This window comes from Ruegeria sp. D3 (assembly GCF_056534465.1).
On record NZ_JBQFPK010000020.1, the window covers coordinates 1 to 54,417 of the forward strand.

Annotated in this window: 65 protein-coding genes (1 of these 65 only partly in view); 30 read left to right on the forward strand and 35 right to left on the reverse strand. The window is 57.0% G+C overall.

Features of this window, described 5'->3' with window-relative positions:
• The 3 genes from ACR0DX_RS20775 to parC all read right to left on the reverse strand — a co-directional run.
• On the reverse strand, positions 1-91 hold a 91-nt coding region (locus tag ACR0DX_RS20775), incomplete at its 3' end, for a GTP-binding protein (protein ID WP_215675807.1).
• A gap of 113 nt (positions 92-204) precedes the next feature.
• Positions 205-798, reverse strand: a complete 594-nt coding sequence (locus ACR0DX_RS20780) for a hypothetical protein (protein WP_170356706.1) — start codon at positions 796-798, stop codon at positions 205-207.
• A 97-nt stretch (positions 799-895) separates the two neighbouring features.
• Entirely contained in the window at positions 896-3,244 is a 2,349-nt protein-coding gene (parC, locus tag ACR0DX_RS20785) for a DNA topoisomerase IV subunit A (protein WP_170356707.1), read from the reverse strand.
• A 201-nt stretch (positions 3,245-3,445) separates the two neighbouring features.
• On the opposite strand from parC, the gene ACR0DX_RS20790 reads away from it, so the two are divergent.
• From ACR0DX_RS20790 to ACR0DX_RS20815, 6 genes are all read left to right on the forward strand, one after another.
• Positions 3,446-4,057, forward strand: a complete 612-nt coding sequence (locus ACR0DX_RS20790; protein WP_480847243.1) for an SH3 domain-containing protein — start codon at positions 3,446-3,448, stop codon at positions 4,055-4,057.
• Between the two features lie 69 nt (positions 4,058-4,126).
• Complete coding sequence (locus ACR0DX_RS20795) at positions 4,127-4,954, forward strand: SDR family oxidoreductase (RefSeq protein ID WP_170356708.1); 828 nt, start codon at positions 4,127-4,129, stop codon at positions 4,952-4,954.
• Positions 4,955-5,031: 77 nt separating this feature from the next.
• Positions 5,032-5,235 carry a twin transmembrane helix small protein gene (locus ACR0DX_RS20800; RefSeq protein ID WP_170356709.1) on the forward strand — a complete coding sequence of 68 codons (204 nt, stop codon included), beginning with the start codon at positions 5,032-5,034 and terminating at the stop codon, positions 5,233-5,235.
• On the forward strand, positions 5,236-5,808 hold the full coding sequence (locus ACR0DX_RS20805) for a cob(I)yrinic acid a,c-diamide adenosyltransferase (RefSeq protein ID WP_170356710.1): 573 nt from the start codon (positions 5,236-5,238) through the stop codon (positions 5,806-5,808).
• 172 nt (positions 5,809-5,980) lie between these two features.
• Positions 5,981-6,739, forward strand: coding sequence for an electron transfer flavoprotein subunit beta/FixA family protein (locus ACR0DX_RS20810; protein ID WP_170356711.1), 759 nt, complete (start codon positions 5,981-5,983; stop codon positions 6,737-6,739).
• Entirely contained in the window at positions 6,739-7,668 is a 930-nt protein-coding gene (locus ACR0DX_RS20815; RefSeq protein WP_170356712.1) for an electron transfer flavoprotein subunit alpha/FixB family protein, read from the forward strand. The genes ACR0DX_RS20810 and ACR0DX_RS20815 overlap by 1 nt, the downstream gene beginning before the upstream one ends.
• Before the next feature lie 62 nt (positions 7,669-7,730).
• Here ACR0DX_RS20815 and ACR0DX_RS20820 read toward each other — a convergent pair whose 3' ends face one another.
• Positions 7,731-8,552, reverse strand: coding sequence for a DUF6473 family protein (locus tag ACR0DX_RS20820; RefSeq protein WP_480847247.1), 822 nt, complete (start codon positions 8,550-8,552; stop codon positions 7,731-7,733).
• 162 nt (positions 8,553-8,714) lie between these two features.
• Between ACR0DX_RS20820 and ACR0DX_RS20825 the strand changes: the two genes are divergently transcribed.
• The gene (locus ACR0DX_RS20825) at positions 8,715-9,590 is read left to right on the forward strand and encodes a 3-hydroxybutyryl-CoA dehydrogenase (RefSeq protein ID WP_170356713.1); all 876 of its coding nucleotides are present in this window, start codon (positions 8,715-8,717) and stop codon (positions 9,588-9,590) included.
• Positions 9,591-9,641: 51 nt separating this feature from the next.
• Here the strand turns inward: ACR0DX_RS20825 and ACR0DX_RS20830 are convergent, their stop codons facing one another.
• The 7 genes from ACR0DX_RS20830 to ACR0DX_RS20860 are packed head-to-tail and all read right to left on the reverse strand — an operon-like array spanning position 9,642 to position 15,060.
• On the reverse strand, positions 9,642-10,541 hold the full coding sequence (locus tag ACR0DX_RS20830) for a lysophospholipid acyltransferase family protein (protein WP_170356714.1): 900 nt from the start codon (positions 10,539-10,541) through the stop codon (positions 9,642-9,644).
• 39 nt (positions 10,542-10,580) lie between these two features.
• Positions 10,581-10,850, reverse strand: coding sequence for an HPr family phosphocarrier protein (locus ACR0DX_RS20835; RefSeq protein WP_170356715.1), 270 nt, complete (start codon positions 10,848-10,850; stop codon positions 10,581-10,583).
• A 2-nt stretch (positions 10,851-10,852) separates the two neighbouring features.
• Positions 10,853-11,260, reverse strand: coding sequence for a PTS sugar transporter subunit IIA (locus tag ACR0DX_RS20840; protein WP_170356716.1), 408 nt, complete (start codon positions 11,258-11,260; stop codon positions 10,853-10,855).
• The gene (rapZ, locus tag ACR0DX_RS20845; protein ID WP_170356780.1) at positions 11,257-12,135 is read right to left on the reverse strand and encodes an RNase adapter RapZ; all 879 of its coding nucleotides are present in this window, start codon (positions 12,133-12,135) and stop codon (positions 11,257-11,259) included. Before rapZ ends, ACR0DX_RS20840 begins: the two co-directional genes overlap by 4 nt.
• Entirely contained in the window at positions 12,132-12,602 is a 471-nt protein-coding gene (locus tag ACR0DX_RS20850; RefSeq protein WP_170356717.1) for a phosphoenolpyruvate carboxykinase (ATP), read from the reverse strand. Before ACR0DX_RS20850 ends, rapZ begins: the two co-directional genes overlap by 4 nt.
• Positions 12,603-12,605: 3 nt before the next feature.
• The gene (locus ACR0DX_RS20855; RefSeq protein ID WP_170356718.1) at positions 12,606-14,324 is read right to left on the reverse strand and encodes an ATP-binding protein; all 1,719 of its coding nucleotides are present in this window, start codon (positions 14,322-14,324) and stop codon (positions 12,606-12,608) included.
• Between the two features lie 31 nt (positions 14,325-14,355).
• A complete protein-coding gene (locus tag ACR0DX_RS20860; RefSeq protein WP_170356719.1) occupies positions 14,356-15,060 on the reverse strand; it encodes a response regulator transcription factor in 705 nt (234 codons plus the stop codon).
• A 347-nt stretch (positions 15,061-15,407) separates the two neighbouring features.
• On the opposite strand from ACR0DX_RS20860, the gene ACR0DX_RS20865 reads away from it, so the two are divergent.
• The 3 genes from ACR0DX_RS20865 to ACR0DX_RS20875 all read left to right on the forward strand — a co-directional run bounded on the left by ACR0DX_RS20865 (position 15,408) and on the right by ACR0DX_RS20875 (position 18,236).
• Positions 15,408-17,006 (forward strand): phosphoenolpyruvate carboxykinase, encoded by a 1,599-nt coding sequence (locus tag ACR0DX_RS20865; RefSeq protein ID WP_170356720.1) that lies wholly within the window; start codon positions 15,408-15,410, stop codon positions 17,004-17,006.
• 363 nt (positions 17,007-17,369) lie between these two features.
• Positions 17,370-17,660, forward strand: a complete 291-nt coding sequence (locus ACR0DX_RS20870; RefSeq protein ID WP_170356721.1) for a hypothetical protein — start codon at positions 17,370-17,372, stop codon at positions 17,658-17,660.
• A gap of 81 nt (positions 17,661-17,741) precedes the next feature.
• Entirely contained in the window at positions 17,742-18,236 is a 495-nt protein-coding gene (locus ACR0DX_RS20875) for a hypothetical protein (RefSeq protein WP_480847253.1), read from the forward strand.
• Here the strand turns inward: ACR0DX_RS20875 and ACR0DX_RS20880 are convergent.
• Positions 18,233-18,997 carry a sulfite exporter TauE/SafE family protein gene (locus ACR0DX_RS20880; protein ID WP_170356723.1) on the reverse strand — a complete coding sequence of 255 codons (765 nt, stop codon included), beginning with the start codon at positions 18,995-18,997 and terminating at the stop codon, positions 18,233-18,235. The two genes, ACR0DX_RS20875 and ACR0DX_RS20880, sit on opposite strands and share 4 nt — an antisense overlap.
• 144 nt (positions 18,998-19,141) lie before the next feature.
• On the opposite strand from ACR0DX_RS20880, the gene ACR0DX_RS20885 reads away from it, so the two are divergent.
• The 3 genes from ACR0DX_RS20885 to ACR0DX_RS20895 all read left to right on the forward strand — a co-directional run bounded on the left by ACR0DX_RS20885 (position 19,142) and on the right by ACR0DX_RS20895 (position 21,984).
• The gene (locus ACR0DX_RS20885) at positions 19,142-20,833 is read left to right on the forward strand and encodes an acyl-CoA dehydrogenase family protein (protein ID WP_170356724.1); all 1,692 of its coding nucleotides are present in this window, start codon (positions 19,142-19,144) and stop codon (positions 20,831-20,833) included.
• A 163-nt stretch (positions 20,834-20,996) separates the two neighbouring features.
• Positions 20,997-21,551, forward strand: a complete 555-nt coding sequence (locus ACR0DX_RS20890) for a hypothetical protein (protein ID WP_480847255.1) — start codon at positions 20,997-20,999, stop codon at positions 21,549-21,551.
• 40 nt (positions 21,552-21,591) lie between these two features.
• Entirely contained in the window at positions 21,592-21,984 is a 393-nt protein-coding gene (locus ACR0DX_RS20895) for an META domain-containing protein (RefSeq protein WP_170356725.1), read from the forward strand.
• Here ACR0DX_RS20895 and recO read toward each other — a convergent pair.
• The 13 genes from recO to folK form a co-directional block, all read right to left on the reverse strand.
• The gene (recO, locus tag ACR0DX_RS20900; protein ID WP_170356782.1) at positions 21,968-22,693 is read right to left on the reverse strand and encodes a DNA repair protein RecO; all 726 of its coding nucleotides are present in this window, start codon (positions 22,691-22,693) and stop codon (positions 21,968-21,970) included. The two genes, ACR0DX_RS20895 and recO, sit on opposite strands and share 17 nt — an antisense overlap.
• Positions 22,694-22,874: 181 nt before the next feature.
• Positions 22,875-23,168 (reverse strand): hypothetical protein, encoded by a 294-nt coding sequence (locus ACR0DX_RS20905; RefSeq protein WP_480847258.1) that lies wholly within the window; start codon positions 23,166-23,168, stop codon positions 22,875-22,877.
• Between the two features lie 121 nt (positions 23,169-23,289).
• Positions 23,290-23,619, reverse strand: coding sequence for a DUF1491 family protein (locus ACR0DX_RS20910; RefSeq protein ID WP_170356727.1), 330 nt, complete (start codon positions 23,617-23,619; stop codon positions 23,290-23,292).
• Between the two features lie 55 nt (positions 23,620-23,674).
• A complete protein-coding gene (era, locus tag ACR0DX_RS20915; protein ID WP_170356728.1) occupies positions 23,675-24,583 on the reverse strand; it encodes a GTPase Era in 909 nt (302 codons plus the stop codon).
• A gap of 346 nt (positions 24,584-24,929) precedes the next feature.
• Complete coding sequence (gene rnc, locus ACR0DX_RS20920; protein ID WP_170356729.1) at positions 24,930-25,610, reverse strand: ribonuclease III; 681 nt, start codon at positions 25,608-25,610, stop codon at positions 24,930-24,932.
• The gene (gene lepB, locus ACR0DX_RS20925) at positions 25,607-26,446 is read right to left on the reverse strand and encodes a signal peptidase I (RefSeq protein WP_480847261.1); all 840 of its coding nucleotides are present in this window, start codon (positions 26,444-26,446) and stop codon (positions 25,607-25,609) included. Before lepB ends, rnc begins: the two co-directional genes overlap by 4 nt.
• A gap of 53 nt (positions 26,447-26,499) precedes the next feature.
• Positions 26,500-26,922, reverse strand: coding sequence for a holo-ACP synthase (gene acpS, locus ACR0DX_RS20930; protein ID WP_170356731.1), 423 nt, complete (start codon positions 26,920-26,922; stop codon positions 26,500-26,502).
• Positions 26,919-27,323, reverse strand: a complete 405-nt coding sequence (locus tag ACR0DX_RS20935; RefSeq protein ID WP_170356732.1) for a hypothetical protein — start codon at positions 27,321-27,323, stop codon at positions 26,919-26,921. The genes acpS and ACR0DX_RS20935 overlap by 4 nt, the downstream gene beginning before the upstream one ends.
• 73 nt (positions 27,324-27,396) lie before the next feature.
• Positions 27,397-28,149 (reverse strand): pyridoxine 5'-phosphate synthase, encoded by a 753-nt coding sequence (locus ACR0DX_RS20940; protein WP_170356733.1) that lies wholly within the window; start codon positions 28,147-28,149, stop codon positions 27,397-27,399.
• The gene (locus ACR0DX_RS20945) at positions 28,142-28,840 is read right to left on the reverse strand and encodes a DUF2062 domain-containing protein (RefSeq protein ID WP_170356734.1); all 699 of its coding nucleotides are present in this window, start codon (positions 28,838-28,840) and stop codon (positions 28,142-28,144) included. Before ACR0DX_RS20945 ends, ACR0DX_RS20940 begins: the two co-directional genes overlap by 8 nt.
• 16 nt (positions 28,841-28,856) lie before the next feature.
• On the reverse strand, positions 28,857-30,989 hold the full coding sequence (locus tag ACR0DX_RS20950; RefSeq protein ID WP_170356735.1) for a RelA/SpoT family protein: 2,133 nt from the start codon (positions 30,987-30,989) through the stop codon (positions 28,857-28,859).
• A 26-nt stretch (positions 30,990-31,015) separates the two neighbouring features.
• Positions 31,016-31,369, reverse strand: a complete 354-nt coding sequence (gene rpoZ, locus ACR0DX_RS20955; protein ID WP_170356736.1) for a DNA-directed RNA polymerase subunit omega — start codon at positions 31,367-31,369, stop codon at positions 31,016-31,018.
• Between the two features lie 94 nt (positions 31,370-31,463).
• Entirely contained in the window at positions 31,464-32,033 is a 570-nt protein-coding gene (gene folK, locus ACR0DX_RS20960; RefSeq protein WP_170356737.1) for a 2-amino-4-hydroxy-6-hydroxymethyldihydropteridine diphosphokinase, read from the reverse strand.
• Positions 32,034-32,172: 139 nt separating this feature from the next.
• Between folK and ACR0DX_RS20965 the strand changes: the two genes are divergently transcribed.
• The 7 genes from ACR0DX_RS20965 to ACR0DX_RS20995 all read left to right on the forward strand — a co-directional run bounded on the left by ACR0DX_RS20965 (position 32,173) and on the right by ACR0DX_RS20995 (position 36,611).
• The gene (locus tag ACR0DX_RS20965; protein ID WP_170356738.1) at positions 32,173-32,745 is read left to right on the forward strand and encodes a LabA-like NYN domain-containing protein; all 573 of its coding nucleotides are present in this window, start codon (positions 32,173-32,175) and stop codon (positions 32,743-32,745) included.
• Between the two features lie 184 nt (positions 32,746-32,929).
• The gene (gene ispH, locus ACR0DX_RS20970) at positions 32,930-33,880 is read left to right on the forward strand and encodes a 4-hydroxy-3-methylbut-2-enyl diphosphate reductase (protein ID WP_170356739.1); all 951 of its coding nucleotides are present in this window, start codon (positions 32,930-32,932) and stop codon (positions 33,878-33,880) included.
• Entirely contained in the window at positions 33,877-34,329 is a 453-nt protein-coding gene (locus ACR0DX_RS20975) for a DUF3429 domain-containing protein (RefSeq protein ID WP_480847266.1), read from the forward strand. Before ispH ends, ACR0DX_RS20975 begins: the two co-directional genes overlap by 4 nt.
• Entirely contained in the window at positions 34,326-34,913 is a 588-nt protein-coding gene (locus tag ACR0DX_RS20980) for a class I SAM-dependent methyltransferase (RefSeq protein WP_170356741.1), read from the forward strand. Before ACR0DX_RS20975 ends, ACR0DX_RS20980 begins: the two co-directional genes overlap by 4 nt.
• Complete coding sequence (gene rnhA, locus ACR0DX_RS20985) at positions 34,906-35,373, forward strand: ribonuclease HI (RefSeq protein WP_170356742.1); 468 nt, start codon at positions 34,906-34,908, stop codon at positions 35,371-35,373. Before ACR0DX_RS20980 ends, rnhA begins: the two co-directional genes overlap by 8 nt.
• Positions 35,370-35,993: a trimeric intracellular cation channel family protein gene (locus tag ACR0DX_RS20990; RefSeq protein ID WP_170356743.1), complete on the forward strand. Its 624-nt coding sequence runs from the start codon at positions 35,370-35,372 to the stop codon at positions 35,991-35,993. The genes rnhA and ACR0DX_RS20990 overlap by 4 nt, the downstream gene beginning before the upstream one ends.
• 15 nt (positions 35,994-36,008) lie before the next feature.
• Positions 36,009-36,611: a COG3904 family protein gene (locus ACR0DX_RS20995; protein WP_353394778.1), complete on the forward strand. Its 603-nt coding sequence runs from the start codon at positions 36,009-36,011 to the stop codon at positions 36,609-36,611.
• Between the two features lie 2 nt (positions 36,612-36,613).
• Here ACR0DX_RS20995 and speB read toward each other — a convergent pair whose 3' ends face one another.
• The 6 genes from speB to def (ACR0DX_RS21025) all read right to left on the reverse strand — a co-directional run bounded on the left by speB (position 36,614) and on the right by def (ACR0DX_RS21025) (position 39,905).
• Positions 36,614-37,435: an agmatinase gene (gene speB, locus ACR0DX_RS21000; protein ID WP_480847270.1), complete on the reverse strand. Its 822-nt coding sequence runs from the start codon at positions 37,433-37,435 to the stop codon at positions 36,614-36,616.
• A 63-nt stretch (positions 37,436-37,498) separates the two neighbouring features.
• Positions 37,499-37,735 carry a GlsB/YeaQ/YmgE family stress response membrane protein gene (locus ACR0DX_RS21005; protein ID WP_170356745.1) on the reverse strand — a complete coding sequence of 79 codons (237 nt, stop codon included), beginning with the start codon at positions 37,733-37,735 and terminating at the stop codon, positions 37,499-37,501.
• Position 37,736: 1 nt separating this feature from the next.
• A complete protein-coding gene (locus tag ACR0DX_RS21010; protein WP_170356746.1) occupies positions 37,737-37,973 on the reverse strand; it encodes a hypothetical protein in 237 nt (78 codons plus the stop codon).
• Positions 37,974-37,978: 5 nt separating this feature from the next.
• Positions 37,979-38,893 (reverse strand): methionyl-tRNA formyltransferase, encoded by a 915-nt coding sequence (gene fmt, locus ACR0DX_RS21015; protein ID WP_170356747.1) that lies wholly within the window; start codon positions 38,891-38,893, stop codon positions 37,979-37,981.
• A 2-nt stretch (positions 38,894-38,895) separates the two neighbouring features.
• Complete coding sequence (gene def, locus ACR0DX_RS21020; RefSeq protein WP_170356748.1) at positions 38,896-39,390, reverse strand: peptide deformylase; 495 nt, start codon at positions 39,388-39,390, stop codon at positions 38,896-38,898.
• Positions 39,387-39,905: a peptide deformylase gene (gene def, locus ACR0DX_RS21025; protein ID WP_170356749.1), complete on the reverse strand. Its 519-nt coding sequence runs from the start codon at positions 39,903-39,905 to the stop codon at positions 39,387-39,389. The genes def (ACR0DX_RS21020) and def (ACR0DX_RS21025) overlap by 4 nt, the downstream gene beginning before the upstream one ends.
• Before the next feature lie 94 nt (positions 39,906-39,999).
• Here def (ACR0DX_RS21025) and ACR0DX_RS21030 point away from each other — a divergent pair, with 94 nt between their 5' ends.
• On the forward strand, positions 40,000-41,172 hold the full coding sequence (locus ACR0DX_RS21030; protein ID WP_170356750.1) for a PatB family C-S lyase: 1,173 nt from the start codon (positions 40,000-40,002) through the stop codon (positions 41,170-41,172).
• A 143-nt stretch (positions 41,173-41,315) separates the two neighbouring features.
• Here the strand turns inward: ACR0DX_RS21030 and ACR0DX_RS21035 are convergent, their stop codons facing one another.
• A complete protein-coding gene (locus ACR0DX_RS21035) occupies positions 41,316-41,669 on the reverse strand; it encodes a hypothetical protein (RefSeq protein ID WP_170356751.1) in 354 nt (117 codons plus the stop codon).
• Between the two features lie 212 nt (positions 41,670-41,881).
• Between ACR0DX_RS21035 and ACR0DX_RS21040 the strand changes: the two genes are divergently transcribed.
• A complete protein-coding gene (locus tag ACR0DX_RS21040) occupies positions 41,882-42,871 on the forward strand; it encodes a glutathione S-transferase family protein (protein WP_170356752.1) in 990 nt (329 codons plus the stop codon).
• On the opposite strand, the gene ACR0DX_RS21045 is transcribed toward ACR0DX_RS21040, so the two are convergent.
• Positions 42,853-43,215, reverse strand: a complete 363-nt coding sequence (locus ACR0DX_RS21045) for a hypothetical protein (protein ID WP_170356753.1) — start codon at positions 43,213-43,215, stop codon at positions 42,853-42,855. The two genes, ACR0DX_RS21040 and ACR0DX_RS21045, sit on opposite strands and share 19 nt — an antisense overlap.
• Positions 43,216-43,396: 181 nt before the next feature.
• Here ACR0DX_RS21045 and ACR0DX_RS21050 point away from each other — a divergent pair, with 181 nt between their 5' ends.
• From ACR0DX_RS21050 to ACR0DX_RS21060, 3 genes are read left to right on the forward strand one after another with little or no spacing between them, the layout of a single operon-like run.
• Positions 43,397-44,362, forward strand: coding sequence for a threonine-phosphate decarboxylase (locus ACR0DX_RS21050; RefSeq protein ID WP_480847274.1), 966 nt, complete (start codon positions 43,397-43,399; stop codon positions 44,360-44,362).
• A complete protein-coding gene (gene cbiB / locus ACR0DX_RS21055; RefSeq protein WP_170356755.1) occupies positions 44,359-45,279 on the forward strand; it encodes an adenosylcobinamide-phosphate synthase CbiB in 921 nt (306 codons plus the stop codon). The genes ACR0DX_RS21050 and cbiB overlap by 4 nt, the downstream gene beginning before the upstream one ends.
• Positions 45,280-45,291: 12 nt before the next feature.
• Positions 45,292-46,455, forward strand: coding sequence for a lytic murein transglycosylase (locus ACR0DX_RS21060; protein WP_170356756.1), 1,164 nt, complete (start codon positions 45,292-45,294; stop codon positions 46,453-46,455).
• Between the two features lie 70 nt (positions 46,456-46,525).
• On the opposite strand, the gene ACR0DX_RS21065 is transcribed toward ACR0DX_RS21060, so the two are convergent.
• Positions 46,526-47,560, reverse strand: a complete 1,035-nt coding sequence (locus tag ACR0DX_RS21065; protein WP_480847286.1) for a sulfotransferase family protein — start codon at positions 47,558-47,560, stop codon at positions 46,526-46,528.
• Between the two features lie 743 nt (positions 47,561-48,303).
• On the opposite strand from ACR0DX_RS21065, the gene ACR0DX_RS21070 reads away from it, so the two are divergent.
• Positions 48,304-48,639, forward strand: a complete 336-nt coding sequence (locus ACR0DX_RS21070) for a hypothetical protein (RefSeq protein ID WP_170356758.1) — start codon at positions 48,304-48,306, stop codon at positions 48,637-48,639.
• 461 nt (positions 48,640-49,100) lie between these two features.
• Here the strand turns inward: ACR0DX_RS21070 and ACR0DX_RS21075 are convergent, their stop codons facing one another.
• Complete coding sequence (locus ACR0DX_RS21075; protein ID WP_170356760.1) at positions 49,101-50,696, reverse strand: GMC family oxidoreductase N-terminal domain-containing protein; 1,596 nt, start codon at positions 50,694-50,696, stop codon at positions 49,101-49,103.
• A 108-nt stretch (positions 50,697-50,804) separates the two neighbouring features.
• On the opposite strand from ACR0DX_RS21075, the gene ACR0DX_RS21080 reads away from it, so the two are divergent.
• From ACR0DX_RS21080 to ACR0DX_RS21095, 4 genes are all read left to right on the forward strand, one after another.
• The gene (locus tag ACR0DX_RS21080) at positions 50,805-52,043 is read left to right on the forward strand and encodes a TRAP transporter substrate-binding protein (protein ID WP_170356762.1); all 1,239 of its coding nucleotides are present in this window, start codon (positions 50,805-50,807) and stop codon (positions 52,041-52,043) included.
• Positions 52,044-52,110: 67 nt separating this feature from the next.
• Positions 52,111-52,776, forward strand: coding sequence for a TRAP transporter small permease (locus ACR0DX_RS21085; RefSeq protein ID WP_170356764.1), 666 nt, complete (start codon positions 52,111-52,113; stop codon positions 52,774-52,776).
• The gene (locus tag ACR0DX_RS21090; RefSeq protein WP_170356766.1) at positions 52,776-54,134 is read left to right on the forward strand and encodes a TRAP transporter large permease; all 1,359 of its coding nucleotides are present in this window, start codon (positions 52,776-52,778) and stop codon (positions 54,132-54,134) included. The genes ACR0DX_RS21085 and ACR0DX_RS21090 overlap by 1 nt, the downstream gene beginning before the upstream one ends.
• An 11-nt stretch (positions 54,135-54,145) precedes the next feature.
• Positions 54,146-54,417 carry the 5' end (the start) of an IclR family transcriptional regulator gene (locus ACR0DX_RS21095; RefSeq protein WP_170356768.1) on the forward strand. It continues 508 nt past the right edge of the window, so 272 of the gene's 780 nt are visible here — the first part of the coding sequence; the start codon lies at positions 54,146-54,148; its stop codon lies off the right edge, out of view.

The following is a 54,417-nucleotide window of genomic DNA, read 5'->3' on the forward strand; positions in this document are numbered from 1 at the left end:
CTGCGGTCAGCGTGGTTTTACCATGGTCAACGTGGCCAATCGTGCCGATGTTGACGTGCGGTTTTGTACGCTCAAACTTTTCCTTTGCCATTCCTCAGGCGCCCTTTTGCGATTTGGGGGACCCTTGGTCCCGTGGTTACATCTGCGCGCGCGAGATATTTGGTTTGCAGGGGAAAATCAAGCACATCCTGAGGGAAAAGCCGTTTACGACGCTGGATTTTGCGTGAGCTCGCCGGAATCCAGCGGCTGGATCAGATCGGGGCGACTTTTGAACCAACCGTTCTGTTGATGTTCTTCGGCCAGCCATTCCTCGACTCGGTCCGCAACCTTCAAGGCCAGACCGCTCATCTGCTCTTCTTTGGTACGCTCATGGCCGGAGCCCTTTAACGCGCTACCGCCAGTGGTGTCTTCCAGAACCTGAAATTGTTTGCCCTTGGCCAGAAATTCTTTCTTGTTCACATCATAGACATTCACCAGCACAATCGCGGTGCTGCGTGGGTTGTAGATCACCGGAATGCCCGGAGGTGCCAGCATATATCCCTCTAGGCTGATGCCGATATCATAATCCTGCGCGCCTTCGTATCGGCCAAGGCGGATATCCACCGCATTCTGGATCGCGGCCGTCCACTCGTCCGGCGTAGCGTCGCGTGAGACCGGTCCCTGAACCGCCTTTTCGGCAAAGGCATAGTTGACGCGCAGTTTGAATTCGCCGAGCGACTCGGGCTCTTCGTACACTTGCGTCTGCGTACACGCGCCCAACAGGGCCAGTCCGGTGATCAAGGTCAAAATGCGCAACATGTCTCTCGTCTCGATAGGCCTGTTTTCTTTGATTTAGCGCACCGATACGGACTGTGCCAAGCCGTATCGGCGGAATTCCCCGCAAGCGGTCGCAAAATCAAGAGAATTTATAGTCCCTCGGGAAGCCGTAAGGCGGCTTTTTCCCGACGCTGGCGCGTTTGGCCAGCCATTGAGACATATCCGCCTCGTGCCGGGTCTTGTCGCCACCCATGGACCATTTCAGGCCGTCCTCCCAGTTGAAAGTGGTGATGTCGGACAGACCGCCATCCAGTTCCAGCGTGCCCTGACGCCCGCGGGCCATGTTGTATTTCTGCAAACGTACACCCTTGCCGCGGGTCATCTCGGGCAATTCTTCGGTCGGGAAGACCAGGAACTTACCGTTCTGAGACACCACCGCTACGTGGTCGCCCGCGACCGGTTTGCAGATCACCGCCGTTTCATCACCTTTGACGTTCAGCACCTGCTTGCCGTTGCGGGTCTGCGCCAGCACATCATCCTCGGGCACCATGAACCCGTTGCCCGCATCCGACGCTACCAACAGCTTGCGCCCCGGCTTGTGGATCAGGATGTCGATGATCTGCGCCTCGTTCGGCAGGTCGACCATCAGGCGCAGCGGCTCGCCCATGCCCCGCCCGCCGGGCAGGTTGGCGGCGCTGACCGTATAGAACCGGCCATTTGAGGCAAAGACCAGCAGGCGGTCGGTGGTCTCGGCATGGAAAATGAAACGCGGGCCGTCGCCATCCTTGAACTTCAGCTCGCGCTTGAGGTCGATGTGGCCGGTCATGGCGCGAATCCAGCCCATCTGCGAACAGACGACCGTGATCGGCTCCTTGTCGATCATCGCCTCAAGCGGCACTTCCTCGACCTGTCCAGCCTCGGCGAATTGGGTACGGCGTGCGCCGCCTTCGTAGTCTTTACCAAAGGTCTTTTTGGTCTCTTTCAACTGCTCGGCGATCTTGGCCCATTGCAGTGCGGGATCAGCCAGCAGGTCTTCGAGATTGGCGCGCTCTTCCATCAACGCGTCACGCTCGCGGACCAGCTCCATCTCTTCCAGACGGCGCAGGCTGCGCAAGCGCATGTTGAGGATGGCGTCGACCTGAACCTCGGACAGTTCGCCCTCGCCTGGTTTGGGCGAGACATAGTCGGATTCGTCCGTCGCACGAACGTGGTCGATGCCCCAATCTTCGCGCATCAAAGCAGCTTTGGGATCATCGTCATAACGGATGATGTCAATCACACGGTCGAGGTTCAGGAAGGCAACGATAAAGCCCTCCAACACTTCTAACCGGTGGTCGATCTTAGCCATGCGGTGACGCGAACGACGCAACAACACCTCTTGCCGGTGGTCAAGGAAGGCGCGCAGCACTTCCTTCATCGAACAGACCTTGGGCGTCACCCCGTCGATCAGCACGTTCATGTTCAGGCTGAAACGCACCTCAAGGTCCGAGTTGCGGTAGAGCATCCCCATCAGCACTTCGGGGTCCACGTTCTTGGACCGTGGCTCGAGGATCAGGCGGATGTCATCAGCGGATTCATCGCGGACATCGCCGAGGATGGGGATTTTCTTGGTCTGGATCAGTTCCGCGATCTTTTCGATCAGCTTGGATTTCTGAACCTGATACGGGATCTCGGTGACAACGATCTGCCACTGGCCACGCCCGAGATCCTCGACCTCATACTTACAGCGCAGGCGGAACGATCCACGCCCGGTGCGATAAGCCTGCGCGATATTCTCGGGCGGCTCGACAATCACGCCACCAGTCGGAAAGTCCGGGCCGGGGACATAGTTCAGCAGCGTGTCATCCCGCGCGTCCGGCGTCTTGATCAGATGCAGACAGGCGTCACAAAGCTCCGAGATATTATGCGGCGGGATATTCGTCGCCATGCCCACCGCGATACCACTGGCCCCGTTTGCCAGCAGGTTCGGGAACTGTGCGGGCAGCACGACCGGCTCGGTCAGCGTCCCGTCATAGTTGTCGCGGAAATCAACAGCGTCTTCGTTTAGACCTTCCAGCAGCGCTTCGGCCACGATGGTCATCCGCGCCTCAGTGTATCGCGAGGCCGCCGGGTTATCGCCGTCGATATTGCCGAAATTCCCCTGCCCGTCGACCAGCGGATAACGCACGTTAAAGTCCTGCGCCAAACGCGCCATCGCATCGTAGATCGCGGCATCACCGTGGGGGTGATAGTTACCCATCACGTCGCCCGAGATCTTGGCGGACTTACGGAATCCCCCTGTCGCGCTGAGTCGCAGCTCGCGCATTGCATAGAGGATTCGCCGGTGAACCGGCTTCAGACCATCGCGCGCATCGGGCAGCGCCCGGTGCATGATGGTGGACAAAGCATAGGTCAGATAGCGTTCGCCAATCGCGCGGCGCAGCGGTTCGGCTACCTCGCCCCCACCTTCGGGGGCCTCCATGTTGGGGTCGTCGATCGTGTCGTTCATATATGATGTGATACGACGCAAGCGCGCCGCGGTAAAGCAACCGGCAAGCATTTTGCTGGGGACAAGTGGCGCTTTTTGCAACAGGGGGAGGCAACCGACGGATTTCCCCCGATCTTTCGACTCGAGACCTCAGATATGGTAAGCTCTCTGTCATTAGACTGCTGCCTATTTCATCTTTTACGATTACCCGGGGGAAGCGCCATGACGCGCCTTATCGTTGTTAGTTTCGCTGCACTTGGCTGGTGTTTTTACGTCATGAGCGGTGGGCCAGACTTTGAACCGCGCGGCCTGCGTGCTGAACAGCCTGTGCGTGTCGCCGCCCAATCCAAGCCAGTGCAGATCGCACCTACGCCTGCCCAAAATCTTGTGACCAATGTCGCCAGCCGCACCCCAGCCGTCCGGGCCAAACCGATCGAGCCTCAACCGGCCGTTGTTGAATTTGTGACTGAAACCGCAAGCGTTGAAGCGCTCAGGGAAATGTCGGTTTTTGATGATCAAACTTCCAATTTTACGCTCGCATCGCTTGAAGATGGAGTGAGCGGCCTGCAGCAGATCGAACCAGAAGCGCCCGAACAGATCGCGGAACCGATTGTCCCCACTGAGCCCGAGAAGGACATTCGCGAGATTTCTGGAACACGGGTCAATCTCCGCGACGGTCCCGGCACGATCTATCCAATCATCGCAAAGGTCGGCATTGGCCAGAAAGTCGAAATCCTGAGCGACTCGGGCACAGGTTGGCTTCGCCTGCGCGTGTTGCCGCAGCAACAGGTCGGATGGATATCGGCATCTCTGGTCGAAAAACCCGTAAACTGACGCAGTGCAACGATTGTCCCACCCGGTATCACGCCCTAGCTAGGGGAAAGGCTTGGTATCGGGGACACTATGCAGAAATCGATTCTAATAACCGGCTGTTCGTCCGGAATCGGGCTGGACGCAGCGCATGGCATGCGCGCTCGCGGGTGGCGCGTCTTTGCATCGTGCCGACAACAGCGGGACTGTGACAGGCTACGCGCGCAAGGCTTTGAAAGCCCCCGCATCGACTATACCGATACCGACAGCATCACCGCTGGTCTGGCCGAAGTGCTTGAGGCCACCGGAGGCACGTTGGACGCACTGTTCAATAACGGCGCACACGGTTTACCCGGCGCAGTCGAAGATCTGCCCACCGACGGGTTGCGCGCGATCTTCGAGGCTAATTTCTTTGGCTGGCACGAACTGACCCGTCAGGTCATCCCGGTGATGCGAGCGCAAGGCCACGGGCGAATCGTGCAGAACTCCTCGGTTCTGGGACTGGTCGCCTTTCCCTGGCGCGGAGCTTATGTGGCCACAAAATATGCGATCGAGGGCCTGACCGACACATTGCGGTTGGAACTGGCGGATACCGAAATCAAGGTCAGCCTGATCGAACCAGGCCCGATCACCTCGAAAATCCGCGAGAACTCGATCCCGTTCTTCGAACGTTTCATCGACTGGCAGAACTCGGCCCTGCGCGAGCGGTATCAGGCGTCACTGTTGAAAAGGCTATACGAATCCTCAGGCACGGATCGGTTCGAATTGCCCGCATCCGCCGTGACCGACAAGCTGGCCCATGCGGTCGAGGCAAAACGGCCGCGCCCCCGCTACTACGTTACGACTCCAACTTACATCGCAGGTTACCTGCGCCGCATTCTGCCGACACGTACGATTGACCGTATCCTCTCGGACGTCTGAGGCGAAATTACCCGTTCGCTTTTCTCCGCCATGGGTCTAGATGGTAAGCCAATGCAAAAAACGTGGACGGTGTACCCATGGACCTATTGATGGTCGTATTATTGCTGGCGATGGCGGCGGTGGTCGTCGTGCTGGTGATCGGCATTTCAAACTTCGGCAAGGCAGGGAAAAGTGCCGCGCTGAAAAGCAACAAGATGATGCAGCTGCGCATCCTGTTTCAATTCATTGCCGTGGTGCTGATCGTGCTCTACGTCTGGCTTCGCGGACAGGGAGGTCAGTAAATGGTTGTACTCAACAAAATCTACACGCGCACCGGCGATGACGGCAAAACAGCCTTGGGCAATGGGGAACGCGTTGCCAAGTATTCGGGTCGAGTTGCTGCCTATGGCACGGTGGATGAGCTGAATTCATTCGTCGGTGTGGCCCGAACCGAAGCTGATGGTGAGGTCGAAGCCGCGCTGTCGCGCATCCAGAATGACCTGTTCGATCTGGGTGCCGATTTCTGCCGCCCCGACATGGATAAGGATGCCGAGGCTGAATACACGCCGCTGCGCATCGTACCCTCTCAGATCGACAGGCTTGAGGCTGAGATCGACGCCATGAACGAAGCGCTGGCGCCGCTGCGCAGCTTCATCCTACCCGGTGGGTCACGCCTGGCGGCCCATTTGCATGTGTGCCGCACTGTCTCGCGCAGGGCCGAGCGTTTGGCGGTTGAGCTGACCAATATGGAACCTGTCAACGAAGTGGCGGTAAAATACCTCAATCGCCTAAGCGACTGGTTTTTCGTGGCCGCCCGCTGTGCGAACGAAAACGGCTCGGCGGATGTGCTGTGGGTTCCGGGCGCGAACCGCTGAAGCGTTAGCTTGAGCGCGCCGTAGCGTCAAAAAATATGAAACGCGACGTCCCAAGCCCACGAGATGACGATTTTGCCCTGTTGTCGTGTGGCTTGAGACGTTATTCAGACGTCCGAGAGCATTGGTGGAGTCGCGTCGCGGCTCACCGTTATTTGTGAGGAGCAAGCGCAAAATGAAGGTACTCGTGCCTGTCAAACGCGTGATTGACTATAACGTGAAAGTTCGCGTCAAAGCGGACGGCAGCGGTGTTGATCTCGCCAATGTCAAAATGTCGATGAACCCGTTCGACGAGATCGCCGTCGAAGAGGCGATCCGTCTGAAAGAAGCAGGCAAGGCGGATGAAGTCGTCGCTGTTTCCATCGGCGTCAAGCAGGCGCAGGAAACCCTGCGCACCGCTCTGGCCATGGGTGCCGACCGCGCAATTCTAGTTGTTGCGGCTGATGACGTGCACACCGATATCGAACCGCTGGCCGTTGCCAAGATCCTGGCCAAAGTGGTCGAGGAAGAGCAGCCGGGTCTGGTTCTGGCGGGCAAGCAGGCGATCGACAACGACATGAACGCCACCGGTCAGATGTTGTCGGCCCTGTTGGGCTGGAGCCAAGGCACCTTCGCCTCTGAGGTGGATATCGAAGGCGACAGCGCCAAGATCACCCGCGAGGTTGACGGCGGTCTGCAGACCATCAGCGTCAAGATGCCGACCATCGTGACCGTTGACCTGCGCCTGAACGAGCCGCGCTATGCTTCGCTGCCCAACATCATGAAGGCGAAGAAAAAGCCGCTGGACGAGAAAACTGCTGCCGATTACGGCGTCGACGTCACTCCTCGTCTGGAAATCGTCAAAACCGAAGAGCCGCCGGCACGTGCCGCTGGTATCGTCGTGGGCTCGGTTGACGAGCTGGTTGCGAAACTCAAAGAAGCGGGGGCTGTGTAATGGCTGTTCTTCTTCTCGCCGAAGTCAATAATGGTGAACTGGCGCTGGACGCCACCGCCAAAGCCGTAAACGCCGCGAAGGCGCTGGGTGACGTGACCGTTCTGGCCGCAGGTGGTTCTGCCGCTGCTGCCGGTGAGGCTGCCGCAAAGATCGACGGTGTCTCCAAGGTTCTGGTTGCCGAAGACGCATCGCTGGGTCACCGCCTGGCGGAATCGACCGCAGCCCTGATCGTGGGCCTAGCCGATGGCTATGAGCACATCGTCGCACCGGCCACCACCGACGCCAAGAACGTGATGCCCCGCGTTGCAGCCCTGCTGGACGCGATGGTGATCTCGGACGCATCCGGCGTGGTTGACGGTTCGACCTTCGAGCGTCCGATTTACGCAGGCAACGCGATCCAGACCGTAAAATCGAACGACGCCAAGAAAGTCGTCACCTTCCGTACCGCGTCCTTTGATGCGGCAGGCGAAGGCGGTTCGGCTGCGATCGAGACTATCTCGGTCGGCGACAACCCCGGTCTGTCGTCCTGGGTTGAAGACAAGGTTGCCGAAAGCGACCGCCCCGAACTGACCTCGGCAGGCGTTGTTGTTTCGGGTGGCCGTGGCGTCGGCTCGGAAGAGGACTTCAAACTTATCGAAACTCTGGCAGACAAGCTGGGCGCAGCCGTTGGCGCGTCGCGCGCCGCCGTTGACTCGGGCTACGCTCCGAACGACTGGCAGGTGGGTCAGACCGGTAAGGTTGTTGCCCCTGATCTGTATGTTGCCGTCGGCATCTCGGGCGCGATCCAGCACCTTGCTGGTATGAAGGACTCGAAGGTCATCGTTGCAATCAACAAAGACGAAGAAGCACCGATTTTCCAGGTTGCTGACTTCGGTCTGGTTGCCGACCTGTTCCAAGCCGTACCGGAATTGACCGAAAAACTCGGCTGATCTTAAGCCGAGGCTTTTCGACGAAAAATCTGACAGGCCCGCCAAAATGGCGGGCCTTTTTCTTAATGCAGATCTCGAATTGGGCCCGCCAGTGCCTCGGCTATGGTCCTGTGCGCAGCGGGCCCTATCATGTACTCAGCCATCGGCTGCTGCAAAGTTCCAAATAGCATGTCTTCAAGCTCGTCCGATTGCCCAGAAACGCTGACAGTCTCACGCACGATTGCCGCGCAAAAAGGTCTAACCGCGTCCAGCATTCCAAGAGACAATGGCACGTCTGCTTCATCGGCAGGGTCCCCGCCATCCGATTGACCAACAACCTGCAAACACAGAAGAATCACTGGCACGTCCAGTTTTTCCAGCAGGGCCCGCATCTGCTTTAACCAATTGCGCCGTAGCTCATCTGCGACGGCTTCGAAACGTGCGTCCTGATGGTCGCGTAACAGCGCCATCAGGTGATGCACGAAATTCACGTCGGCAAAATCGACATCGGGGTATAGTGAGATCAGATCATCCGTGGCGGCCAGAAATCGATCGTTCCGCCTTGGATGGACACGATAGAAGCGATTCGATTGTCCAAGTAGGTCCGGCGCTTGCAACACGCACAGTTCAGCCTTGTCCATCAACGACTGAAGACCGGAATCGCGACACAACGCGTCGACACCGCAGAACAGGCTGCCAAGGTTTAAACACCGCCTGTCAAGCATGTCTTCCAAAACGGACGCGAACGGAGCTTCGACGAAACGGCCAAACGTCTCTGTCCCACCGATGCAAGCCATATATGGCGTATCCAGTGATCGCTCGGGACCACGAAACCAAAGCCGCGAGCCCGAATACTGGCAGACGGCATCCTCGGGAACCCCCGAGCCTGTTTGGTAATAGCTCATTACACTCACCCATTTTTCACCCGGGAGACACTTTGCAGCCGCATATCTTGAGAAATTACTAATGTGCGCATTTGAAGCAAATTCGATGGGTCTCATCCTCTTGCCGCCCGCCCCCATCTGCCGATACTGTCGCCGTAACCCGTGGGACAGAGGCACCTGAATATGGATGTAAAATCAGTCGGAGTGATTGGCGCAGGTCAGATGGGCAACGGTATCGCCCATGTGTTGGCCTTGGCGGATTATGATGTTGTTCTGAACGATGTCAGCCAGGATGCGTTAAACGCTGCGATGGCCATTATTGAAGGCAATTTGGCCCGCCAGGCATCACGCGGAAAGATAACGGATGAGGCGGTACAGAACGCCTTGAAACGCATCACAACCACGCTGGAATTGCCGCAACTGGGCAAGACCGATCTGGTGATCGAGGCGGCCACCGAACGCGAAGCGATTAAGCAGGCGATTTTTGAGGATCTGCAACCTCATCTTCTGCCGCATACGATTCTGACATCGAATACGTCGTCTATATCGATCACGCGTCTGGCCAGCCGTACGGACCGCCCCGAAAGGTTCATGGGTTTTCATTTCATGAACCCGGTTCCCGTTATGCAACTGGTCGAACTGATTCGCGGCATCGCCACAGATGAAGAAACGTTCAGCGCGTGTAAGGCCGTCGTCGACAAGCTGGGGAAAACTGCAGCCAGCGCCGAGGACTTTCCGGCCTTTATCGTGAACCGTATTCTCATGCCAATGATCAACGAGGCGGTTTACACGCTGTACGAAGGGGTCGGGAATGTGCAGTCGATCGACCAGTCGATGAAACTAGGAGCAAACCATCCTATGGGGCCCTTGGAACTGGCCGACTTTATTGGGCTGGACACGTGTTTGGCTATCATGAACGTGCTGCATGATGGTTTGGCGGACACCAAGTATCGCCCTTGCCCATTGCTTACGAAATATGTCGAGGCAGGGTGGCTTGGTCGCAAATCCCAGCGCGGGTTTTATGACTATCGAGGTGAGTTCCCCGTTCCGACCCGGTGAAGGGGGCCAGCCCCCTCGCCCGAGATATTTTTAGCCAGATGAAGAAGCGGATCAGGTTCCGCGTGTCTCGCCCAAGGACAACGTGTGCTTTCGGAGCCACGCCATGAAACCGCGTGGATCGCGTTCCAGAAGTTGCATGTCATCTTCCGATATAGGTTCACCAATGACTGGGGACTGAGGCTTGTTACAAGACCGGACGATCTCGTGCAGCAAAAGGCCCTGGCGCATAATGGCTGATAGTTTGTTCGCGATCTGATAGGCGCGAGAGTTGCGGCCCGGGAAGAAAATCGGCACCACCTGCGCGCCGGATCTCCGGATCATCTTGGCAGTGAAAACGTTCCACTCGCGTTCAATCGCAGGGCCGAACCAATCATCCGAGGACATAACGACACCTGACGGGAACAGAGCTAAAACGCCTCCGTTTTTAAGGTGATCCATCGCCTTACCACGCATTTCCAGCATTTTGGCCTGCGCTTCCGGGTCATGCGGGAAAGGCACTGGAATCATAAACGACGTCGCGGCCTCATCTAGGCCAGTCAGGACCGAGCGTGTCAGAATGCGATAGTCGTTGCGCACCTGACCGATAAGCTCGGCCAGAATCATGCCATCGACCATACCGTGAGGGTGATTTGCAACGACGACCACAGGTCCGGTTTTGGGGATACGGGCAATCTGTTCCTGCGGTGTGGTCAGATTGATTCCCATCACCTCAAGCGCACCACCCCAGAAACGCTGGCCCCGGTAGTATTCGTTCTTCTTCTCAAACTTGTTGACCATACGCAAAATGGTCAACTTACCAGTGCACCATTCGATGGCGCGAATGGCTGTCGCGGTCCAGGCGTCGTCAAACGAGTTCGCATAGGTCAGGGTTCTACGGTCGTAGATTTCGCCCTGGTCCTCGGTCCCATCGACAACCGGGCCTGTCTTGGTCTCGTGCGTAGTTTCCGCCAATTCCTGGTCTTCCCGTTATTGGTATCGCGGCTGATGCGCTCAGAACCCCTCCCCGAACTTGTCGTTCACGAGGGTTTCCAACGCGTCGGCCAACGCCTCAGCATCCGGTCCGGACGTCTCGACGTCAATAGTCGTTCCGCGCGACGCTGCCAACATCAAAAGACCCATAATACTGTCGCCTGACGCTGAAAGCCCGTCTTTTGACACTTCGGCCTGTGCATCAAACCCCTCGACCACTTCAACCAACTTAGCCGAGGCGCGCGCGTGCAGGCCCTTTTCATTAACTATTTTCAAGCTTCGGGTGGTCATTCTTAGTCGGTCCGCTCTTGGTCAAAGGTCACGTTTTGCGCATTGATATACTTGCGCCCAGCTTCCATCGCCTGCCGCACCGCGTCGCCAATTGGCAAGTGGCGGGATTTAGCCAGTTTGATCAACATAGGCAGATTTGCACCGTAAAGGATACGTCGGTCATGAGGTGCACAGGCGCGCAAGCTGAGATTCGACGGGCTGCCGCCGAAAAGATCTGTCACGACAACGACGCCATCGCCAACATCAACGCTGTCGGCGGCAGCACAGATTTCTGCCTGCTTGGCCTCGCGGTCATGGTCCGCTTCGATCGAAATCGCAGCAAGGCCAGGTTGCTTTCCCACGACATGCTGCATGGCCGCAAGATATTCCTGCGCCAACCCACCATGTGCTACGAGTACGATCCCGATCAATCCGGCCTCACATTCAACGATCGACGTTCCATTTCGCGATGCCTAATTGCCACCTGCTGCCCCCCTTCCGCAAGAGCCTTTGCAACCGCTTCCGCTGTGGCGACCGATCTGTGCTGACCGCCCGTACACCCGAATGCGACGGACAGATGCGCTTTTCCTTCGGCACGATAGGCCGGAAGCAGGATTAAAAGCAGATCGACCACGCGTTCAAAAAACGGCGCATAATTTCCGTCTGACTGAACGTAGCGCGCCACGTCCGGGTTTCGACCGTCTTCACCCCGCAGGTCTGGCTGCCAGTATGGGTTAGCGAGGAAACGGCAATCAAATACCATGTCCAGACCACGGGGTAACCCGCGTTTATACGAAAACGACTCGACCGATACAGCTAGATGTCGGCCTCCCTGCGGCGCGAACCAACGTTCGACCTCTTGCCGCAACTGGTGCACGTTGAGCGGGCTGGTATCAATTAGCGTGTCAGCAATCTCTCGGATCGGCGCCAGCAACTCTTTTTCCTGCGTCACCCCGGTTTCAGGGCTGGAATTCGCCGCGACTGGATGGCGCCGTCGCGTTTCAGAGAACCGACGTAGCAAGACCTCATCGCTACAATCGAGATATAAGGTGGCCAGGTCGACATCAGCCATACGGCGCAGTTTCGCGGCTAGTTCGATAAAACCAATTGTCGAGAAATCCCGATTTCTTGCATCCAGCCCCAAAGCCATGGGCCGCTCGCGCGCCGGTCCTTCCAGCAAGCGAAGCAATAGGCCCATCGGTAAATTGTCTATGGCTTCAAAACCCAAATCTTCGAGCACCCGAATAGCGGTGGATCTCCCCGCACCAGAAGGTCCGGTCACCAGAACTATCCGTTGTTGTGTCATGCGTTCGGCCATTCTGGACCCACTCGCCCCATTTTCAAAAGCTGCATAAGAGCTGCTGACAAATTGGGGGCAGCCGCTGCCCGTAGCAAGGGAACAGTTTGCCTCAGGGCGAGAACAGTTGCGTGTTCGGGCAGGCGCGCGTGCTCGGGCGTATCTAGATCAACAACATAACAAAGTGGGACGGGCCCGACCGGAACAGCTTGCAGAAGGCCGATACCACGGGCCTCGATTATGCCGCTAATATTGGGGGCGGCATCCGCTAATACAGCTTCGCTCTTCATGCGTAGACTGACGCGGTCGTCTGCAACCAACCCGGCGCCCGCCGCCATCATCTGCAACCCAAGCGCGGATTTCCCTGAACCGGACGCGCCAATGATCAAGATACCGCGCCCGTCGACCGCAACGCAGGTGGCGTGAACAACTGCAGAATCCAGATTTTCAACGGCCGACAGCGTGGTGTCCGGCATGACCTACACGGGCAACCCGACGACAAACCGGGCGCCCAGCGGATCCGAGGTGATGTCCGCTTCGGTCGGTCGAATGTTTTCGGCCCAGATAACGCCGCCATGTGCTTCGACAATCTGCTTGGAAATCGCCAAACCAAGGCCCGAGTTGTTCCCGAAATGCTCGGCCGGGCGCTGGGAATAGAAGCGCTTGAACACCTTCGTCAGTGCCTGTTCCGGGATGCCGGGACCGGTGTCTTCAACAACAATCAAGACCCGATTCTCGCGCTGGCGGACCCAGACACGTATCGCATCGCTGTCCTCGCAGAAGGAAATCGCATTGGTGATTAAGTTGACAAAGACCTGTGCAAGGCGTGCTTCGAGACCGTGGATCACGATCGGTTGACTCGGCATATCCGTGATGTAATCGATGCCTTTTTCGCGCGCGTCCTCGCCCAAATACTGGCCGATGTTGCCCAGTAGCTTGAGCAAATCGAACGGCTGCTCTTCTTCCTTGACCAGTTCGGCATCAAGACGCGATGCATTTGAGATATCGCTGACCAGACGATCCAACCGCCGCACATCGTGCTCGATCACACCCAGCAGTTTGTCCCTCTGGTCTTCGCGTTTGACCATACGCAGGGTGCCAACTGCGGATTGCAGGCTGGCCAAAGGATTCTTGATCTCGTGTGACACATCGGCGGCGAACTGTTCATTTGCGTCAATGCGGTTGTAAAGCGCCGTCACCATGCCTCGCAATGCCCGGCTAAGACGCCCTATTTCATCCGGCCGCGCACTGAGGTCGGGGATACGGATACGGCCAGGGTTCATACCTGTGCCACGGTCTCTGCCCGTCTCTGCAGCAGAGGCCAAATCCGCCAATGGGTTTGCAATGGTCGAGGCCAAAACAAGGCTTAACCCGATGGAGACAAGCAAGGCGACCACGAACATCTGTAAAATACGCTCTTGCTCACGTCGCGCCAGAGCGTCAATTTCGCCTGCGGGGCCCGTTATCGCAACAGCCCCGACTGGTACTCCGTCCTGCAGGATCGGCGTAGCCGCAACGACGACCGTCTCGCGTTGTTCGTCCTTTACCGCCTGAACCTGTGTTGCGCCATCAAGCGCCGAGGGGACAATAGCCTGAACCCGCTGCGCCAAAGTGGGTGCCGTGCTGGGATCGTAGTTCGTGAAAACGCGGGTCAGGCCGTTCCACACCGCATTCAATGCGTCGCTGATCAGCGTGCTGCCTGTCTGAACCTCGGCATCAGTTCGCAGCAGCACGGCCATTGTGGATGATGAAGCCTCACCGCGCGTCCAACCGATAAGAGTGCCGGACATGTCATACACAAAAACTTCGCCACCCGGCGGCAGGCTCAGACCGGCCAACGTGTCTTCAACGTCCAATTGACTGGCATCTTGCGACGGTTGATCGCCGGTTTGACGCAACCGTGTTTCAAAGACGTTGCTGACCAGTTGCGCGTTTCCGACGATATTTCGCGCAGTCTGCTGAACTTGTTCCTCACGAGAATCGTCCAAGTACAACAGTCCAGTTACCAGAATAACCAAGGCCACCAAGTTGATAGTAACGATTTTGCGCGCCAGCGGGGACTCACGCAAGGCAAACAGATTTCGGCGACGCCGCGATGCGCGCAGCTCGCCTGATTCTCCGTCCTGTGGAATGACCCAATCATCCCCCAGAACGACATCGCCATCCTTGAATTCGCTGGCTTGTTCCGTATCGCGCACGAGACCCAACTACCCTTTCAGATTGGCGTTCTTATTCTTCGTTGTACCGGTAACCAATGCCATAGAGCGTTTCGATGGCCGAAAACTCTGAATCAGCGGCGCGCATTTTCTTGCGCAGACGCTTGATGTGGCTGTCAATGGTCCGATCGTCCACATAGACCTGATCGTCATAGGCCACGTCCATCAGTTGATCGCGGCTTTTGACAAAGCCTGGCCGCTGTGCCAACGCCTGCAGCAACAAGAACTCGGTCACTGTCAGGGACACGTCTTCTCCCTTCCAGCTGACCGCATGGCGCAGAGGATCCATCCGCAGTTCTCCGCGTTCCATAACCTTAGCGTCGCCAGTATTGGCGACAGTCGCGTCACCTGAAGTGGCTTCCTGTCGGCGCAGCAATGCCCGGATACGCTCGACCAGCAAACGCTGCGAGAAAGGCTTTTTCACATAGTCATCCGCGCCCATGCGAAGGCCAAGAACCTCGTCAATCTCGTCATCTTTCGAGGTCAGGAAAATCACTGGCATCTGGGTCTTCTGCCGCAGGCGCTGCAACAAATCCATGCCGTCCATGCGCGGCATCTTGATATCCAGCACAGCCATGTCAGGCAGTTTCTTGTTGAAGGCGTCTAGCGCGGCCTGCCCGTCATTATATGTTTCAACCTCAAAACCTTCGGCTTCGAGAGTCATGGATACGGACGTCAGAATGTTTCTGTCGTCATCCACCAATGCAATCTTTGACATCGGGTTAACCCCTATTCCTGCTCACTCATGCAATTTATCGCTTATTAGTATGGCATTTCTGGCGTTTTTAAGGCCGCGAATCAATCCGTAACTGCGAATCGTGCGATTGTTGTCACATAGATGCAGCAAAAAAGCCGTTAATGTTGCCGGAAAGGCGCTTTGATTTCCGACAGGAAATTTGTGATGGCGCTAAACTTGGGCTTGGTTGCGCTAACTGCGTCAAACCCTCCTGTTCATGTCCCGAATGACCGTGGTAAGACGCGGCCATCCGCCGGTTTTTCCCGGCCAATTGCCCAATGGCGCATCCGGCCCAACCGCCAACGCGCCGCCACACGGAGAAGACACACATGACATCTGGACGGGTTAACCCGCAATTCCGCCTCGAGGATCAGGGCATCGAGGGTCTGGGAAATGTCTATTACAACTTCATGGAACCGGCGCTGATCGAAGAGGCGCTGAAGCGCGGCGAAGGCACTCTGGGCAATGGCGGAGCCTTTTTGGTTACCACCGGCAAGTTCACCGGCCGCTCGCCCAAGGACAAACACGTCGTGCGCACTGACAGCGTTGCAGACCATATCTGGTGGGAAAACAACGCCGAGATGAGCCCCGAGGGCTTTGACGCGCTGTATCAGGACATGCTGGCCCACATGAAAGGCCGCGACTATTTCGTGCAGGATCTGGTTGGCGGAGCCGACCCGGCCTATTCGATCAACGTGCGCATGGTTACCGAACTAGCTTGGCACAATTTGTTCATCCGTCACCTGCTGCGACGCCCGGATCGTGAAGATCTGAACGAGTTCATCGCCGATTTCACCGTCATCAACTGCCCCAGCTTCCAGGCCGACCCGGCCAAGCACGGCTGCCGGTCTGAGACGGTGATCGCGATGAACTTCGATCGCAAGATGATCCTGATCGGCGGCACAGAATATGCAGGCGAGAACAAGAAATCTGTCTTTACTCTGCTGAACTACATGCTGCCGGAAAAAGGCGTGATGCCGATGCACTGCTCGGCCAACCATGCGGTTGGTAACCCGGTCGACACCGCCGTCTTCTTCGGCCTGTCCGGCACTGGCAAGACAACCCTGTCCGCTGACCCGGCCCGCACTTTGATCGGCGATGATGAGCATGGCTGGTCCGATCGCGGCACCTTTAACTTCGAAGGTGGCTGTTATGCCAAGACGATCAACCTGAACGCCGAGGCCGAGCCGGAAATCTACGCGACCACCACCAAATTTGGAACTGTGATCGAAAACATGGTGTTCGATCCCGAAACCAAGGAACTGGATTTCGAGGACGACTCCCTGACCGCAAACATGCGCTGCGCGTATCCGTTGGAGTATATCTCGAACGCGTCCAGCAGCGCACTGGGTGGCCACCCTAAGAACATCATCATGCTGACCTGTGATGCGTTCGGCGTGCTGCCTCCGATCGCGCGGCTTACCCCGGCGCAGGCGATGTATCACTTCCTGTCGGGCTTCACCTCCAAGGTTGCCGGGACCGAGCGCGGCATTACCGAGCCTCAGCCCACCTTCTCGACCTGCTTTGGCGCGCCGTTCATGCCGCGTCGCCCGGAAGAGTACGGCAACCTGTTGCGCGACAAGATCGCCCAGCACGGCGCGACCTGCTGGCTGGTCAACACCGGCTGGACCGGTGGCGCCTATGGTGTGGGCAGCCGGATGCCGATCCGCGCGACCCGTGCACTGCTGACAGCTGCGCTGGACGGATCGCTGCGGGATGCCGAGTTCCGCAAAGATGCCAATTTCGGCTTTGACGTACCGGTTTCGGTGCCCGGCGTGGCCGAAGTCCTTTTGGACCCGCGCCGCACCTGGGATGATCAGGCGGCCTTCGACAAGCAGGCCGAAAAACTGGTGCAGATGTTCGCCGAGAACTTTGAACAGTACCTTCCGTTCATCGACGAAGACATCAAAGCCGTAGCAATCGGTTAATCGAAAAAAGGGGGCGAAATCGCCCCCTTTTCTTTAAAGAGTCTCACTACATCGTGATCGCGCATAAGTTGTATATTGCAAAATGTGAATGCAATTGCGTTGCTCGAAGTGTCGATCTGAGGTATCTCGGCATGTCAGAAATATGACAAAACCCGACGCTCTCGCGTCGGGTGAGAAGTGAAAAGACCTATGGGATGCTCAAGCGCACACTCACAAACGCGATTTAAACAGCCTAATCAGATAGCTAGTGTATTCTAAAGGGGATGAGTGTCAATATGAGATTTGCCGGGTAACTCGTAAAACGGCATACCTCAGTTCGTCACCGTAAAGGGGCGTAAGACACGGAATAAGGCAGGTAACGATATGACAGAAATCTCGAAACTCACCGAACTACGTAAATTGATGCAAAGCATGGAGCGGACGCTGGGCCTGGAACAACTCTCTCCGGTTGAGCGCGATATCTACTACGCGGCTGAGGAATTGTCGAAAAACGATCAGGAAGTTCGCACCTTTGGTTTGATCGAACATACACTGGTTCAAAGCGTATCGCGCCCGACATTTTTCCGTGCACTCAAGTCCCTGGTGCAAAAGGGATACCTTTCGCAAAGCGGCAGCGCAAACCGGGGGCGGTACGTCGTTCATGCTCCCAGGTGACGCGCCCAACAGCTACGACAATGGCTGATTGTCGTGCGCAAATGGGCTTCTGAAACGTTTTTTGCCTCGTTGGCATATGTCGTGGCATCGTACCTTACATTCGAGGTTCTGATGCCCCTTCAGAACATGTTTTTTCCAGAATACCCAAGCCGGGCCAGCCTTCTGTTCCTGCCCCATGGGGTTCGGGTATTGTCTGCATGGCTATTGGGCTGGCGAGCCATTTTTGCCCTTCTTCCCGGCGTTTTCATCGTCTTTGCGGCGCTGGGGGGCAGCGACGTTTTCCTGCCCAGCCGTCTTGCCGCTATTGCAATCGCCGTTCTGACAGTACCGGCAGTCTTCTATTTGCTCAAATGGGCCGGATGGGATCTGTTTCCAAGGGCTGATCGCAAACCGTGCTGGGTCTGTGTCATGGGTGTCGGTGTGATCACCTCATTCCTTGTGGCAGGTTTGACAAATATGGCTTTTGGCAGCGCACGCGTCGAATACATTGCCTATTTGATCGGCGATATTTCAGGTCTGTTCTTCCTGATGCTGGGTTTGTATTTCGCCTTCCGCTTTGCAGATAGCCGCAGTTAACCCATCACCGCTTTACGCAGAAGGTTCAATCCTGCGATCAATAGCACCATCAAAGTCAGTTTCCGAAACCGCGTCTGGTCGATGCGCGCCTGCAGGCGAAGTCCGACCCACATCCCAAGCAGTGCGGGCAGGATCAGAATTGCCGAGAACGGTGCTGTCTCGGCCCGCAAAATACCAGAGCCCAGATGCGCAATAACCAATGCGCCCGCCCCAAGCCCGTAGATTACGCCTTGTACGCGCATTTGCACATCCTTGGGTGTATTCAACGCTGTCAGGTATGCGACCGTCGGAGGCCCCCAGATCCCCGACATACCCCCTACGAAACCGGCTACGGCTCCAATCGCAGCCTCAACTCGGGTCGAGGTCTTTTCGAGGGTCAGTTTCCACCCGGCGATCTGAATCACCGCAAAGACCGAGACCGGAATGCCGATCATCAACAGAAACACCGTCTCGGGCACGAAGCGGACCAGTTGTGCCCCAGCTAACAAAAACACGAGGCCAACCAACAGAAAAACGCGAAACTGCCGTATGGCGTCGATCGCGGCCGGACCCCCTTCGCGCAATGCCTGCACGCCATTTGTGACCAACGTAGGCAGGATCAATCCCGCCAGCGCCAGTTGCGGCGACAGGAAAACACTAAGTCCAGAGACAAGCACCATGGGCATGGCAAAACCGACCATCCCTTTGACCCAACCCGCGGCAAAAGCGACGGCAAGGGCAAACAGAATATCCGACGGTGACACAACGGAGAACAGGGTCATGCGCCTGTGATATCACTCCTGAAAAATTCTGCATCGCAAAACTGCGCAAGAAATTTTTGAACTATTTCGCAACGTAATTCGTATTTTTGTTGCGCTGCACGTGCAGCATGGTATGACCAATCGACCCAGAAAAGGACTTGATTCATGGCCCATGACGGACAGGATATGACCCAGATGACAGCATCCGCGATTTTGCCCGACCTTCTGACACTGACCCGCGCCGCAGTCCCGGCAGTCGAAGCTGTGTTCGACCGCGCGCGTGAATCTGTGCGCGAGATGGTGACTGTCGAGGGTCGCGTGTCCGGTGCGTTGATCGAAGCCAACCAAACGGCCGCTCATGGCCTCGCGTGGCTGGCCACCTACAGTCAATCGCTGCAACAGATGCAGCGTTGGGCCGAGACGTTGGATCGTGATGGCAAGTTTGGTGAAATCGAACAGCTGCTGCATCAAATCGCGTTCGGCGAATATCTGTGGCAGGTCTATGGCGGCATCCAAATGAATCAGGGTGAAATCGTCCGCCTGCAGGATCTTGGCCTCAGCCAAGATGATATGCGCGCATTGATGATCCCTGAGGTGATGACTCTGACCCAAGGCGGCAATACACAAGCCGCCCGCAGCCGCCTTGTAGAATTGATGGAAGATCAGGCCGGTGCCACAATGTTTGGCGCATCCGGTTTGGACGAAGAACTGGAAATGATCCGCGACCAGTTCCGCCGTTATGCGGTCGAAAAGGTCGAACCGCACGCCCATGAGTGGCACCTGAAAGATGAGCTGATCCCGATGGAAATCATCGAGGAACTGGCTGAGATGGGCGTCTTTGGCCTGACCATTCCCGAAGAATTCGGCGGGTTCGGCCTGTCCAAAGCCTCGATGTGTGTGGTGTCCGAGGAACTGTCGCGCGGCTATATTGGCGTGGGTTCGTTGGGCACCCGGTCCGAGATCGCGGCCGAGCTGATCATCGCCGGCGGCACGGACGAGCAAAAGGCCAACTGGCTGCCAAAACTCGCGAGCGCTGAGATTCTGCCCACCGCCGTGTTCACGGAGCCCAACACCGGGTCCGACCTTGGCAGCCTGCGCACCCGCGCAGTCAAGAATGCCGAAGGCGATTATGAGATCACCGGCAACAAGACCTGGATCACACACGCGGCCCGCACCCATGTGATGACCCTGCTGGCCCGCACCAACCCCGACAGCTCTGACCACCGCGGGTTGTCGATGTTCCTGGCCGAGAAAACTCCCGGCACGGACGAGGCCCCCTTCCCCACGCCCGGCATGACCGGCGGCGAGATCGAGGTTCTGGGCTATCGCGGCATGAAGGAATACGAGCTGGGCTTTGACGGCTTTAAGGTGAAAGGTGAGAACCTGCTGGGCGGCGAAGAAGGCAAAGGCTTTAAACAGCTGATGGAGACCTTCGAATCTGCCCGCATTCAGACCGCTGCCCGCGCCATCGGCGTGGCGCAAAGCGCGCTGGATATCGCCATGCAATACGCGCAGGATCGCAAGCAGTTCGGCAAGTCGCTGATCAACTTTCCCCGCGTCTCGGGCAAGCTGGCGATGATGGCGGTCGAGATTATGATTGCGCGCCAGCTGACCTATTTCAGCGCGTGGGAAAAGGACAACGGACATCGCTGCGATCTTGAGGCCGGCATGGCCAAGCTGCTGGGTGCACGGGTTGCGTGGGCTGCTGCGGATAATGGCCTGCAGATTCACGGCGGCAACGGGTTTGCGCTGGAATACAAGATCAGCCGCGTTCTGTGTGATGCGCGCATCCTGAACATTTTCGAAGGGGCTGCCGAAATTCAGGCACAAGTCATCGCTCGGCGTTTGCTGGGTTGATCTGAAAGGTAGCCCTGTTTCCCCAACTTGACCCGGCGCGCGCGCCGGGTCTTTTTTTGCTAATGACATAGGCCCAGTTTCGCCAACGCCCGGAATTTCTCACTACCACGATGCCTTGAATACGGTTACATCAGCCGGGACAGTGAACAGGAAATTACACGACATGATGCGATCTATTCTGGCCTGCCTCGCAGTAATAGTGGCTATGGCGCTAGGAGGCTGCGCCAAGCAATACCCAGCCGCTGGCCAGAACGACATTGACAAACTGGCGCTGGCTATCCGCGACCTCGGGCCCAACGTCGACCCTGTCGAAGCGCAGCAAGCCGCTGAAATCGCGTACACATACTCAAGCCGTTTGGCGCAGGAATGGAACGTGACCGATCCAGCCATCATTCACAACGCCAAGGTCGTCAATGGCCTGCGCAAGAAGGGACTGTGCAACGATTGGGCCGAAGCCATGACTGCCCGGCTTCGGCAAGAGAATTTCGAGACTTTGGATCTGCATTGGGCGACTTCGCCCCCCACGGCATTTCGCATTATCCACCATTCTGCGCTGATCAGCGCCAAGGGGGATTCGATGTATGATGGGCTTATTCTTGATCCATGGCGCAACAGCGGCGCACTGACCTGGGCCCCGACGCGCGAGGATACACGATACAACTGGCGCCCTCGCAGCGAAGTACGGGCCGAGTTGGTAAGCGGTCAGAACCCCTATTAACCCTGTTCGGATTTAGGGTGATTTGGACTAACGTGATCAAATGATACGACTAACCCTGATCCTGCCCTTCATGGCTCTGTTTCAATGCGACAGGGATGAAACCGTCGCCGCCTATGGTGCGGCGGATAGAACATGGGCGCTGCAAGAGATCGACGGTCAGCCTTATGAAGCCAGCGCTTTGCTACGTTTTACGGAAGACGGGAAGATTGCGGGTAACGCCCCGTGCAACAGCTACAACGGCACCCTAAGCGCCCCATATCCCTGGTTTGAAGTGACCGGATTGACCGCCACCCGCGCAGCCTGCGCGGGGCTGGAAGCCGAAGGATACTATTTCGCCGCTCTGATTGCCATGACACAGTCTGAAGTGGCCGGAGACGTTTTGATCCTGCGGAACGAGGGCGGCCACGAAATGGTGTTCAAAGCCGCCGAGTAAACTGCTCGACAAACCGCGCCCGCGCTTCGGGCAGCGGGCGATGACCGAGGGACGGCGCGACCCGGTGCTCCAGAAAGTACCCGGTGGTGCGTAGTGCCTCGGCAATCTCGGGATCCGGCGCGGCCCCCTCGCCGCGCAGACATGGGGGCAGTGGCAACAGCTTATCCGCCCATTCCCCCGCCCCTTTCTCACTAACCGCGCGGCCCGATTTCGGAGAGACATAGATCAGATCTTCGACCGCCCCGGTAACTGCGCAAGCGGTCAGATCAAGACCAAAGCCCAACTCTTCAAGCATGGCCAATTCCCATCGCAAGTAGGCCAGCGGCCATACATCATCCTGCCCCAGCAGGTCCATCAACTGTTCGGTTTGTTTGTAGATGACTGGGTGCGGTTCCCGTTCGGGAAGGCAGAAGGCCAAAAGTGCCACGACCGCGTTTAATCCCGCCAGTGCCAGCCGCCCCGAAAACGCCGCCGCTGCACGAGAACGCAGGGGTTCGACTTGAAACGTGCCTATATGCTCTTCGAGCCGCGCGCGCCAAAGCACGTCTAGCTGCGCTCCCGGCTGCAGGATCGGCGCAATTTTCCGACTGGTCCCACCGCGCACAACCCCGGCATGACGTCCGTGGATTTCGGTGAAGACCTCGATGATCGCCGCTGTCTCACCATGTCGGCGTGTGGTCAGAAGTATACCGTGATCGCGCCAGTCCACATTGCCGCCGTTTGTCTCAGAATGTAGGTAGAAAATCCAAAGATAACGCCCAACACAAGTTGTTTGTTGATAATGAGCAGCGACTTCGTCGGCAAAAGCACTATTCATCGGTGGTTGATAAAGGCTTTTCTGATCGGTCGTCTAAAGCAGGGGCGCCAACTTAAGCCGACGCCCCATTTCATCAATCGTCGTCGCTTGTGATTCTACCACTGACGCTGTTTCCGTCATCCAAAGAACTACCGGCGTTACCCCAACCCGACAGACCTTTGCCCAATGCGTTTTTGCCGCTTACATCTGCGGCGACACTCGCAAATCCACGGTTCCCTTGCAGTGCGCCTGACATTGCCTGAGCCTGATCGTTATTTCCTTTTCCCTTGCTCTTTCCCGGATCTGCCATTGCAACAGTACCCAGTGCGACAGCCGCGGCTGCAGTGATTGTTAAAATCTTCATAAATTTCCCCTTTTTGGTAGACATGTGCTGTAACTACGGGGGGCGCGGCGCGTCGGATCAATAAAACGTGAGATTCTAAAATCAGGTCTTACAGAAATACCGGACAGAAGTTGCAGTCTTTTCAGCTTTTAAGTGAGGCGGGCAATTACTCTAACCCGTCTTCTCCCAACAAATGCCGCCCCTGTCGATCTTCGACCTCGACCACCCAAAGGTCTGGATCAAAACTGCGTTGTTTTGTAATCGCCCCATCCACGTCGGCCTCGGGACCAGCGGATAGTTCGACCCATTTGCGCTCCCCACTCATCAGATCAAAACTGCGCTGGAACGCGACGGCCTGCCCATCCAGAGTATTAAGTTTGATCAGTACCGCACCGGCCGTGTCATCACCGTGGGCAACCACAAAGGCAGGAATTTCTTGAAACCGCAGGCGGGCCAAGTAGGCGTGAACCCAAAATTCCGCCGTCAGCCGGGTCATTGCGCGCTCCTTAGCAAAGGCGCCAACAATTTCCGGCGAGATTTCTTCGTCCCGCTCATGCGTTGCCGTCTTTGAAATCCAAACCCATTTCCGAGTAACGCTCAGATTCCTCAAGCCAATTTGGACGCACTTTGACCTGAAGGAACAGGTGAATTTTGCGATCAAGAAACTCTTCCAGCTCGGCGCGCGCAGCCTGACTAACCGCCTTGATCGTTTCGCCACGTTTGCCCAGAACGATACCCTTGTGGCCGTCGCGCATAACATAGATGACCTGATCGATTTTGGCGGATCCGTCCTTGCGCTCTTCCCAGTTCTCGGTCTCGACGGTCAGCTGATAGGGCAGTTCCTGATGCAGGCGCAGGGTCAGTTTCTCGCGCGTCATTTCGGCGGCGATCATGCGCAGGGGCAGATCGGCAATTTGATCCTCTGGGTAGAGCCAAGGCCCTTCGGGCAGCTCGCCCGCCAGCCATTTGCGCAGGTCTTCAACCCCGTGGCCTTTTTCGGCTGAGATCATGAAGGTTTCAGCAAACGGATAGCGTGCGTTCAGGTCGCTGGTTAGGGTCAGCAGTTTCTCGGATGGTACTTTGTCGATCTTGTTGATGGCCAGGGCGACGGTGCGGCCTTGCCCGATCTCGTCCAAACCTTCCAGAATGCGTTCGACTCCTTCGGTGATACCACGATGAGCTTCGACCATTAAGACCACGACATCTGCATCAGCTGCGCCCCCCCAGGCGGCAGCGACCATGGCGCGGTCCAGCCTGCGGCGTGGCTTGAAAAGGCCCGGCGTGTCAACAAAGACCAACTGGGCCTCGCCCTCCATCGCGACGCCGCGAATGCGCGCACGCGTGGTCTGCACCTTATGCGTCACGATCGAGACTTTGGCCCCAACCATGCGGTTCAGAAGGGTGGATTTGCCCGCGTTGGGCTCTCCGATCAGGGCGATAAATCCGGCGCGTGTGGTCATGTGTACTGCGATCCTGTTTGCAAGTGCGCACCCCTATAGCAGAAAGACTTCGCGGGCCAGAGGGTTTTGTCTCATAGCGGGTTTGCACTTCTCTTGGAGAGAAAGCACCGTCAGAGCAGCTGTGGGTAAGAAAGCGGGCTCATCCGGATTGGTTGTCGACGTTGGCAGACCTGATCTGGCTAGAGTTTCCGGTGCTTGCCAAAGGAGGCGTCGCGGCCCCTAAGAATGAGGCGTCTCATCACTGGATAATCGGCTGTCAGGTCGGGTGGTATCAGGTCGTTTCAATTTCGAATTGTTTGCGCCAATCCGATCCAGAGGGAGCCAGCCTCCTCGCCAAAGGGATATGCTATTTCGTTAACTGATCGAGTAGCGATTTAGCTGCGGCCTGTTCTGCCTGGCGCTTTGATCCGGCAGTGGCTTGCGCCTCTGTACCGTCCTGCAAACGCGCGGCGATCGTGAATACCGGGGCGTGATCGGGTCCGCTGCGTTTGACCTCAATGTAAGACGGAGGTTTCTGGCCGCGTGCCTGCGCCCATTCCTGAAGAGACGTTTTGGCATCGCGCGCATCCGCTTCGACCGAATGGATGCGATCGCCCCACAAAGCAATGATCACGTCTCGTGCCGCTTCGAACCCGGCATCGCGGTAGATTGCGGCGATGACCGCCTCCATCGCGTCGCCCAGAAGTGCCTGTTTTCGACGGCCACCCGACAGCATCTCAGATCGGCCCAGTTTCAGAACCGCTCCGAGGTCGATCTGTCGGGCGACATCGGCGCAGGCTTCTTTTCGGACCAACGCATTGAATCGCGGAGCGAGTTGACCCTCAGTTGCCTTTTTGTCGGCCTCTAGCAGGGCCGTAGCCATAACCAACCCCAATACACGGTCGCCCAAAAACTCTAACCGCTGATTATCCGGACGGGTTGAGGACGAGACTGAGCCATGAGTCAGCGCGCGAACAAGCAGCTCAGGGTTGGAAAACGTGTAGCCCAACCGATGCTGAAAAGACTTTATCTCAGCCGAAAGCTTCACTTGACCGCCTTGAAGAACCGGTCACTCCGCCAGGTCCAGAAGAACAGCATCGACCGGCCAGCGGAAGAGAACATGATCCGATCTGCGCGACCAATCAGGTTTTCGTAAGGCACATAGCCCACGCCACCCGCAGATTGCGGCAGACGGCTGTCGCTGGAATTGTCACGGTTGTCGCCCATGAAGAAATAGTGACCTTCGGGAACAGTGTAGATCCCGGTGTTGTCGGATCCCTGTTTGCCGATATTGAGTACGTCGTAAGAGACGCCGTTTGGCAACGTTTCGATCGTCCGGGACTTTTCACAAATCGCCCCAATCCCGACCGGGCCGTTTTCACATCGCGGACGAAGACCTTGCGGCCCCTGTGGCAAAGCGGTTTCAGTGAAAACACCATCCGGTTGCTGTGGAACAGGCGTACCGTTCAGGATGATCTGGCCTTCGCGGATCTGGATACGATCACCGGGCAAACCAATCAGGCGTTTGATGAAATCACGCCCTGTAACAGGGTGACGGAAGACGATGACATCCCCGCGTTCAGGATCGCCGGCCCAAAGGCGCGAGTTATCGTCCCCCGACATCCAGCCGCAAACATCCTCGGCATCGATATTCAGGCCAACACTGGGAATGATCAGACTAGGGCACGAGGCGTAGGAATAACCATAGGCCATCTTGTTTACGAACAGGAAATCCCCGATCAGCAGGGTCTGTTTCATCGAGCCCGACGGAATCCAGAAGGGTTGAAAAAACAGTGTCCGGAAAACGCCTGCGATCAGCAATGCGTAGACGATGGTTTTAATCGTCTCCCACACGGGATTTCCGGTTTTGACGTCCTCGGCCATACTGCTCTCCGGTCCTTGGTTTGTTGGGGTGCTACATGCGGGGCGCAGAGAGGTTAGTCAAGGCTGGCCGCTGCGTTCGTGATGGCGCGCGCTTCAATCACCACGAAAGCCTGCGCCCAAGGGTGGTCGTCGGTCAGGGTGACGTGGATGATCGCCTCATGGCCTTCGGGGGTCATCTCGCGCAGGCGCTCGGCGGCCCAGCCGGTGACATGCATGACCGGCTGGCCGGTGTTCAGGTTGGTGACGGCCATGTCCTTCCACGCGATGCCCATGCGTAGGCCGGTGCCCAAAGCCTTAGAGCACGCCTCTTTCGCGGCCCAGCGCTTGGCATAGGTGCCAGCCGTGTCATGGCGACGTTCGGCCTTGCGCTGTTCGGTGTCGGTGAAAACGCGGTTGCGGAACCGGTCACCGAACCGGTCGAGCGTACCCTGAATACGCTCGATATTCGCGAGGTCTGTGCCGATGCCTAGGATCATATCGCGCTTTCTTTGCTACGCCGTCTGGCAATCGCCCTGAGTTCCATTTTGGTCGACAGATAGAATAGAACGCTGTTGGCGAAGAAAGCAAAAATCGCCAGATACAGCATAAGGCCGCCCATATAGCCACCTCTGTGCCAATACATCAGAAGCGACGTATCGACCGGTCCGATATTGCTGATCGCCAAAATCAGATAGGCCGCAGCGTTCACGATCATGAATATCACGGTCCCCGCAACCGCAAAGACCAGCACCTCGCGCAAGTGCGGCATTCGGCCCATCGACCGCGCTATGCCGCATCCCGTTATCATCGCTGCGGCAATCGCAGACAGGAAGGGTATCTCCACATTTGCTAAATTGAGCCCGGTCACATGCCACAGAACGACAATAGCGATCGGCATTAAAAACCGGACTTGGACAAGCAAGACGCTGTAGCGCCACAAATTGTTCGAATCCATAGCGTTACCTTTGCGATCAGACGACTGCCCGCGCCTCATCCATCAGCCGTCGCATCTCGGCAATCGCCGGGGTCAGGCCGCGAAAGATAGCCTCGCCGATCAAGAAATGACCGATGTTCAACTCGCGCACCTCAGGGAAAGCCGCGACGGGTTGCACGGTGTCATAGGTCAGACCATGGCCCGCGTGGACTTCCAGCCCAAGCGAATGGGCAAACGCGGACATCTCACGCAGGCTGTCCAGCTCTTGATTGGCTACGTCTGTGTGGCCCTCGGAGACGGCGTCGCAATAAGCACCGGTATGCAGTTCGATCACCTCGGCACCGATGCGATGCGCGGCTTCGATCTGGCGCTGGTCGGCAGCGATGAAAATGGACACGCGGCAACCCACGTCGCGCAGGGGGGCGATAAAATGGGCCAGCTTGTTTTCTTCGCGCGCGACTTCCAAACCGCCTTCGGTCGTCCGTTCCTCGCGCTTTTCGGGAACGATGCAAACCGCATGCGGTTTGTGCCGCAGGGCGATCTGCTGCATCTCGGGCGTCGCGGCCATCTCAAAGTTCAACGGGACCGACAGAACCTCCATCAACCCGTCGATATCTGCGTCCGATATATGACGGCGATCTTCGCGCAGATGGGCTGTAATGCCATCAGCCCCGGCCTCTTCGGCCAGTTTGGCGGCGCGCAGAGGGTCAGGGTACGCCCCGCCACGCGCATTGCGCACGGTGGCCACGTGGTCGATATTCACGCCCAAACGCAGGGGATTGTCAGACATCGCTTGATTCCTTTGCCGAATTCTGGCTCGAGCCTAGTGGTTTTGAAACTGAAACGGCAGGCTTGGATTCTGCCAAACGGCGGATTTCGTCAAATTTCGCTTTGATCTTGGCTCGACGCCGCTGCTGGTAGGTTCGGATCAAAGGCAGGCTCAGATAGTGGCAGATCGCCCCGGCCAGCAAACCGGGCAAAATGCCCCCTATCAGGTAGGGAAAGAACACCTCGTCATAGAATATCCGCAACCCGGACCAATCAGCCATGCGATCAGTGAAAATGGCAATGAAGTTATCCTTGAGGTCGCCCAGCGCGTCGGCAAACTTACCCATAAGGCCATGGGTGTCGCCCTCCTGAAACTCGGTTCCCAAAATGAAATGACCGGCCTGAAGGCAGATGACACCAATCGGAACGTAAGTTAGCGGGTTTCCGAAAAACGTTCCGCTCAGCGCAGCCAGAATATTGCCGTTGATCAAACGCGCCGCCAACGCAGCCACGACGAAATGCAACCCGTAGAACGGAGTAAACGCTGCGAACACCCCTGCCCCGATACCGCGTGCGATGCGTTCAGGGGAGTCCGGCAACCGGCGGACGCGGTGTTTGACATAGTGGAACGCGCGGGTCCATCCGCCACGGGGGTAGACGAATTCAGATGCGATCTGGACAGGCGAGCGTCGATCTCGGCGCTTGAAAACCACTCCTGATCACCCCTTCTCAGCCAGCCGCCACGGCGGTCTTGGTCCTGTCTCTGTAGCGTTCGACCGCAGCAACATCGCTTTCGGCCTCAAGCATCAGCATCAAAGAATGAAGCTGTTCAAGGTCGCGCAGTTCGACATTGATCAGAAGACGGTAAAAATCCGGTTTCCGGTCGACGAATTCAAGGTTCGAGATATTGGCCTTTTTCTCACCGATCAATGTGCAAATACGCCCCAGTACGCCCGCATCATTGCCAATGGTCAGATCCAGCGTCGCGCCATAGACCGCCGGATGGGTGCCAGTGTGCCAATGCAAGTCCACCCAACGCTCGGGTTCGCCTTCAAACTCGGTCAGGCGGTCACAATCGATGGCATGCACCACCACCCCTTTGCCACGATAGGTGATGCCGACAATCCGCTCTCCCGGCAGGGGCTGACAACATGGCGCCCGGTCGAATTTCTGACCCGGCTCAAGACCAATCACAGCGCGGCGCAGGGGGATCGCGTCCCCTTCATCCTGCGTAAGCTCTGGATAAACGGCGCTGACCACGTCATGGGCCGTCAGTTCGGCACTGCCCAAACGAGCCAACAATTCGTGTCGGTCCTTCAGACGCAAATGCTTGGCGGCCGTGTCCAGCGCCTTGTCCGTCGCCTTTCGGCCCACATGTTCGAACCCCGAGCGCGCCAGTTCCTTGCCCAATTTGATGAAACGCTCGCGGTCGACTTCACGCAAGGCGCGCCGGATGGCAGTGCGGGCTTTGCCAGTGACCGCAATCTCAAGCCATGTGACCTGCGGGGTCTGTCCGTCGGCCGTGATAACATCGACCGATTGACCGTTCTTGATCCGGGTCCACAGCGGCACTCGGATACCGTCCACCTTGGCCCCGACACAAGCATGGCCAATCCGCGTGTGGATCGCATAAGCGAAATCGATTGGTGTCGCCCCACGCGGCAGTTTCACAACATCGCCCTTGGGCGTGAAGCAGAACACCTGGTCGGAATACATCTCAAGCTTGACGGCTTCGAGGAAATCTTCGTGATCATCCTCGCTGTCGAACTGCTCGGTCAAGTTGGCGATCCACTTTGCCGGGTCCACGGCAAAGGGGTTTTCGGACCGCACCCCGTCGCGGTACGACCAGTGCGCAGCCACACCCGTCTCGGCCACGTCGTGCATCTGGCGAGTACGGATCTGAACTTCGACCCGTTTGCCATCCCGCCCCGACACGGTGGTGTGAATCGAACGGTATCCGTTCGATTTTGGCTGGCTGATATAGTCCTTGAACCGTCCCGGCACTGCGCGCCAGCGTTGGTGGATCGCGCCAAGGGTCCTATAGCAGTCTTCCTCTGTCTGAGTGATAATGCGGAAGCCATAGATATCGGACAGACGCGAAAAGCCCTGATCCTTTTCCTGCATCTTGCGCCAGATCGAATAGGGTTTTTTGGCTCGGCCGAACACCTCGGCTTCGATCCCAGCCTTGTCCAATTCAAGGCGCATATCACCAGTGATCCGATGAATCACATCGCCGGTTTCCCGTTGCAGAGTGATAAACCGCCGGATGATCGACTGCCGACCTTCGGGGTTCAGCACGCGGAAGGCCAGATCCTCCAGCTCTTCGCGCATCCACTGCATCCCCATACGGCCCGCAAGTGGCGCGTAGATATCCATCGTCTCGCGCGCTTTTTGAACCTGTTTTTCGGGGCGCATCGCCTTGATCGTGCGCATGTTGTGCAAACGGTCTGCCAGCTTGACCAGAATGACCCGCAAATCTTTGGACATGGCCATGAACAGCTTGCGGAAGTTCTCGGCCTGTTTGGTTTCCCTGCTGGACAGCTGCAGGTTGGTCAGCTTGGTGACGCCATCGACCAGCTTGGCCACTTCATCCCCGAACAGCTCGGACACCTTGCCGTAATTGGCCTTGGTATCCTCGATCGTGTCATGCAGCAGTGCGGTAATGATCGTGGCATCATCCAGACGCTGTTCGGTCAGGATGGCGGCAACGGCGACAGGATGGGTGAAATAGGGTTCGCCAGAGTGACGGAACTGACCCTCATGCATCTGGCTTCCGAACTCATAGGCACGGGCAATGCGGTCAGCATTTGTCTTGGGGTTGTAGTTGCGGACCAGCGCAATCAGGTCTTCAGCAGAAATCATCCGGTCCGCACCTTCGTTTTTGGGGATTACCCCTGGCCTTGAGCCTCCATCAGAGCGCGCAGCAGCTTCTCTTCGGACATGTCATCATCTGCAGGCTTGTCGGATTCCGCACCCATCAGCAGCGCCATCTGATCCTCTTCGGGCTCATCAACCTCGATCTGGGTCTGGTTGGCCTCGATCAGGCGCTCGCGCAGTTCATCGGCGCTTTGGGTTTCGTCGGCGATTTCGCGCAGCGACACAACCGGGTTTTTGTCATTGTCGCGGTCCACAGTGATCGCAGCACCTGCGGAAATCTCACGCGCACGATGGGCGGCAAGCATCACCAGCTCGAACCGGTTTTGTACCTTGTCTACGCAATCTTCTACCGTCACGCGGGCCATGGGGCGCTCTCCGTTACTGAATCCATGTCAGGAAGAGGTTTATCTAAGGGCGAATCCCTGCCTTGACAAGCAGGAAATGCCGCAAATGCTCCGATCACAAAGGGGTGACGGCGGCAATATCGTCGACCGGCAGGGCTGCCACCATTTCCCGGACCGTCAGACCCAGCACGGGATGGCACCAATCCGGGGCGACATCAGCCATTGGCACCAGCACGAAGGCGCGATCCTGAAGACGCGGATGCGGCAGGATCAACTGGTCCGGCGCCTGCTGCATCTGTTCCTGCGACGGCAGCGTCCGCCATTGGTTATAGGTTGATGTATCCGGAAGCACTTGGTCGCCGAAACAAACCAGATCCAGATCCAACGTCCGCATCCCCCAGCGCTGTATTCGTTCGCGCCCGAATTCGTGTTCGAGCTCATGCAGCAGTTGCAACAAGTCTGCAGCTGACTTGTCCGTTTCGACCAAAACAGCCGCGTTCACGTAATCCGGTCCAGCACCCGCTGGAAAACAGGGGGTCTCGTAGAATCGGCTGACGGCGCGAATCACCAAGCCCTGACGTGAAATTGCGTCAATTGCCTGTTCTAGTGTCACCTTGGGTCCGCAGCCTCTCAAATTGAGATTTGCACCCAATGCAATGACCGATTCTGACGTAAATTTGCACATACTATTCCCTATATTCGGCGAATTGCATACTTGCGATACACATTAAATGCCCTAATTATAGGCGTATCAGCGCGCCGCCAATTTCCTAGCTCACTCACGTAACACCCGGCGTTCTGGTAGATACCGGAAGGACCTATTTATGTTTTATAAAGACGAACGGCTAGCGCTGTTCATCGACGGCTCGAATCTTTATGCGGCCGCGAAAGCACTTGGATTTGACATCGACTACAAACTGCTGCGTCAGGAATTCATGCGCCGCGGGAAGATGCTTCGTGCTTTTTACTACACAGCGCTTTTGGAAAATGACGAGTATTCGCCCATCCGCCCCCTGGTAGACTGGCTGCATTACAACGGCTTCACCATGGTGACAAAACCGGCGAAAGAATACACCGACAGCATGGGGCGTCGGAAAGTCAAAGGAAACATGGATATCGAACTGACCGTCGATGCCATGGAACTGGCACCGCGCGTTGATCACATCGTGTTGTTTTCGGGCGATGGGGACTTCCGCCCGCTGATAGCAAGTCTGCAACGTCAGGGCGTGCGCGTTTCAGTTGTGTCGACTATTCGCAGCCAGCCTCCGATGATCTCGGACGAGTTGCGGCGCCAGGCCGACAACTTCATCGAGCTTGAAGACCTGCGCGATGTGATCGGCCGCCCGCCGCGTGACATTCCGATGGAACCGCGCAGCGTGGCTGCAAGCGGTCAGTAACACGCGCCAAACACCAAAAGATAAAGAACGCGGTCAGGGTTGATGCCCTGACCGCGCGTCTTAAACTAGAAACAGGTGATGAAACATCTGTTTGATAGCACTGATTCATGTCAGATGAATGACACTGTCCTGTCTGGACCATGGCGAGGAAAAGACCTACCTGTGGCCTTAAGGAGAACGTGACATGACAAAGCCATCCCTGACGCTGTATCTGGCAGCACCGCGTGGGTTCTGCGCCGGTGTAGACCGGGCGATTAAGATTGTGGAAATGGCGCTACAGAAATGGGGCGCTCCGGTCTATGTGCGTCATGAGATCGTGCACAACAAATTCGTGGTGGACGGGCTGCGTGAAAAAGGTGCGGTGTTCGTCGAAGAACTGGATGAATGCCCCGATGACCGGCCGGTAATTTTTTCGGCCCATGGCGTTCCTAAATCGGTACCTGCAGCGGCTGCCCAGCGCGAGATGATCTATGTCGACGCGACCTGTCCGCTGGTGTCCAAAGTCCATGTCGAAGCGCAGCGCCATGCCGAAGCCGGGTTGCAGATGATCATGATCGGTCACAAAGGACACCCCGAAACTGTCGGCACCATGGGGCAACTGCCCGAGGGCGAGGTCCTACTGGTCGAAACCGTCGAGGACGTCGCCACCGTCGCCGTGCGCGATCCCGACAAGCTGGCCTTTGTAACGCAAACGACCCTGTCCGTTGATGATACCAAGGACATCATCGCAGCGCTACAGGCGCGGTTTCCAGCCATTGTCAGCCCACACAAAGAAGACATTTGCTACGCGACCACGAACAGGCAGGAAGCTGTCAAAGCTGTGGCCCCCAAATCCGATGCGCTGTTGGTTGTGGGGGCGCCCAATTCGTCCAATTCACGTCGACTGGTCGAAGTTGCCGCACGCGCCGGGTGTAACTATGCGCAACTGGTACAACGTTCGACAGATATCGACTGGCGCGCTTTGGAAGGGATTTCCTCGGTCGCGATCACTGCTGGTGCGTCTGCTCCCGAGGTCTTGGTGAATGAAGTGATCGACGCATTCCGAGATCATTTTGATGTAAAAGTCGAATTGGTCGAAACAGCGGTTGAAAACGTCGAATTCAAAGTCCCGCGCGTTTTGCGCGAACCGGCATGAACGGTATTCCACGCGCCCCTTTGGTTCTGGGGCTGGCCGGGTTGATCCCCTTCGTCTGGGGGACGCTTACTTACTTGAACGATGATCTGCATGCCTGGGGCACACAGGCGCTGGGTCCCCGTTTCGTGGGGCCTTACGTTCAGCTGTTCTACGGCTCGATCATCCTCAGCTTTATGTCTGGCGTTTTGTGGGGGTTTGCGACGAAGACATCGGGCAGTAAGGCTGCGACCTGCTATCTGTTGTCCGTTCTCCCCGCGCTTTGGGCCTTTTTCAAAACGGGCGGTGGACCCCTCGCGGCAGCTACCAACCTGTTGTGGGGCTTTGCCGGGTTACTTTTGCTGGACGCTGTGTTCTCATACTGGCGACTGACGCCGGTTTGGTGGATGCGTCTGCGCATGTTGCTGACAGCCGTCGTTCTGGTCTGCCTTGCCGTTGGAGTATACTTGTGACCGACAAAAGAACGATTGACGCCTATTCCTCGCGCGTCGCTGATTACCTCAGTGTTCCCCTACCCCCTGAACAGATCGAAGCCCGCATGGCCTTTGCAGAAGCGGTCGTGGAAGGCGGACACGTACTGGATCTCGGGGCAGGCCCGGGATCGGACAGCGCCTTTCTGCATCGGCAAGGTCTGCGCGTCCGCGCCATCGACGCCACACCCGCTTTTGTCGAACACGCGCGTGAAAACGGTGTGGACGCTCATCTGGGGACGTTCGACGACGTGACCGAAGAGGCCGAGTATGATGGAGTCTACGCAAGTTTCTCGCTGTTACATGCCCCTCGCGCCGATTTCCCCCGACACCTGTCAGCCATTCACAAGGCGCTGAAACCCGCAGGAGTCTTTTTTCTGGGGTTAAAACTCGGGACTGGTGAACATCGCGACGATCTGGACCGCCGTTACACCTATTTCTCGCAGACTGAAATCGAAGAAGCGCTGTCCCAGACCGGATTCACCATCGACTGGATCACCACGGGCGTGGGTGCGGGCCTTGCGGGTTCGTATGATGGTTTCATTCTGGTGTTGGCCCATGCCTGAGCTGTTTGCCTATACCGACGGCGCATGTTCCGGTAATCCGGGCCCCGGCGGCTGGGGCGTGCTTTTGCGCGCGATGGATGGCGACAATGTCCTGAAAGAGCGGGAACTCAACGGCGGCGAGGCCGAGACCACAAACAATCGGATGGAGCTGCTGGCCGCGATCAGCGCGCTCGAAACGTTGGACCGGGCCTCGAAGATCACCGTTGTGACAGACAGCGCCTATGTGAAAAACGGCGTCACGGGGTGGATTTTCGGGTGGAAGCGGAACGGTTGGAAAACCTCGAATAAGAAGCCTGTCAAGAATGTAGATCTGTGGCAGAGGCTGGACGAGGCACAAACTCGTCATGACGTGACCTGGGAATGGGTCAAAGGCCACGCGGGCCATCCTGAAAACGAAAAGGCCGATGAACTGGCCCGCGCTGGCATGGCACCGTTCAAGCCAAAAAAGACACAGGCATGAGCTGGCTGGCGCTGCTCGACTATGCCTCGGTTCTTGTGTTCGCACTGACCGGGGCGCTGGTGGCCAGTCGGGCGCAGCTAGATCTGGTGGGCTTTGCCTTTATCGCCAGCCTGACCGCCGTGGGTGGCGGCACTGTCCGTGATTTGCTGCTAAACCGCGACCCGGTTTTCTGGGTCGGACAACCGGATTACATCCTGATCGCAGTGGCCGCCGCCGTATTGGTGTTCTTCACCGCACATCTGGTGGAAAGCCGCTATAACTGGCTGATCTGGCTGGACAGTTTTGCGCTGTCAATCGCCGTCGCAGCCGGATCGGCCACCGCTTTGTCGCTGGGGCAATCGGGCGTGGTCGTCGTGCTGATGGGGATCAGCACCGGATGTCTGGGCGGGTTGATGCGCGATGTGGTCTGCAACGAAGTGCCTCTGGTGCTGAAACAGGGCGAACTTTACGTCTCGTGCGCCTTTGCGGGGGCGCTGACCGCCGTTGCCGCCAGCCGCCTTGGGCTGGACGATCTGGCCGTTCTGGCGTCTTGTGCGCTGGTCTGCTGGGCCTTGAGGGCGGGGTCATTGCTGTTTGGTTGGAAACTGCCTGTCTACAAAAGCCGCCCACCGCGTGTTTGAATAGGGCCTCTACGCATGAAACCTGCATTTTGTACCGTCATCGCCGGACTCGCCGCCCTCGCTGGCTGCGGTCAACAATATGACCCCATGCAGTTTGCCGCGCAGGGAGATCAAATCGTGGCCACAGGTACTATCGACCATACGACGCTGGATGCGTTTCTTGAGGTAATCCAGCGAAACCCCGACGCAAAAACACTGGTGCTAAGCTATATTGAAGGCTCGATGGATGACGACGCGAATGTGGTTTTTTCCCGCGTGGTCCACGAGCAGGGGTTCGATACGATTGTGCCCTCAGACGGGCTGATCGCTTCGGGCGGAACCGACCTGTTTCTGGCAGGGAAGCGCCGCGTGCTAGAGCCCGGAGCCTGCGTCGGCGTCCACAGTTGGGGCGGCTGGAACATCGTCGCCACCGAAATCCCCAAGGACGACCCGGAACATGACCGATATCTGGACTATTTCGAAGATATCGGCGTGGATGAGGCGTTCTACTGGTACACGTTGGACGCGGCCCCGTCCGAAGGGATGCATTGGATGAACGCGGCAGAGGCTGACCGGTTCGACATGACCACGGGTGGCGCACCCCGTCTGGGATCAGCCGCCCAATGTGACGCGCGGTAGGGTCAGCGCGACAACAGACGCCCGCCGATTTCCTTGACAAATTTCGCCGCCACCATCGCGGTGATGCCATAGGGATCGCGGTGAGGGTTCAGCTCGACGATATCCGCGCCAACCAACTGGCCCTTGAAACGGTGGATCAGGTTTACCACCTCACGCGTGCTCAGCCCACCGGGCTCGTGATGCGAAACACCGGGCGCAAAGGCCGGGTCCAGCGCGTCCAGATCCAGCGAAAGGTAAACAGGGCCGTCAAAGCTGATCTCAAGATCCGGGCTCCAGCTTTGCATGTCGATGACTTCGACGCCGAACTTGTCGGCCTGTTCCTGCTGATGCTTGTTCATGGTGCGGATACCGACCTGCACCAGACGGTTGATCTGGCACGTCTCCATCACCCGCGCGAAGGGGCAACCGTGACCCAGCGGGCCGACCTGCTGACTGTCGTAAAGGTCAGGGTGCGAGTCGATATGAAGGATGTTCAGCCCCTCATACCGCTCTGAATGCGCCTTGATCAGCGGATACGCGACCGAGTGATCGCCCCCCAGCGACAACAGCCGCGCGCCGGTTGCGATACGCTCGGCGGCCCCGGCCTCGATCCGGTCGATGGGTTCCTGTCCAATCATTTCGAACACGTCCAGATCGCCGGTATCCTTAAACCGGTCGGTCGCGCCCAGATCGGTGCCGTCTTCGGCAGTCAGGTTGGCAGCTCCGGAATGCAGTGCCTCACGAATGCGGCCCGGCGCAAAGGCAGGCCCCTGCAGGAACGAAGAATGTAGGTCCAGCGGAACGCCCATCAGGGCAACATCACCAAGGTTCAAGTCATGCGACATGGGGCGCCTTTCGGATAGAAATTCCTGGCGATCTGGCCGGGTTCGACCCGAAAGGTCAAGGGGTCAGCGACGCAGATATCTCTGCCAGATCCAGATCACCAACAAAGCGCCAAGAACCGCGCCAACAAAACCCGACAGCCAGCCCGCCACGGCAATCAACGCGCGCAGGATAAACCCGCCCACCAATGCGCCGACAATGCCGATCAGCATGGTTGTGGGTATGTCCGCCTCGATCCGCACCAGGCGGGTCGCCAGAAACCCGGCTGCAGCTCCGATGATGATCAGGGCGATGACGGGCACGTTATTTCCTCCAATGAGTCGGAACGATGATGAGCGCACCAATCGAGGACAGCACGGCATCAAAGCCAGGTGGGCCAAAGCTAATGCCGAACATGATCCGGACAAAGTAAAACAGGCACGCTCCGCCCACACAAATGATGATTGAGGGCAGATACCCATTGTGGGTAAATCCCGTCTTCTCAGACAGATATCCTACAATGCTAGCGATAACCACCGTACCCATCAAGACCATGAACATCTACTTTACCCCAGCGTTAAATTGGTCCCAGCTGCGACTGGCCAACCCCTTAGGAAAGTTGCTGCATCCTGCGCTGCTTTCCCAGCCCGCTGCAAGCGCAATAGGTCAATCGCGCCATCGCCACAGGCAACGCGGAGGGTATCATCCAACAGCTCACCCGGCTGCCCCTGCCCCACTGCCAACCGAGAGGCCAACAGCTTGATACGCTCGCCTCCAATCTCGGTCCAGGCGCCGGGAAAGGGGGACAGGCCCCGGATTTGCCGGTCGACCTCGACGGCTGGGCGGGTCCAGTCGACACGCGCCTCGGACTTGTCGATCTTTGCCGCGTAGGTCACTCCGTCCTCGGGCTGAGGTTCCGGTGTCAGGTCCGATAAGGTGTCCAACGTTTCCACAATCATCGCTGCACCCATTTCTGACAGTCTGTCATGCAGGTGCGCCGTGGTTTCCTGTGTCCCGATATCGGTGGCACGTCGCAAAAGGACCGGCCCGGTATCCAGTCCGGCCTCCATTTGCATGATGCAGACGCCGGTCTGAGCGTCCCCCGCCATGATTGCGCGCTGCAGCGGCGCGGCGCCGCGCCAGCGCGGTAAAAGGCTGGCATGAATATTCAGACACCCCTGTTTGGGCGCATCCAGAACAGGTTGCGGCAACAGCAGACCATAGGCAACGACAACGGCCACATCCGCTTTCAGCGCTGCGAAGGCTTCTTGTTCTTCGATCGACTTTAATGACACCGGGTGACGAACATCAAAGCTAAGCGCTTCGGCCCGTGCATGAACAGGGGTTGGCCGGTCTTTCTTACCCCGCCCTGCTGGGCGTGGTGGTTGGCAGTAAACAGCGGCGATCTCATGCCCGGCTTCGACCAGCGCGTCCAGCACCGGCACCGAGAAATCGGGCGTTCCCATGAAAATGATGCGCATTTCTACCCCTGCTTTCTGGCTTTGCGCAGCAGAATATCGCGTTTGACCTTGCTGAGACGGTCGAAATACATCCGACCGTTCAAGTGGTCGATCTGGTGCTGCACGCTGGTGGCCTCAATCCCCACAAAGTCACGTCGATCGATCATGCCCTGTTCGTTCAGGAATTTCACCGTCACCGCACGGGGGCGTTTCACCTTGGCAGACACGCCGGGAAGGTTCGGGCTGGCTTCATCATGCTCGCGCAGTTCAATCGAGCTGTGCAGGATTTCCGGGTTCGCCAACCGTACCGCACGCCCACGCTCGGTCGAGCCATCCACCACGGCCAGCCGCAACATCACTCCGATCTGAGGGCCCGCAAGACCAACACCAGGCATCGCCTCCATCGTGTCGATCATGTCGTCCCAGATGGCGCGGATTTCATCGGTAATCTCAGCCACGTCCTCGGCCTTGGTCCGCAGGCGTTTGTCGGGCCAAGGCAGGCAGGTGCGAACGGTCATGCGCGGGCCTTTTCGCGTTTCAACTTCTGCATCTTACGCGTGATCATCTGGCGTTTCAGCGGCTTGAGATAGTCGATGAACAGCTTACCGTTCAGGTGGTCGATCTCATGCTGCACGCAGGTCGCCCAAAGGTCATCAAACGTTTCTTGCTGTGCGTTACCGTCACGATCCATCCAAGCCACCTCCACCACTTTGGGACGGGTGACTTCGGCATATTGTTCGGGAATCGACAGGCAGCCTTCTTCATAAACATTTGTTTCGTCCGAAGAGGCCACGATCTCGGGGTTGAACATGATCAGGGGGCGCGGTGCCTCGCCCTCTTCCTTGACGCAATCCAACACGATCAACCGATCCAGGATGCCAATCTGCGGTGCAGCCAGCCCGATACCAGGAGCGTCGTACATTGTCTCCAGCATGTCATCAGCCAGTTTGCGCAGTTCATCCGTCAGGTCAGCAACGGGGGCGCAAACTTTTTTCAAGCGCGGATCGGGGTGAATAAGAATTGAGCGTTTCATGTCGTTGATTTAGGCCATCGCGCCCCCCGCCGCAACGCCCCCCTTGCACCCGCCACGATTGTGACTAGCTTTCCGTCCGACAGATGGAGACAACATGACGTTCAACGACTTGATCGACCGCCGGGGCACCAACAGTTCTAAATGGGATAAGATGGAGCGCCTGTACGGCGTTTCACCGGATGACGGGCTGGCCATGTGGACGGCCGATTCCGATTATCCTACGGCGCCATGTGTTGTCGATGTCGTGCGGCAAGCTGCGGACCATGGGGTTTTTGGCTATTCTTGGATGCACCCGGACTATCTGAGTTCGGTCCAGTGGTGGATGAAAAACCGTCATGGATGGGACATCGACACCGATTGGGTTCTGACTTCACAGGGGTTGGGGAACGCGATCGCACTATGTCTGGACGTCTGGACCGAATCGGGCGACGGAGTGGTCATCTTTTCGCCTGTTTACCATGAGTTTGCGCACAAGGTGAACAAATCCGGCCGCAGGGTGGTAGAGTGCCCGTTGGCGCGCGATGGCGACAGCTATGGGGTGGATCTGGACGATGCGCAATCGCGGCTGGACGGATCTGAAAAGATGCTATTGTGGTGTTCGCCTCAGAATCCTTCGGGGCGGGTCTGGACACCAGATGAGCTGCGCGCCGTTGCAGCTTTTGCCGAACGGAATGGGCTGGTTCTGGTGTCGGATGAAATTCATCATGACCTGGTCTATCCCGGCCAAACGTTTGTGCCGATGGACGTGGCCGCCCCGGATGCGCGGCCCTGGACCGTGACACTGACGGCACCTTCCAAAACGTTCAACATTGCCGGTCAGCGCACTGGCAACATGATCATCCCAGATCCCAAATTGCGCGCGGCCATGCGCAACCGCATCCAGACGCTGGACTACGACCCCAGTGCGCTTGGCGTGGCGATGATCACGGCCGCCTACACCCCAGAGGGCGCCGCATGGGTCGACGAGCAGATCGTACATCTGGACAGCAACCGCCGTCTGTTTGATGCAACGATTGCGGAAATCCCCGGTCTTTGGTCCATGCCACTGCAGGCGACCTATCTGGCCTGGGTTGATTTCTCGGGCACTGGAATGGACCATCCCGAATTCATTCGCCGCCTGCGTCAGGATGCCAAAATCGCCACCACATCGGGCCCCGGCTTCGGCGCGGGCGGAGAAACCTTTGAGCGGTTCAACCTGGCCACCCAACGCAGCCGAGTGGAGGACGCCTGTGCCCGCCTGAAACAAGCGTTTGCCGATTTGCAGTGAGGCGGGCGATAAAGATAACTCTTGTGCTGTGCCTGATCAGCGCAGCATGGGTTGGGTAGCACCGATACGGGCCACGTCCGCCCGCGCCGGAATGGTTCCCGAAACCGCACAGATCGACCACATCCTGATCTAAAAATCCGCCCCTAGTCCTCGTGCCCCAACAGCGCGATCGGCGCATCCGGCGCGCGGTAGAAATCCAGCGGCGCCTTGTCGGCTGCGGCAGTGCTGCGTTTGAAATCATAGCGCATTTCACCCGCCTGCGCTTCATCCGCGATGATCAGGCATTGGTACAAATGGCGCGCGCCGTCATAGATATCGACCAGACCGCGCAGTTGCGGAGTGGTTTCAGCCTCAACCGTGAAGCCATCCTTCCACAATCTTAAAATTTTGAAGGTATTGTCGCCAAATTCTACACGAAGACGGCTCATCCTCTTCAGGCCCGCGATTCGCGCCGCGTCCAGTTCAGCGCTTATTTCCTTGGAAACATAGGTACTCATCAAAAAACTCCCCCGGCAGTGAGTACTATTGTGCGCTCTCAATCGTAAAAATCTAGTGAAACCGGTTACTTTAAATCCAGTCTTCATCACCGTATTGCGGGCGCACGCGCCATGGTCTGTGCGCAAACGCAGGCAAATTGCGCGCCTGCTCGCATAGGAACACTGCGCTCAAGCGCCTATCTTTCGAAAAATCGCTAAGCGGAGGAATACAGATGGGCCTGTTGGTCGATGGCAAGTGGCATGACACGTGGTATGACACCAAATCCACAGGTGGCGCGTTCAAACGAAGCGCCGCGCAGTTCCGCAACTGGCTAACCGCCGACGGCACGCCCGGCCCTTCGGGCAAGGGTGGGTTCAATGCGGAACCGGGGCGCTATCACCTCTATGTGAGCCACGCTTGCCCCTGGGCGCATCGCACCCTCATCTTCCGCGAACTCAAGGGGCTAAACGACCTGATCTCGGTTTCGGTCGTTCATCCGGATATGCTGGATAAAGGCTGGACCTTCGAGACGGATGACAACGGCGCGACCGGCGACGATCTTTACGGGCTGGATTATGCCCATCAGGTCTATACCAAGGCGGATCCGTCCTATTCCGGCCGTGTAACTGTGCCAATCCTTTGGGACAAACGGCAAGAGACGATCGTTTCCAATGAAAGCTCGGAAATCATCCGCATGTTCAATTCGGCGTTTGATGGCATCACCGGAAACACCGATGACTATTGGCCCGAGGCGATGCGCGACGACATCGAGGAGGTCAACGCTCGCATCTATTCCGACGTCAATAACGGGGTCTACAAGTCCGGTTTCGCCACCAGCCAAACCGCTTATGACAGTGCGGTGGGACCGCTATTTGATACTCTGGATTGGCTCGAACAGCGCCTGTCTCAGAGCCGCTATCTGATGGGTGATCGCGTCACCGAGGCCGATTGGCGCCTGTTTACCACTCTGGTCCGGTTCGACCCGGTCTATCATCTGCATTTCAAATGCAACCGGCGGCGACTGATCGACTATCCGAACCTGTGGGCCTACACGCGCGAGCTATACCAATGGCCGGGCGTCGCACACACGGTCAACCTGGAGCACATCGTGCGCCACTATCACTATAGCCACGAAAGCATCAATCCGCATCGCATCATCCCGACCAACCCGGTGCTGGACTTCATGGAACCTCATGGGCGCGGTCAGCGACCCGCTGCGTAGTGCTCGACCATCGCCGCCAGATCCTCTGGCGGCGTTGCGCTTTGCACATAAGCGCAAGCGTTAGAGCTGTGGGCAAAGATCGACCCGTCCGAAAAGAAGGTGGTATTGGTGACAAAAATCACCCGTGCCTCGGGGCGGCGATAACTGGCAAAATCTGCGACCGCCAGCGCGCTGCCCGCCTCTAACACCAAATCGAGCACGATGATATCGAACTCAGCCCCATAGAGCGCAAGAATTGCAGCCTCTTGACCAGTGACCAACGTCACCGCGGCACCTTGTCGTTCAAGATGCCTTTGCCAGACCCGACCCAGATCGGGGTTACTCTCAACAATCAAAACATTCATACGCAAAACCTCGGCCCATGTTGTGGTGAGTAGTGCCGATCCCTGTGGTTTGTGATCACGTTATTTCCTTAACAAAGTGTTAACGCTGTTTTCGGCTTTTCGTGACAGCGCGGATTCGCTTGTAAAAACGGCGAAAATCCGCTTGAAACAGCCAGAAATACGCGATTCCGGCGGGACCTAGATGACAAGCTCTGACAAAAACTTGAACCCACGGGCTGCGCGAGACCACGGCGGCGGGTTGGATGCAGCGATTGCGGCCTATGGCGGCGCGCGCGGGAACTGGATCGACCTTTCGACCGGAATCAATCCTCATCCGTATCCCATAGCCGCGCTGTCCCATGAAGATTGGACCGCCCTTCCAGATCACGGCGCATTCGAACAGCTGTCACAAGCCGCCCGACACTTCTGGTCAGTCCCGGCAGACGCGGCTATTTTGCCCTCGCCCGGCGCATCGGCCCTGATCGCCCGTATCCCCGCACTTGCGCCGGCAGGCCGCGTTCAGATCACCATGCCCACTTACAATGAACATGCCGCAGCCTTTTCCGCGCAGGGCTGGAAAGTCCAATCTGGTGGACCGGCCCAGGCCCGCGTCATCGTCCACCCCAACAATCCAGATGGTCGCTATTGGGACGAGTCAGACGTGAATGCCCCGCTGACCATAATTGACGAGAGCTTTTGTGACGTCACTCCAGAGGTGTCACTGATCCACCTGGCCGCGCGACCGGGCGTGATCGTTTTGAAAAGCTTCGGCAAGTTCTGGGGGCTGGCTGGGCTGCGTCTAGGCTTTGCAATCGGTGATCCACTGCTGATCGCCCGCCTGAACGACCTGACCGGCCCTTGGGCAGTGTCTGGGCCGGCGCTTCGCGTCGGTCAGCGCGCCCTGACCGATCCCGATTGGGCCAATTCCACCCGTCAGCGCCTGACGACGGACACCGCTCGGCTGGATGCGCTTATGATCGCAAAGGGCGCGCAGCTTGCTGGCGGCACCACACTGTTCCGCCTCTATCAAGTCGATGACGCTGCCCAATGGCAAACCCGTCTGGCCCGCGCCCATATCTGGAGCCGCATCTTCCCCTATTCCCAAACCTACCTGCGGTTGGGCCTGCCCCCTGCAGATGGCTGGAACAGGCTTGAGGCCGCACTGTGAGCACCGCCTTCCTGCTGGTCTGCGCCCTATGTCTGGACGCCGCCTTAGGTGAGCCGGACTGGTTATGGTCGCGCGTCAAACACCCGGCGGTCATGATCGGCTACGTGATCGGCGCGCTGGACAAGCGCTTGAACCATGGGGCGCAGCGACGTTTGAAAGGCGTAGGTGTGGTCGTTCTACTGGTCGTAGGCGCGCTGGGGATCGGTTGGGGGCTAAGCTTGCTGGGTTCGGTGGTCCAGATCATCGCCTGCGCCATCCTGCTAGCGCAAAAATCGCTGGTGGCTCATGTACGCGCAGTCGCAGACGGATTGCGGGTATCCCTGCCCGAGGGGCGCGCCCAAGTCGCGATGATCGTTTCACGCGATACGCGCGACATGACGCAGGCGCAGGTGGCACGATCCGCCATCGAAAGCGCGGCCGAGAACCTGAGCGACGGGGTCATTGCGCCCGCCTTCTGGTTTCTTATTGGCGGTTTGCCCGGACTGCTGGTCTACAAAGCCGTTAACACGGCCGACAGCATGATCGGCTACCGGACCGACAAATACCGAGACTTCGGCTGGGCCGCCGCCCGTCTGGACGACCTGCTGAACCTGATCCCTGCCCGCCTGACCTGCATGATGATCGTAGCCCTATCAGGCCAATGGGCGCGCTGGTCTGAGATGGTCGCCGATGCGCACCGCCATATCTCGCCCAATGCAGGCTGGCCCGAAGCCGCAATGGCCCGCGCTCTGAACGTGGCCCTAGCCGGGCCACGCAGTTATGACGGGCAATTGCGCGATCTTGCCTGGGTCAATGGTGACGCCCCCCGCGATATCGGCGCGTCAGAGGTTTTCCGCGCATGTGACATGCTCTGGCGGGTTTGGGGGCTTGCGCTTGGCCTCGTGTCGGTGTGGGTTGGGTTCAGCTTTATTCTGTAACGGACCCGTTTCATGCGCTTGCTTTCTGGCCTTTTGGCCACCGCCCTGCTGACCTCGCCCGCCTTTGCCCAATGTGGCGGAGGGTTCAATAGTTTCGTCAAGGATCTGAAATCCGAGGCCGCGCAGCAAGGCTATGACCGCGCCACCGTCAACGCCTTCTTCAAAGGTGTGCAACAGGACAATGCAGTGCTTAAAGCCGACCGTGCGCAGGGCGTGTTTCAGAAACCGTTCATTGAATTCTCGCGCCGCCTGATTTCGCAAAACCGGATTGATCGCGGGCGGGCAATGTCGCGCAAATATGACGCGGTTTTTGACCGGATCGAGCGCGAATACGGCATCTCGCGCGGCGTACTGCTGGCCTTCTGGGCGTTCGAAACCGATTACGGCGCGTTTCAGGGCGATTTCAACACCCGCAACGCGCTGGTCACGCTGGCCCATGATTGCCGCCGTCCCGAACTGTTTCGCCCTCAAATCTTCGCCGCCATCGAATTGTACGAGCAGGGCAATTTCGATCCCGCCCGCACCACTGGGGCTTGGGCCGGAGAAATCGGCATGGTCCAGATGCTGCCCCGCGACATTCTGGAAAACGGTGTGGACGGGGATGGGGACGGTAAGGTCTCACTGAAAACCTCGGCCCCGGATGCGCTGATGTCGGGTGCAAAAATGCTTTCGAGCTTTGGCTGGCAGCCGGGTCAGCCATGGCTGCAAGAGGTCACGGTACCCGAGCGAATGGACTGGTCCCTGTCCGGCCCCGGCAAGCCACGCTCTGTGTCCGAGTGGCAGGCGATGGGCGTTCGGGCCCGCAGCGGGTCGCTGTCCAACCTGCCCGCTTCGCTGATCCTACCGCAGGGGCATAAAGGGCCTGCCTTTCTGGCCTATCCGAATTTCGACGTCTATTTCGAGTGGAACCAGAGCTTTACCTACGTCCTGACCGCCGCCTATTTCGGCACGCGGTTGGAGGGCGCGCAGATTTATGATGCAGGCAACCCGGCGCAGGGCCTTTCGGGCGCGCAAATGAAGCAACTACAGAGCAAACTTCAGGCCCGCGGCCATGATGTGGGCAAGATCGACGGGATTCTAGGGGCCGGAACACGGGCGGCTGTGCAGGCCGAGCAGGTGCGGCTGGGATTGCCCGCAGATGCGTGGCCAACAGTCGAGTTGTTGGGACGGTTGTAAATACTCAAATAATTGGCCGCAATAACTCTGAATGAAGTTAACGTTGGGTCAAAAAAGTACTACTTGCGAGCTATGTTTTTTCACCCGGCAGTCGCAGCTTTATGGCGCCCACAAGGTATTTCCACGGATATCTTTTACAGTGATCCAGTTGCTGCAACATCTGATTGTAGTCTACACTTTTTACGTTAAGCGCCCTCGTTGTTTTATCCAAACCTTTCAGGATGTCTCCAACTGTCACATTCAGCAGGCGCAACGCTTCATCTATCTCTGCTAGGATATCTACACTTGTGTCCGAGCCGGAGAACGCTTTGAAAAGCCTGTCCGTCACCATTTCGAATTCACTTTGGGCATCCTGAGGCAAAAACCGGCGACGGTCCAAAGCGACTGCAAGATTCGCCAAGCTTGCTAACCCAGGGTGTTTTCCTTCCGTTCTAACCGCCCTCATTGAGCTATTAGTTGGAGCCAAAGGGTCGGTTGAATAGCCGTATGCATCAAAATCCCTTCCATAAAGCTTTGTAATCCTGTCCACTGTTGAAGGGTTTGATAGCGCGTCTTTCAATACACGATTTGTATCAGATGGCCCTTTGTTTACGGCTGCTGCCCGAAACCCAGTGTAGTCTACTCCGGCAGCTTGCATCGCCTGCCCGAAATCCTCATCCATGGTTTCTACGTGCCCTAGGAAATTGGGCGTCACAACCGAATTCAAAACGTTAATATTTTGCGGCCGCCAGTGTGGATTAAGATAAATTAAGTCATCAGACTCGGACAGCAATTCAATAAATTCATCGAAAGACACTTTCGAATCTTCAGAAAGACCGAATGATTTATAGAATCTTTTCCAGGTTGTAGCGTCCCGGCGTCCGATATCAGCATTTATTTTTTCATTGTAGACGGACAACGCGCGTACGAATGGGTTTCTAACGAATGTGAAAACAAACGCGTTTCTCGATCGCGAAATGCAGTCCAGTGTATTTTCAAAAGGATTACTTTCAAGGTCGTGCAAGTTAGCCTGAGGCTTTTGCCCTGAAATGTTCCAAAGATGTTTAATAACAAAAGAAGAACCCACTTTGGGGTTACTCAAGTAAACAAGGTTGTGCTTTTTCAGACTCGAACCAGGTCTCCCTGCAGGTAGTAAGACAGCGAATTAGCAGATTTAGGCACAAAACACCTCTGGCAAAAAATTTTCCGGACCAGCTACCACTCTCAATACGTGGTTTGCAAGTTCAGTTCACCGCCTTAGTCATCTAGTGGCTCTGAGCCAAGATGACCTTCTAGTTCTTTAGCGGTCTGAAGTCTCTTTGCCTCCTCAGCCGTAAAGCGATCCTTGTTCTCCGTCACATTACGCCCTGCTCCACACGCATCACGCGATTGTTCGTCACCTAATCAGTCATTCAGGTTTTGCGCCCTGAGTTGCACATATGGACATCATGAGTTGATTGCTTGGGCGAAGCTACCATTCTTCTATGAGTTTCTACCAAGGTCAGCCCGTCTGAGGAGTGCATAGCCGTGCACAACTTTTACGGCTGGAAATCCAAAGCCTCAATGATCAGAAATCATTAATTATTTCAATCATTTCGGGAATTTCCAGATCCCACCAAAAGCCGCCTCGTCCAGCCACATTAATTTCTTGGCTTGGTTAAGCTTCTGACGTTCAAACCGCCACATCGGACCATACGCCGCCACACCCAACCACAGAGGTTCGTGTCCCCCAAACGCCTTGCCCAGAGCGTCTGACCGTTCCTGCGCTCGCTTTCCTTGAAATCATCCCCGAATAACTGCCCAACCAACGTAAGCGCTGCCATGGGGTTCGAAACCCGATCTTTCGAAGTCTACGGCTTCAAAATCGACATGAATGCCGGTGGGCGTCGTGTTTGGCCACCTAACTTCAAACGCTTCATAAACAAAAAGATGGACTGTGGTGAACTGAGCGTCCGCGAGATCATGAAAACATTCAACGTCTCGCAATCGCTGGTTTACAAATGGCCAGGTGGCGTTCAGCGCGCAGGACGTATGACAACCGATGTCCGGGAGGAAAGGGTATTTTCCAAGATCGTCGTTCAAGAGGATCCGGTCGAGCCTGACGCCCCTTTCGACATCGTTCTGCGTAGTAACAAACTCAAGATTACCTTGCCCGCTTACGATCCGGATTCAAACCTCATCTCATTGATCCAAGTGCTCTCCTGATCTCGCTATCCGGAAACTTCAAATTCTACACTTGAAGCGCTGTTTGAAAATCTCGATTGGCAACGAGTTGCTACTCGTCATGTGCGAAAGGCAGTTGCTGTCTGATACCGCAACACGGACCTTGTGGCAGAACGCAGCGGATGGTGGGAAAGGGCCCAAAACACCGATACTGCATACGAAACAAACTGCCCTAAATCACGCGAAGCTGCCGTTGTGGCAGAATTGATGGAATCCCCGTACAAGACTGACAGCTCTTCGCTGTCTGCCAATTTGGCGAATTGATGAAACTGGGGGCAAGCATGAATTGACTTTTTTGGATCACGTTGACCAGTTGAATCCCATCCCAAGAAGATGCTGCTGAAGTAGATGTCTAGAGACCCAACGTTGGTCTTCTTTCTTTTCCAGAGAGAAGAGCAGACAATCAAACCGAGGGATCAAGTACCTTACCCTTAATTGTTGCTTCAGGCATCCGCTCCTATCAAATCGCTGGCCCTTTCGCCGATCATGATGGCTGGCGCATTGGTGTTACCACTCACGATTTCCGGCATGATCGAGCAGTCGGCTACTCGTAAGTTCGCTATTCCGTGTACTTTTAGTTTTGCATCTACGACCGATGCTTCGGTGCTTCCCATCGCGCAAGTGCCGGTGGGATGATAGATTGATGCGGTGTTTGATCTCACCCACTCCAGCGTGCCTTCATAGTCGTCGCAACTCAGCTGAGCTGTTGGCCGAAACTCCTCTGAAATCTTCGAGGCCAAGGGATTGTGCTTGGCTATTTCGCGCGCGATGTTTACTCCATCGACAATGGTACGGCAGTCCGTTTCAGTGGACAGATAGTTCGGTATTATTTTTAGGTGTTTAGACGGATCCGGGCCGTCCAAACGTAGCTCTCCCCGGCTTTCCGGGCGCAGCTGGCAAACCGACATGGTGAAGGCTGAAAACGGATGTACGCCGTCGCCGGGGCTGTCGGCGGACCAGGGTTGAACGTGGAATTGAATGTCGGGCGTCTCTACATCCGGGCGGGTTTTCATGAATCCGGTAGCAAGGCTGGCGGCCATGGTCATAGGGCCTGCACGGAACAGCGCGTATTTCAGGGCGATGCGCATCTGATTGAACAGGCTGCGGACTTCGTCATTCAGCGTCGGCTCATTGCATTTGTAAACTAGCCGGGCCTGCAAGTGGTCCTGTAAACCTTTGCCGACACCTGGTAGGGCGTGCAGCGGCTCGATGCCATTTTCCTTTAGGTGTTCTGGGTCCCCGATTCCTGAAAGCATCAGGATTTGTGGTGAGTTTATGGCCCCGCCGGACAGGATGATTTCGCGTCGGACTGTCAGGTTCTTCTCAGCGCCGGAACGATCTCGGTAGACCAAACCGGTAGCCTTTTTCCCTTCCAGAACCACGCGCGTGACCAGAGCGTTCGTGATGATGTTCAGGTTTTGTCGATCCCGGATGGGTTTCAGATAGGCAACGGCAGCGCTGCACCGGCGGCCATTGCGGGTGGTCAGTTGGAAGTACCCCACCCCCTCTTGTTCTGCACCATTGTAGTCCGGGTTGAACGGATATCCCGCCGCCTGCGCTGCGGCCACCCATGCGTCGCAGATCGGGCGCTGAATACGCATATTGGACACGGACAAAGGCCCGCCAACGCCATGAAATTCATCTTCACCCCGCTCCTGATCCTCGCAGCGCTTGAACAGGGGCAGGACATCGTCCCAACCCCAGCCTTCATTGCCCATTTGTCGCCAGCGGTCGTAGTCCTCTTTCTGTCCACGGACATAGAGCAACCCGTTCAGTGAAGACGAGCCGCCCAGCACCTTGCCGCGCGGCCAATCGATGGATCGCCCGTTCAGCCCTGGGTCAGGTTCGGTGCGATAGCACCAGTCGACCGAGGGGTTATGCATGGTTTTGAAATAACCGACAGGGATGTGAATCCACGGGTTGGTATCGCGGCCACCAGCCTCGAGCAGTGCAACAGTCGTGTTAGGATTGGCGCTGAGCCGGTTGGCAATGACGCAGCCCGAAGACCCAGCGCCCACAACCGCATAATCCACTTCCATGACTGCCTCCTCCTCGTGCCGTTGAAAAAACTCTATGCAAGATGCAAGAATTACACTAGCATTTTTTGATACAAAACGTCTCAATAATTGCAATCAGGGAGGTAAGCAATGGAGATCGGTAAAAAACTAAGTGGGATTTCGCGGCGGGATTTCTTCCGCGTGGCTGGCCGTTATGGAATGAGTTCTACGTTGCTGGCAGCAGGTGGGTTCGGGGGGGCGATGAGTCTGGCGAACCTGGCTCAAGCCGCAGAATCAACTTATGAAAAGCGTTTTTCGAAAGAGCCTAAACACACCCTGAAATTCGGTGCTTCGGGCTTCAACACCCGCAACCTTCTGATCGAACGTGCCGGGGCCATCGAGTTCGCGCGCGATCTGGAAGAACGCACAGACGGTGAGATTCGGATCGAGTTCATCGGCGACAACCAGATCTGTGGTCAGCTCAGCTGTGTTGAAAAAACCCAGCAGGGAATCGTCGATATCTACGCCGCTTCGACTCAGAACTCGGCTGGTGGCGCGCCTTATCTGAACGTACTGGACTACGCCTATATGTTCCCAAGCCGTGCGGCGCAGTACCATTTCTTCTACAGCCCTGCGAGCCAGCGCATTCTCCGCGACCCCCTGGAGAAACGGCATGGGTTGAAGTTTCTGTTTACCCATTGTGAGTTGCGTGGCCTGCAAATGGGCTCGTCGTTTGCCGACAAGCCTACAGTGACCAAACTGGAAGAGCTGTTCGGCACCAAGAACCGCGTGACAGGCACGCAGCTGGGTCGGATAGCGATGCAGCTGCTGAACCTGAACCCGGTACCGGTCGCGTGGGAAGAAACACTGGACGCCCTGAAAACCGGTCTGATCGACGGGGCCGAAACCTGGGCTTCGGCCGTGGCTTACGCCAATATGGCACCAGTGGTTTCGCAGTCGGTGAACCTGAAGTTCTTCTGTGGCACCGAGCATACCTCGATGTCAGCCAAGGTCTTCGACGGTCTCAGCGGCGAGTTGCAGGACGCGGTGATGGAATCCTCGTATTTCACACAGGCTTTGATTCAGGGCGCGAATGAGGCGGCGCTGCTGAACACCGTGGGATTCTCGGACCCGCAACTGCCCAACACGATCTTTGCCGAAAACGGCGTGCGTCCCGCTTTCCTGCCCGACGATCAGATCAAACTGGCCGAAGAGATGTGCGCCCCGAACTATAACCCTGAGCCTTGGGCACAGTGGCGTGAACGTCTGAACAAATGGGCTGGCGGCATCGATACGTATCAGGAAATTTACGATATCGCGCGTGAAATTCCGGCTGACACACTGCCAGAAAACGTCGAACCGCGCCGTTGGTGGATGGGCCAAGCCTGATAAGCTGATGTGAACTGGCCCCAATCGGGCCGGTTCCAAAAACACACCGACTGGGAGGACGGGGTACATGTCGTTATGGGCAGACATAGGCGCGATCTTCAGCGCCTTTCTCAGCCAGGATTCGTTCGAGATTCAATCCGCTCTGGAATCTGACGCTGCTTGGGTTCTGGGTGCAGTGGTTTCTGCATTTGGCGGGCTTCTGGTCATGCTGGTCTATCGAAAGGTGCCCTTTATAGAGCGCCATCTCGAACGATCCGTGATGGTCTATTCGTATCTTACCATTGCGCTAATCATTTTCTGGGGTGTGATCGACCGCTTTGTGTTTAATGATCAAGAGCCATGGTCAACGACCATTCCGCCACTTTTGTTTATGGTCATGGCTTGGTTCGGAGCATCTTACAACGTACGCCTGCGTACGCACTTGAGCTTTAGCGAATTCCGCACTGCGATGCCGAGGGCAGGTCAGCTGGCTTGCCTCATCCTTGATGCGGTTCTGTGGTATATTTTCGCGATGATCGTCATCGTCACCACGACCCGGCTGGTGGCGCTTTCTGCATCTAATTTCCAGATCGTACTGGGTACTGACAACGTCATGCAATGGTGGTTTCTTCTGGCCGCGCCGCTGTCTTTCTTTCTGATGGTCGGACGCGTATTTCAGAACCTCGCCGACGATCTGCATAACTGGACAACAGGCAAGCCGCTGATTCAGCAGGCCGTGATCGGAGCAGACTGATGACAGACGGAACTATGGTCACACTGATCTCGCTTGGGGTTACGTTTCTATTCATGCTGGGCGTGCCAGTTCTGTTGGTGATCGGCTATTGGGTCATCGGCTGTTCCTTTGTCCTCGGTCTGACACTGGACAATATGGGCGCCGAACTGCTGAACGTTTTCAACAAAGGATTTGCCCTGCTGGCGATGCCATTGTTCATCCTGACTGGAGACCTGATCAACAAATCAGGTATTGCGCGGCGCCTCAGCGATTTTGCCTATGCCTGTCTGGGCTGGATACGCGGTGGCTTGGCAATGGCCTCGTTGGGGGCCTGCGGGCTGTTCGCGGCAATTTCGGGGTCCAACTCGGCAACAACAGCAACCATCGGGTCGATGCTGCACCCTGAGATGGTAAAAGGTGGCTATGATGAACGCTTCAGCGCGGCCACCGCAGCGGCGGGTGGAACTGTAGGGATCATCATTCCTCCGTCTATTATCTTTATCGTCTACGGATTCTTGATGAACCTGCCGATATCTGAGCTGTTTGTGGCCGGCATAATTCCTGGTGCGCTGATGGTCATAGGGATGCAGTTCGCCTGCTGGATCATCTGCCGCATGAATGGCTGGGGGCATCTGATCCCGCTGCAATTGAACCGAGTGTTGAAAACCGCGTTCGGTGCTTGGCTTGGCTTCTTTGCCATTGGTTTGGTTCTGTGGGGCATCTACACCGGTAAATTCTCACCCACCGAAGCGGCCGGTGTGACAGTCGGTTTTTGCGTGATCGCAGGCTTGGTCAGCTATCCGATCAACCGCCTTATGGGCGCGCGCAGCAACGTTTCACCGACCGAAAAAAGCTATGCCGAGATGTTCGTGGTCGAAGGTTTCACGATCCCCGAGATCCCGTCAATTGTGATCCGGTCAGCTCAGATCACGGGTATCCTTGCACCGTTGATTGCGATTTCCGTAGTGATGCAGCAGATTCTGTCCCTTTTGGGTGCGCAAGAAACCATTGGGAGCTTTGTAACCTCAATGGGCGGCTACCACGCGGTTTTGTTCACCTCGATGGTGATCGTGTTTTTCTCGGGCATGGTGCTGGAAAGCTTGCCAGTCACGATCATTCTGGCCCCGATCCTTGCGCCGATTGCGGCTTCGGTCGGCGTTGATCCGATCCACTTCTCGGTGATCTTTCTTGTTGGTGCGTCCATTGGCTTTATCACCCCGCCATACGGCTTGAATCTCTACGTCGCCTCCGGCGTGACCGGCGTGCCATATTTCCGATTGCTGCGCTACACGGTGCCGTATCTGGCGGCGCTGCTATCGGTGTGGATTTTGGTGTCTCTGGTGCCCGATCTGGCCTTGATACTGCTGCCAAATAACTAGAATGTTGCGGGATGCCTGAGACGGAAACACAAGACAAAGAAACTCAGATCCCGACCAACCTGCGCCTTCTTCTTATCCTCGAGGAGGTGGCGCGGCGTGGGGTCGCCGTCAAACCAGCAGACCTAATCGAGACATTGGGACTGGCGAAGCCCACAATCCACCGTCTGTTGCAAACCGCAGAGGCCGAAGGTTTCCTGCAGCGAGATATAGATGGTCGCTCGTATGGCCCTGGGTACCGGCTGCGGTTGCTTTCGGTCAATATCATGTCTTCCGAACACCTTCG

Bases quoted from the DNA above. Each gene is read 5' to 3' on its own strand.
- ACR0DX_RS21060 (WP_170356756.1), top strand. From the start codon at position 45,292: ATGCGCTTGCTTTCTGGCCTTTTGGCCACCGCCCTGCTGACCTCGCCC.
- ACR0DX_RS20940 (WP_170356733.1), bottom strand. From the start codon at position 28,149: ATGTCTGACAATCCCCTGCGTTTGGGCGTGAATATCGACCACGTGGCC.
- ACR0DX_RS20965 (WP_170356738.1), top strand. From the start codon at position 32,173: ATGTTTTATAAAGACGAACGGCTAGCGCTGTTCATCGACGGCTCGAAT.
- acpS (WP_170356731.1), bottom strand. From the start codon at position 26,922: ATGATCCTAGGCATCGGCACAGACCTCGCGAATATCGAGCGTATTCAG.
- ACR0DX_RS20950 (WP_170356735.1), bottom strand. From the start codon at position 30,989: ATGATTTCTGCTGAAGACCTGATTGCGCTGGTCCGCAACTACAACCCC.
- ACR0DX_RS20820 (WP_480847247.1), bottom strand. From the start codon at position 8,552: ATGAGCTATTACCAAACAGGCTCGGGGGTTCCCGAGGATGCCGTCTGC.
- ACR0DX_RS20825 (WP_170356713.1), top strand. From the start codon at position 8,715: ATGGATGTAAAATCAGTCGGAGTGATTGGCGCAGGTCAGATGGGCAAC.
- folK (WP_170356737.1), bottom strand. From the start codon at position 32,033: ATGTGCAAATTTACGTCAGAATCGGTCATTGCATTGGGTGCAAATCTC.
- ACR0DX_RS21030 (WP_170356750.1), top strand. From the start codon at position 40,000: ATGACGTTCAACGACTTGATCGACCGCCGGGGCACCAACAGTTCTAAA.
- ACR0DX_RS20865 (WP_170356720.1), top strand. From the start codon at position 15,408: ATGACATCTGGACGGGTTAACCCGCAATTCCGCCTCGAGGATCAGGGC.
- ACR0DX_RS20895 (WP_170356725.1), top strand. From the start codon at position 21,592: ATGATACGACTAACCCTGATCCTGCCCTTCATGGCTCTGTTTCAATGC.
- ACR0DX_RS20860 (WP_170356719.1), bottom strand. From the start codon at position 15,060: ATGTCAAAGATTGCATTGGTGGATGACGACAGAAACATTCTGACGTCC.
- ACR0DX_RS20935 (WP_170356732.1), bottom strand. From the start codon at position 27,323: ATGCCGATCGCTATTGTCGTTCTGTGGCATGTGACCGGGCTCAATTTA.
- ACR0DX_RS20885 (WP_170356724.1), top strand. From the start codon at position 19,142: ATGGCCCATGACGGACAGGATATGACCCAGATGACAGCATCCGCGATT.
- ACR0DX_RS20780 (WP_170356706.1), bottom strand. From the start codon at position 798: ATGTTGCGCATTTTGACCTTGATCACCGGACTGGCCCTGTTGGGCGCG.
- ACR0DX_RS20880 (WP_170356723.1), bottom strand. From the start codon at position 18,997: ATGACCCTGTTCTCCGTTGTGTCACCGTCGGATATTCTGTTTGCCCTT.
- ACR0DX_RS21090 (WP_170356766.1), top strand. From the start codon at position 52,776: ATGACAGACGGAACTATGGTCACACTGATCTCGCTTGGGGTTACGTTT.
- ACR0DX_RS20905 (WP_480847258.1), bottom strand. From the start codon at position 23,168: ATGTCTACCAAAAAGGGGAAATTTATGAAGATTTTAACAATCACTGCA.
- def (WP_170356749.1), bottom strand. From the start codon at position 39,905: ATGAAACGCTCAATTCTTATTCACCCCGATCCGCGCTTGAAAAAAGTT.
- ACR0DX_RS20800 (WP_170356709.1), top strand. From the start codon at position 5,032: ATGGACCTATTGATGGTCGTATTATTGCTGGCGATGGCGGCGGTGGTC.
- rpoZ (WP_170356736.1), bottom strand. From the start codon at position 31,369: ATGGCCCGCGTGACGGTAGAAGATTGCGTAGACAAGGTACAAAACCGG.
- ACR0DX_RS20975 (WP_480847266.1), top strand. From the start codon at position 33,877: ATGAACGGTATTCCACGCGCCCCTTTGGTTCTGGGGCTGGCCGGGTTG.
- ACR0DX_RS21050 (WP_480847274.1), top strand. From the start codon at position 43,397: ATGACAAGCTCTGACAAAAACTTGAACCCACGGGCTGCGCGAGACCAC.
- ACR0DX_RS21040 (WP_170356752.1), top strand. From the start codon at position 41,882: ATGGGCCTGTTGGTCGATGGCAAGTGGCATGACACGTGGTATGACACC.
- ACR0DX_RS20815 (WP_170356712.1), top strand. From the start codon at position 6,739: ATGGCTGTTCTTCTTCTCGCCGAAGTCAATAATGGTGAACTGGCGCTG.
- ACR0DX_RS20795 (WP_170356708.1), top strand. From the start codon at position 4,127: ATGCAGAAATCGATTCTAATAACCGGCTGTTCGTCCGGAATCGGGCTG.
- ACR0DX_RS20890 (WP_480847255.1), top strand. From the start codon at position 20,997: ATGATGCGATCTATTCTGGCCTGCCTCGCAGTAATAGTGGCTATGGCG.
- era (WP_170356728.1), bottom strand. From the start codon at position 24,583: ATGACCACACGCGCCGGATTTATCGCCCTGATCGGAGAGCCCAACGCG.
- lepB (WP_480847261.1), bottom strand. From the start codon at position 26,446: ATGGCCGAGGACGTCAAAACCGGAAATCCCGTGTGGGAGACGATTAAA.
- speB (WP_480847270.1), bottom strand. From the start codon at position 37,435: ATGTCGCATGACTTGAACCTTGGTGATGTTGCCCTGATGGGCGTTCCG.
- ACR0DX_RS20850 (WP_170356717.1), bottom strand. From the start codon at position 12,602: ATGCCGGACACCACGCTGTCGGCCGTTGAAAATCTGGATTCTGCAGTT.
- ACR0DX_RS20990 (WP_170356743.1), top strand. From the start codon at position 35,370: ATGAGCTGGCTGGCGCTGCTCGACTATGCCTCGGTTCTTGTGTTCGCA.
- ACR0DX_RS21080 (WP_170356762.1), top strand. From the start codon at position 50,805: ATGGAGATCGGTAAAAAACTAAGTGGGATTTCGCGGCGGGATTTCTTC.
- ACR0DX_RS21045 (WP_170356753.1), bottom strand. From the start codon at position 43,215: ATGAATGTTTTGATTGTTGAGAGTAACCCCGATCTGGGTCGGGTCTGG.
- ACR0DX_RS21075 (WP_170356760.1), bottom strand. From the start codon at position 50,696: ATGGAAGTGGATTATGCGGTTGTGGGCGCTGGGTCTTCGGGCTGCGTC.
- ACR0DX_RS20810 (WP_170356711.1), top strand. From the start codon at position 5,981: ATGAAGGTACTCGTGCCTGTCAAACGCGTGATTGACTATAACGTGAAA.
- parC (WP_170356707.1), bottom strand. From the start codon at position 3,244: ATGAACGACACGATCGACGACCCCAACATGGAGGCCCCCGAAGGTGGG.
- ACR0DX_RS20805 (WP_170356710.1), top strand. From the start codon at position 5,236: ATGGTTGTACTCAACAAAATCTACACGCGCACCGGCGATGACGGCAAA.
- ACR0DX_RS21085 (WP_170356764.1), top strand. From the start codon at position 52,111: ATGTCGTTATGGGCAGACATAGGCGCGATCTTCAGCGCCTTTCTCAGC.
- ACR0DX_RS20910 (WP_170356727.1), bottom strand. From the start codon at position 23,619: ATGACCCGGCTGACGGCGGAATTTTGGGTTCACGCCTACTTGGCCCGC.
- rapZ (WP_170356780.1), bottom strand. From the start codon at position 12,135: ATGACACAACAACGGATAGTTCTGGTGACCGGACCTTCTGGTGCGGGG.
- ispH (WP_170356739.1), top strand. From the start codon at position 32,930: ATGACAAAGCCATCCCTGACGCTGTATCTGGCAGCACCGCGTGGGTTC.
- ACR0DX_RS20870 (WP_170356721.1), top strand. From the start codon at position 17,370: ATGACAGAAATCTCGAAACTCACCGAACTACGTAAATTGATGCAAAGC.
- ACR0DX_RS20995 (WP_353394778.1), top strand. From the start codon at position 36,009: ATGAAACCTGCATTTTGTACCGTCATCGCCGGACTCGCCGCCCTCGCT.
- def (WP_170356748.1), bottom strand. From the start codon at position 39,390: ATGACCGTTCGCACCTGCCTGCCTTGGCCCGACAAACGCCTGCGGACC.
- fmt (WP_170356747.1), bottom strand. From the start codon at position 38,893: ATGCGCATCATTTTCATGGGAACGCCCGATTTCTCGGTGCCGGTGCTG.
- ACR0DX_RS21035 (WP_170356751.1), bottom strand. From the start codon at position 41,669: ATGAGTACCTATGTTTCCAAGGAAATAAGCGCTGAACTGGACGCGGCG.
- ACR0DX_RS21010 (WP_170356746.1), bottom strand. From the start codon at position 37,973: ATGTTCATGGTCTTGATGGGTACGGTGGTTATCGCTAGCATTGTAGGA.
- ACR0DX_RS21070 (WP_170356758.1), top strand. From the start codon at position 48,304: ATGAATGCCGGTGGGCGTCGTGTTTGGCCACCTAACTTCAAACGCTTC.
- ACR0DX_RS20835 (WP_170356715.1), bottom strand. From the start codon at position 10,850: ATGACCACCCGAAGCTTGAAAATAGTTAATGAAAAGGGCCTGCACGCG.
- rnhA (WP_170356742.1), top strand. From the start codon at position 34,906: ATGCCTGAGCTGTTTGCCTATACCGACGGCGCATGTTCCGGTAATCCG.
- ACR0DX_RS20790 (WP_480847243.1), top strand. From the start codon at position 3,446: ATGACGCGCCTTATCGTTGTTAGTTTCGCTGCACTTGGCTGGTGTTTT.